General features: G+C 37.8%; 57 protein-coding genes (2 of these 57 running past the window's edge). 11 read left to right on the top strand and 46 right to left on the bottom strand.

Annotated elements, in window-relative coordinates; all coding sequences use genetic code 11:
- From NV377_RS23740 to NV377_RS23785, 10 genes are all read right to left on the bottom strand, one after another.
- A protein-coding gene (locus NV377_RS23740; RefSeq protein WP_258203305.1) for a D-alanyl-D-alanine carboxypeptidase family protein crosses the window boundary here: on the bottom strand, positions 1-428 show its beginning. It extends 775 nt beyond the left edge of the window; the window shows 428 of its 1,203 coding nt (coding positions 1-428); it begins with the start codon at positions 426-428; its stop codon lies off the left edge, out of view.
- A gap of 367 nt (positions 429-795) precedes the next feature.
- Positions 796-2,124: a pyrimidine-nucleoside phosphorylase gene (locus NV377_RS23745; RefSeq protein ID WP_258203306.1), complete on the bottom strand. Its 1,329-nt coding sequence runs from the start codon at positions 2,122-2,124 to the stop codon at positions 796-798.
- A gap of 272 nt (positions 2,125-2,396) precedes the next feature.
- On the bottom strand, positions 2,397-2,579 hold the full coding sequence (locus NV377_RS23750) for an aspartyl-phosphate phosphatase Spo0E family protein (protein ID WP_258203307.1): 183 nt from the start codon (positions 2,577-2,579) through the stop codon (positions 2,397-2,399).
- 126 nt (positions 2,580-2,705) lie between these two features.
- Positions 2,706-3,533, bottom strand: a complete 828-nt coding sequence (locus NV377_RS23755; protein WP_258203308.1) for a purine-nucleoside phosphorylase — start codon at positions 3,531-3,533, stop codon at positions 2,706-2,708.
- A gap of 322 nt (positions 3,534-3,855) precedes the next feature.
- Positions 3,856-5,037, bottom strand: coding sequence for a phosphopentomutase (locus tag NV377_RS23760; protein ID WP_258203309.1), 1,182 nt, complete (start codon positions 5,035-5,037; stop codon positions 3,856-3,858).
- Between the two features lie 188 nt (positions 5,038-5,225).
- Positions 5,226-6,116, bottom strand: coding sequence for a site-specific tyrosine recombinase XerD (gene xerD / locus NV377_RS23765; RefSeq protein WP_258203310.1), 891 nt, complete (start codon positions 6,114-6,116; stop codon positions 5,226-5,228).
- A gap of 40 nt (positions 6,117-6,156) precedes the next feature.
- The gene (locus NV377_RS23770; RefSeq protein WP_258203311.1) at positions 6,157-6,387 is read right to left on the bottom strand and encodes a DUF4227 family protein; all 231 of its coding nucleotides are present in this window, start codon (positions 6,385-6,387) and stop codon (positions 6,157-6,159) included.
- A 177-nt stretch (positions 6,388-6,564) separates the two neighbouring features.
- Entirely contained in the window at positions 6,565-7,020 is a 456-nt protein-coding gene (fur, locus tag NV377_RS23775) for a ferric iron uptake transcriptional regulator (protein WP_258203312.1), read from the bottom strand.
- A 100-nt stretch (positions 7,021-7,120) separates the two neighbouring features.
- On the bottom strand, positions 7,121-7,708 hold the full coding sequence (gene spoIIM / locus NV377_RS23780) for a stage II sporulation protein M (protein WP_258203313.1): 588 nt from the start codon (positions 7,706-7,708) through the stop codon (positions 7,121-7,123).
- Positions 7,709-7,810: 102 nt separating this feature from the next.
- Entirely contained in the window at positions 7,811-8,377 is a 567-nt protein-coding gene (locus NV377_RS23785) for an NUDIX hydrolase (protein WP_258203314.1), read from the bottom strand.
- Positions 8,378-8,500: 123 nt separating this feature from the next.
- Here NV377_RS23785 and NV377_RS23790 point away from each other — a divergent pair, with 123 nt between their 5' ends.
- Positions 8,501-8,668 (top strand): hypothetical protein, encoded by a 168-nt coding sequence (locus tag NV377_RS23790; protein WP_258203315.1) that lies wholly within the window; start codon positions 8,501-8,503, stop codon positions 8,666-8,668.
- Between the two features lie 3 nt (positions 8,669-8,671).
- On the opposite strand, the gene NV377_RS23795 is transcribed toward NV377_RS23790, so the two are convergent.
- The gene (locus NV377_RS23795; protein WP_258203316.1) at positions 8,672-9,808 is read right to left on the bottom strand and encodes a M20/M25/M40 family metallo-hydrolase; all 1,137 of its coding nucleotides are present in this window, start codon (positions 9,806-9,808) and stop codon (positions 8,672-8,674) included.
- Positions 9,809-9,889: 81 nt separating this feature from the next.
- On the opposite strand from NV377_RS23795, the gene prli42 reads away from it, so the two are divergent.
- Positions 9,890-9,988 carry a stressosome-associated protein Prli42 gene (prli42, locus tag NV377_RS23800; RefSeq protein WP_258203317.1) on the top strand — a complete coding sequence of 33 codons (99 nt, stop codon included), beginning with the start codon at positions 9,890-9,892 and terminating at the stop codon, positions 9,986-9,988.
- A gap of 443 nt (positions 9,989-10,431) precedes the next feature.
- Here prli42 and lipB read toward each other — a convergent pair whose 3' ends face one another.
- From lipB to lpdA, 5 genes are all read right to left on the bottom strand, one after another.
- Complete coding sequence (gene lipB, locus NV377_RS23805; RefSeq protein WP_258203318.1) at positions 10,432-11,121, bottom strand: lipoyl(octanoyl) transferase LipB; 690 nt, start codon at positions 11,119-11,121, stop codon at positions 10,432-10,434.
- 41 nt (positions 11,122-11,162) lie between these two features.
- Entirely contained in the window at positions 11,163-12,467 is a 1,305-nt protein-coding gene (locus NV377_RS23810) for a dihydrolipoamide acetyltransferase family protein (RefSeq protein ID WP_258203319.1), read from the bottom strand.
- Between the two features lie 80 nt (positions 12,468-12,547).
- Positions 12,548-13,531, bottom strand: a complete 984-nt coding sequence (locus NV377_RS23815) for an alpha-ketoacid dehydrogenase subunit beta (RefSeq protein ID WP_258203320.1) — start codon at positions 13,529-13,531, stop codon at positions 12,548-12,550.
- Positions 13,531-14,562 (bottom strand): thiamine pyrophosphate-dependent dehydrogenase E1 component subunit alpha, encoded by a 1,032-nt coding sequence (locus NV377_RS23820; RefSeq protein WP_258203321.1) that lies wholly within the window; start codon positions 14,560-14,562, stop codon positions 13,531-13,533. Before NV377_RS23820 ends, NV377_RS23815 begins: the two co-directional genes overlap by 1 nt.
- An 805-nt stretch (positions 14,563-15,367) precedes the next feature.
- On the bottom strand, positions 15,368-16,795 hold the full coding sequence (gene lpdA, locus NV377_RS23825; RefSeq protein WP_258203322.1) for a dihydrolipoyl dehydrogenase: 1,428 nt from the start codon (positions 16,793-16,795) through the stop codon (positions 15,368-15,370).
- 325 nt (positions 16,796-17,120) lie between these two features.
- Between lpdA and NV377_RS23830 the strand changes: the two genes are divergently transcribed.
- The 3 genes from NV377_RS23830 (at position 17,121) to NV377_RS23840 (ending at position 19,251) form a co-directional block, all read left to right on the top strand.
- Entirely contained in the window at positions 17,121-17,423 is a 303-nt protein-coding gene (locus NV377_RS23830) for a DUF2627 domain-containing protein (RefSeq protein ID WP_258203323.1), read from the top strand.
- A gap of 87 nt (positions 17,424-17,510) precedes the next feature.
- On the top strand, positions 17,511-17,672 hold the full coding sequence (locus NV377_RS23835; protein WP_258203324.1) for a hypothetical protein: 162 nt from the start codon (positions 17,511-17,513) through the stop codon (positions 17,670-17,672).
- Between the two features lie 208 nt (positions 17,673-17,880).
- Positions 17,881-19,251: a hypothetical protein gene (locus tag NV377_RS23840; RefSeq protein WP_258203325.1), complete on the top strand. Its 1,371-nt coding sequence runs from the start codon at positions 17,881-17,883 to the stop codon at positions 19,249-19,251.
- 88 nt (positions 19,252-19,339) lie between these two features.
- Here the strand turns inward: NV377_RS23840 and NV377_RS23845 are convergent, their stop codons facing one another.
- The 4 genes from NV377_RS23845 to NV377_RS23860 form a co-directional block, all read right to left on the bottom strand.
- Positions 19,340-19,624, bottom strand: coding sequence for a DUF6509 family protein (locus NV377_RS23845; RefSeq protein WP_258203326.1), 285 nt, complete (start codon positions 19,622-19,624; stop codon positions 19,340-19,342).
- Positions 19,625-19,740: 116 nt separating this feature from the next.
- Complete coding sequence (locus NV377_RS23850; RefSeq protein ID WP_258203327.1) at positions 19,741-20,763, bottom strand: bifunctional glycosyltransferase family 2/GtrA family protein; 1,023 nt, start codon at positions 20,761-20,763, stop codon at positions 19,741-19,743.
- Between the two features lie 32 nt (positions 20,764-20,795).
- The gene (locus NV377_RS23855) at positions 20,796-21,737 is read right to left on the bottom strand and encodes a phosphodiester glycosidase family protein (RefSeq protein ID WP_258203328.1); all 942 of its coding nucleotides are present in this window, start codon (positions 21,735-21,737) and stop codon (positions 20,796-20,798) included.
- A gap of 218 nt (positions 21,738-21,955) precedes the next feature.
- Positions 21,956-22,660, bottom strand: a complete 705-nt coding sequence (locus tag NV377_RS23860) for a gamma-glutamyl-gamma-aminobutyrate hydrolase family protein (protein ID WP_258203329.1) — start codon at positions 22,658-22,660, stop codon at positions 21,956-21,958.
- Positions 22,661-22,936: 276 nt separating this feature from the next.
- Between NV377_RS23860 and NV377_RS23865 the strand changes: the two genes are divergently transcribed.
- The 5 genes from NV377_RS23865 (at position 22,937) to NV377_RS23885 (ending at position 28,197) form a co-directional block, all read left to right on the top strand.
- Positions 22,937-24,667 (top strand): ABC transporter ATP-binding protein, encoded by a 1,731-nt coding sequence (locus tag NV377_RS23865; RefSeq protein WP_258203330.1) that lies wholly within the window; start codon positions 22,937-22,939, stop codon positions 24,665-24,667.
- Positions 24,660-26,492 (top strand): ABC transporter ATP-binding protein, encoded by a 1,833-nt coding sequence (locus tag NV377_RS23870; RefSeq protein ID WP_258203331.1) that lies wholly within the window; start codon positions 24,660-24,662, stop codon positions 26,490-26,492. The genes NV377_RS23865 and NV377_RS23870 overlap by 8 nt, the downstream gene beginning before the upstream one ends.
- A 98-nt stretch (positions 26,493-26,590) precedes the next feature.
- Positions 26,591-26,818, top strand: a complete 228-nt coding sequence (locus NV377_RS23875) for a hypothetical protein (protein ID WP_258203332.1) — start codon at positions 26,591-26,593, stop codon at positions 26,816-26,818.
- A gap of 159 nt (positions 26,819-26,977) precedes the next feature.
- Positions 26,978-27,787, top strand: coding sequence for a methyl-accepting chemotaxis protein (locus NV377_RS23880; protein WP_258203333.1), 810 nt, complete (start codon positions 26,978-26,980; stop codon positions 27,785-27,787).
- Positions 27,788-28,011: 224 nt separating this feature from the next.
- A complete protein-coding gene (locus tag NV377_RS23885; protein WP_258203334.1) occupies positions 28,012-28,197 on the top strand; it encodes a YjzC family protein in 186 nt (61 codons plus the stop codon).
- A gap of 193 nt (positions 28,198-28,390) precedes the next feature.
- On the opposite strand, the gene NV377_RS23890 is transcribed toward NV377_RS23885, so the two are convergent.
- The 7 genes from NV377_RS23890 to NV377_RS23920 form a co-directional block, all read right to left on the bottom strand.
- Positions 28,391-29,509, bottom strand: coding sequence for a 5-methyltetrahydropteroyltriglutamate--homocysteine S-methyltransferase (locus NV377_RS23890; RefSeq protein WP_258203335.1), 1,119 nt, complete (start codon positions 29,507-29,509; stop codon positions 28,391-28,393).
- A 166-nt stretch (positions 29,510-29,675) separates the two neighbouring features.
- Complete coding sequence (locus NV377_RS23895) at positions 29,676-30,575, bottom strand: LysR family transcriptional regulator (RefSeq protein ID WP_258203336.1); 900 nt, start codon at positions 30,573-30,575, stop codon at positions 29,676-29,678.
- Between the two features lie 282 nt (positions 30,576-30,857).
- Entirely contained in the window at positions 30,858-31,457 is a 600-nt protein-coding gene (locus NV377_RS23900) for an NADPH-dependent FMN reductase (RefSeq protein WP_258203337.1), read from the bottom strand.
- Between the two features lie 10 nt (positions 31,458-31,467).
- Positions 31,468-32,448 (bottom strand): ring-cleaving dioxygenase, encoded by a 981-nt coding sequence (locus NV377_RS23905; RefSeq protein WP_258203338.1) that lies wholly within the window; start codon positions 32,446-32,448, stop codon positions 31,468-31,470.
- 381 nt (positions 32,449-32,829) lie between these two features.
- Entirely contained in the window at positions 32,830-33,834 is a 1,005-nt protein-coding gene (locus NV377_RS23910; protein ID WP_258203339.1) for a stalk domain-containing protein, read from the bottom strand.
- A gap of 129 nt (positions 33,835-33,963) precedes the next feature.
- The gene (locus NV377_RS23915; protein WP_258203340.1) at positions 33,964-34,449 is read right to left on the bottom strand and encodes a hypothetical protein; all 486 of its coding nucleotides are present in this window, start codon (positions 34,447-34,449) and stop codon (positions 33,964-33,966) included.
- Positions 34,446-34,643, bottom strand: a complete 198-nt coding sequence (locus NV377_RS23920; protein ID WP_258203341.1) for a hypothetical protein — start codon at positions 34,641-34,643, stop codon at positions 34,446-34,448. The genes NV377_RS23915 and NV377_RS23920 overlap by 4 nt, the downstream gene beginning before the upstream one ends.
- A gap of 166 nt (positions 34,644-34,809) precedes the next feature.
- Between NV377_RS23920 and NV377_RS23925 the strand changes: the two genes are divergently transcribed.
- Entirely contained in the window at positions 34,810-35,070 is a 261-nt protein-coding gene (locus tag NV377_RS23925; RefSeq protein ID WP_258203342.1) for a hypothetical protein, read from the top strand.
- A 135-nt stretch (positions 35,071-35,205) separates the two neighbouring features.
- Here NV377_RS23925 and NV377_RS23930 read toward each other — a convergent pair whose 3' ends face one another.
- From NV377_RS23930 to NV377_RS24020, 19 genes are all read right to left on the bottom strand, one after another.
- A complete protein-coding gene (locus NV377_RS23930) occupies positions 35,206-36,288 on the bottom strand; it encodes an SIS domain-containing protein (protein WP_308860222.1) in 1,083 nt (360 codons plus the stop codon).
- 63 nt (positions 36,289-36,351) lie between these two features.
- Entirely contained in the window at positions 36,352-37,113 is a 762-nt protein-coding gene (locus NV377_RS23935; RefSeq protein ID WP_258203344.1) for a ThuA domain-containing protein, read from the bottom strand.
- A gap of 46 nt (positions 37,114-37,159) precedes the next feature.
- The gene (locus NV377_RS23940) at positions 37,160-37,570 is read right to left on the bottom strand and encodes a VOC family protein (protein ID WP_258203345.1); all 411 of its coding nucleotides are present in this window, start codon (positions 37,568-37,570) and stop codon (positions 37,160-37,162) included.
- Positions 37,571-37,578: 8 nt separating this feature from the next.
- Positions 37,579-38,379: a carbohydrate ABC transporter permease gene (locus tag NV377_RS23945; RefSeq protein WP_258203346.1), complete on the bottom strand. Its 801-nt coding sequence runs from the start codon at positions 38,377-38,379 to the stop codon at positions 37,579-37,581.
- A complete protein-coding gene (locus NV377_RS23950; RefSeq protein ID WP_258203347.1) occupies positions 38,372-39,316 on the bottom strand; it encodes a carbohydrate ABC transporter permease in 945 nt (314 codons plus the stop codon). The genes NV377_RS23945 and NV377_RS23950 overlap by 8 nt, the downstream gene beginning before the upstream one ends.
- A 117-nt stretch (positions 39,317-39,433) precedes the next feature.
- Positions 39,434-40,714 (bottom strand): ABC transporter substrate-binding protein, encoded by a 1,281-nt coding sequence (locus tag NV377_RS23955; protein WP_258203348.1) that lies wholly within the window; start codon positions 40,712-40,714, stop codon positions 39,434-39,436.
- A 34-nt stretch (positions 40,715-40,748) separates the two neighbouring features.
- Positions 40,749-41,555, bottom strand: coding sequence for a sugar phosphate isomerase/epimerase family protein (locus NV377_RS23960; protein ID WP_258203349.1), 807 nt, complete (start codon positions 41,553-41,555; stop codon positions 40,749-40,751).
- Complete coding sequence (locus NV377_RS23965) at positions 41,552-42,199, bottom strand: ThuA domain-containing protein (RefSeq protein ID WP_258203350.1); 648 nt, start codon at positions 42,197-42,199, stop codon at positions 41,552-41,554. The genes NV377_RS23960 and NV377_RS23965 overlap by 4 nt, the downstream gene beginning before the upstream one ends.
- A 28-nt stretch (positions 42,200-42,227) precedes the next feature.
- Positions 42,228-43,190, bottom strand: coding sequence for an ROK family protein (locus NV377_RS23970; protein ID WP_258203351.1), 963 nt, complete (start codon positions 43,188-43,190; stop codon positions 42,228-42,230).
- Positions 43,191-43,202: 12 nt separating this feature from the next.
- Complete coding sequence (locus NV377_RS23975; protein WP_258203352.1) at positions 43,203-46,025, bottom strand: glycoside hydrolase family 9 protein; 2,823 nt, start codon at positions 46,023-46,025, stop codon at positions 43,203-43,205.
- A 281-nt stretch (positions 46,026-46,306) separates the two neighbouring features.
- The gene (locus tag NV377_RS23980; RefSeq protein ID WP_258203353.1) at positions 46,307-47,383 is read right to left on the bottom strand and encodes a LacI family DNA-binding transcriptional regulator; all 1,077 of its coding nucleotides are present in this window, start codon (positions 47,381-47,383) and stop codon (positions 46,307-46,309) included.
- 28 nt (positions 47,384-47,411) lie between these two features.
- The gene (locus NV377_RS23985) at positions 47,412-48,404 is read right to left on the bottom strand and encodes a zinc-dependent alcohol dehydrogenase (protein ID WP_258203354.1); all 993 of its coding nucleotides are present in this window, start codon (positions 48,402-48,404) and stop codon (positions 47,412-47,414) included.
- A gap of 88 nt (positions 48,405-48,492) precedes the next feature.
- Positions 48,493-49,704: an MFS transporter gene (locus NV377_RS23990; RefSeq protein ID WP_258203355.1), complete on the bottom strand. Its 1,212-nt coding sequence runs from the start codon at positions 49,702-49,704 to the stop codon at positions 48,493-48,495.
- Between the two features lie 68 nt (positions 49,705-49,772).
- Entirely contained in the window at positions 49,773-52,091 is a 2,319-nt protein-coding gene (locus NV377_RS23995; RefSeq protein ID WP_258203356.1) for a glycoside hydrolase family 9 protein, read from the bottom strand.
- Positions 52,092-52,386: 295 nt separating this feature from the next.
- Positions 52,387-53,217 (bottom strand): flagellin N-terminal helical domain-containing protein, encoded by an 831-nt coding sequence (locus NV377_RS24000; protein ID WP_258203357.1) that lies wholly within the window; start codon positions 53,215-53,217, stop codon positions 52,387-52,389.
- A 235-nt stretch (positions 53,218-53,452) separates the two neighbouring features.
- Complete coding sequence (locus NV377_RS24005) at positions 53,453-54,028, bottom strand: hypothetical protein (protein ID WP_258203358.1); 576 nt, start codon at positions 54,026-54,028, stop codon at positions 53,453-53,455.
- 242 nt (positions 54,029-54,270) lie between these two features.
- The gene (locus tag NV377_RS24010) at positions 54,271-55,536 is read right to left on the bottom strand and encodes an Nramp family divalent metal transporter (protein WP_258203359.1); all 1,266 of its coding nucleotides are present in this window, start codon (positions 55,534-55,536) and stop codon (positions 54,271-54,273) included.
- A 278-nt stretch (positions 55,537-55,814) separates the two neighbouring features.
- Complete coding sequence (locus NV377_RS24015; protein WP_258203360.1) at positions 55,815-56,735, bottom strand: DUF4430 domain-containing protein; 921 nt, start codon at positions 56,733-56,735, stop codon at positions 55,815-55,817.
- Positions 56,736-56,804: 69 nt separating this feature from the next.
- Positions 56,805-57,671, bottom strand: partial view of an S-layer homology domain-containing protein gene (locus NV377_RS24020; RefSeq protein ID WP_258203361.1) — the 3' portion only. It continues 780 nt past the right edge of the window; 867 of the gene's 1,647 nt are visible here — the last part of the coding sequence; its start codon lies beyond the right edge, outside the window; it ends in the stop codon at positions 56,805-56,807.

Raw genomic sequence — 57,671 nt, forward strand, 5'->3', positions numbered from 1 at the left:
ACAGATGCATCATTTCCAGATGCCATAGCTACACCTTTAAGCATTTCTTCCACAGACATTTCTTCGCCTTCTTCAAGGAAGATTTGTGAACCTCCCATTGATGCAGCGTTGGCACTTGTACGAACCATATCTGTTAGTTTAATCTTCCCCTGACCGACTGCTTCCATTACTAGTAGCATTGTCATAACTTTCGTAATACTGGCAGGAGGTAGTTTCTCATTACTATTTTTCTCAAAAATAACAGTGCCGCTATCTGCATCTATTAATACTGCTGAAGCAGCGTTTAGTGCTAGTGAAGGTCCAACATTAGAGTTCGTTTCTATTGTTTCTACCTCTTCAGATGATAGCGTAAGCGCGTCAATCGTTGCTCCAGAATAACTGGACGATATGAGGCAAGTTAATACCAACATCAATACTATTTTTTTCAACTTATGTCCCTCCTACAAACTTTTCGTATTTTCTTGAGAAGCTTCCTTGTAACGAAAAGTTACTTCGGAAGCATAAACCTAATTAGCTGTTCTTCTAGACATAATGAAATAAATCTTCATTAATTGTCTCACTTACTTAGTCATTGTTGACGAATATATTAAAAATTATTCCATCAATGGTAGTATTCATCTTTTGTCATTTGCAACAAATTAAGTAACGAGTATAGCCATTAGAGTTGTATCGAAATAGCAATCAAGTAGACTAAAGATTGAAAGTACAATTACGCACATAACAACACTACAAAAAAGCCTCCAAAGTACTAGCAATTCGCTAATACTTTGGAGGCTTCATTATTATGAGTATTGACTACAGCGTAGTTACTCCATCTTTTGTCACAATCGCCATTAATAATGGTCGTAATCGTGGTTTCTGTTCACTAATGTCATAAGCGCTATGAACCATTACAACCGGATCTGAGTCCTCGTTGACATCTTTATTCACATATAGTGTCGCAAGCACTTCACCTTGTTGTACAGCATCTCCTACCTTCTTACGAAGCACAATACCAACAGCATGGTCGATCGACTCATCCTTTGTTGCTCGACCAGCACCTAACTTCATCGCTGCAATTCCTAGTTGCTCAGCACCTATAGCATTCACATAACCTGAATGTTGGCTCTTCACATCAAACAGTTTAGATGCTTGAGGAAGTTTACTAACATCATGAACGATTGAGCCATCACCGCCTTGTGCTTCCACAAGTTCTTGTAATTTAAGTAACGCCTTGCCGCTTCTTAAGCAATCTTCTACAACTACTCTTGCTTCATTATAACTAGTAGCTTGTTGACCCAATACAACCATATGAGCAGCAAGAGTAATGCACAGCTCAGTCAGATCGTCTGGTCCCTTACCTTGTAGTGTAACAATAGCTTCTTCAACTTCAAGTGCATTACCTATTGCAAAACCTAATGGCTGATCCATATCACTAATTACTGCTGCTGTGTCACGACCAACTTCGGTTCCAATACTAACCATCATCTGTGCTAATTGGATGGACTCTTCTAGAGTTTTCATAAATGCACCGTTGCCTGTCTTCACATCAAGCACAATAGCATCTGCACCAGCAGCAATTTTTTTACTCATAATAGAACTCGAAATAAGTGGAATCGATTCTACAGTTGCCGTAACGTCTCGCAGTGCATACAATTGTTTGTCTGCTGGTGCCAAGTCACCACTTTGTCCAATAATAGATACACCAATCTTATTCACTTGATCAACAAATTGCTGCTGTGTGCGTTCCGTGTGGAAACCTGCTATAGATTCTAGCTTATCAACAGTACCTCCAGTATGACCAAGACCTCTACCAGACATTTTAGCAACTGGAACTCCTAACGCTGCAACAAGTGGAGCTAGAATTAAGCTAGTCTTATCTCCGACTCCTCCAGTAGAATGCTTGTCCACCTTCACACCTTGAATGGCAGACAAATCAACTTGATCACCTGACTTTGCCATAGCTAAAGTCAAATCGGCCACTTCTCTTGCAGTCATTCCATTAAAATAAACGGCCATTGTCCATGCTGACATCTGGTAGTCTGGAATGTTACCTTGGCAATACTGTTCAATCCATTCATTAATTTCTTGAGTTGATAATTCTTTTCCATCGCGCTTCTTCTGAATAAAATCTACTGCTCTCATGAGTCCCTCCATTAAGTGTGCTAGTGAATTCTGGCTAGGTAATTGGTAAACGTTTAAGTGCGAAACTTAGGGTATTACCACTGAGAAAGCTATAACGGTTATAAATAAGATGCTCAAAGTACATTCAATGTACAACGGCATCTGTAATTGATGCGTAAGAAACATAATACGGTAGCAAAGCTGACTCGGAAAAATATAAGATTCAATGTCGATTATGTTTCTTCCTTAATTTCATGAACAACACCAAACTGTTACTTTCTCTTCGAACAATTTTACAAGGCACAAGTTAGCAACGGATAACTCGAATGACTGTATTGTGCTTTCATGATGTATTCATCAAGTGTCTGACTCAGTGCAATAACATCATGATGTAGCAAGCTACCTCGTTGGCTTGCAGTTAATTCCATCTGTTTGCGGAGAAATTCAATTTTCACATTAAGCTGACTGTCTATCACTTGTCTAACCATCCTTCTTCATAATAACTTGTTTTACGCAGAGTACTAAGACATTATACGACGAAGTGATTTTCGAATGTTGTCGCAATCCGTCAGTTGAATTGTGACAACTTTGTGACAGTTTCACTAAATTTTGACGATTAATGACGTAACTAGTTCTAAAAATTGCGATTTAACGCGATCTGTCGTTTCCATAACTTCTACATGAGACAATGGTTGATCCAAAATTCCTGAAGCCATATTGCTAATACAAGAAATACCGACAACTTCAATTCCACTATGTCGAGCTGCAATTACTTCAGCAACTGTTGACATTCCAACTGCATCTGCACCAATAATTCTCAACATTCTGATTTCAGCAGGTGTTTCATAAGATGGACCTAGCAATCCAGCATATACCCCTTCAACTAGTCCGATTCCTTTATCCGATGCAACATTTTTCGCTATTTCTCTTAGACGTTTACTATACGCTTCTGACATGTCTGGGAACCTGGCACCTAGTTCAGCGTCATTTGCTCCGATCAACGGATTTTTACCTGTAAGATTTAGATGATCTGAGATTAACATTAGATTACCAGATGCAAATTCTAGATTAATTCCACCAGCAGCATTTGTTACAATTAGAGATTTGACACCTAATGCTTTCATTACTCTAACCGGAAATGCCGTTACTTCTGGAGCATATCCTTCATACATATGGAAGCGACCGCGCATAAGGACTACAGTTTTTCCAGCAATCGTTCCGATCATCAATTCACCAGCATGTCCTTCAACCGTTGATACTGGAAAATGAGGAATATCTTCATAGGCAATTACTGTTGCGCCTTCAATATAATCACCTAACACACCTAATCCTGATCCAAGTATTAGACCTATTTCTGGCATTACATTTATTTTCTCTGCAATATATTGTGCTGCTTCATTAATTTGCTGACTTGCATTTACTGTACTCATATTAATTCCTCCTAATCTTTTTGTAGCTTCCTAGTGTGACTTCTTGTCATACAAGAAGTCACACTAGAAAGCATTAACTAAATATTATCATATTTCTTCGTTATCAAAGTCCGCTGTTTGAACTACCTTTTCTAATAAAGGTTCAAAAAGCGGGCTTTCAGAATCGAGAAGATGAGGAGCTACTAGTGGAAGGAGGAAGCGCAAGTGTAAAGGTTTGGTACACGCGTACCGGACTTCCCAAGTTCACTTCATATTCGATGCCGAATAGTCTAACGAAGCCTATCTTCGTTATCAAAGTCCGCTGTTTGAACTACCTCTTCTATTATTGTAATAGGGATAAGAAGCTAGTCCCAGTCGGCGGAGCCGCCACTTCGAAATTATTAGCGATGGTAGCCCCTAAATCTGCAAATGTTGATCTAGTCTCAAGTTGTTGTGGCTCTTTAAAAGAAGGACTATACAACAGGATGGGAACATATTCACGAGTATGATCTGTTCCTGGGTGAGTAGGATCATTTCCATGATCTGCTGTAATGATCAATAGATCACGCTCACCTATTTGCTCCATCATTTCAGGTAACGCTTCATCAAATTGCTCTAAAGCTTTGCCATATCCAATCGGATCACGGCGGTGACCATATAGAGAATCGAAATCAACGAGATTCGTGAAGATAAAACCATTAAATTTTGTTTTCAATAGTTCAATGGTTTGATGAATACCCTCTTCATTACTTTTCGAGGGATGTGATTGATTAATACCTTCGCTATCAAATATATCATAGATTTTACCAACCGAGATCGTCTCAAACCCACCATCTTGCAATTCGTTAAGTACTGTTCTTTGTGGTGGCTTCAATGCATAATCATGTCTATGAGGGGTACGTTTAAAGTTCCCTGGTGAACCAACATAAGGTCTAGCTATTACTCGTCCTACGGAGAAACGATCCTCCATCGTTAATTCGCGAGCAATTTCACAAGCTTTATATAACTCCTCGAGAGGAATGATATCCTCATGGGCAGCTAACTGGAATACACTATCCGCACTTGTATATACAATCCATGCACCACTCTTCATTTGCTCTTCGCCAAGCTCATCTAAAATCTCCGTACCACTTGCAGGCTTATTTCCTATCACTTTTCTGCCAGTACGTGACTCAAATTGTTCAATTAATTCATCTGGGAATCCATCGGGAAATGTTTGAAAAGGCGTTTCAATACGCAGTCCCATTATCTCCCAATGTCCGGTCATTGTATCTTTCCCTACTGATGCTTCTGCCATCTTTCCATAATAGGCTTGTGGCTGCTTAGATAAGTCTGGTGTCCAATCATGAATAGATGCAATTCGGTCTAATCCTAACGCTCTCAGATGCGGTAGATTAAGTGTTGTATATTCACGAGCGATATGACCAAGCGTATGACTTCCTACATCGCCAAACTGATGTGCATCTGGCAATTCTCCGATACCTACACTATCCAATACTACGACAGCAATTCGATCAAACTTCATATGATCACTCCTAAACTTTTTGTATATTCATGAGGGACTTCTTAGTAACAAAAAGTCACTTCGGAAGCATAAGCAGAACTTTTTGTATATTCATGAGGGACTTCTTAGTAACAAAAAGTCACTTCGGAAGCATTAATTAAAACCACTTTATATTCCGTTCATGCCAATGAAAAGTAACACCTCACATCCTATGCTCTAGGATGTGAGCTACTGTAAACTTCTTTCATTTTTGTCTTAGCGATCGAAGTGTACTTCATCGTGGAAGTAATATCAACATGTCCGAGTATCTCTTGTACTGCTCTTACATCAGCACCATTTTCGAGTAAATGAGCAGCAACAGAGTGTCTTAGCGTGTGAGGTGTAATCTCATCCGACACACCCGCTTCAAGGGCATATTTTTTTATTAATTTCCAGAAGCCTTGTCTTGTTATCCGCCCGCCATGATGATTAAGAAATAAAACTTCATGTGGCGTACTCTCAATCGTTAATTGAGCTCTACCGTGTTCCATATAGGCCTCAATGGCTTCTTTGGCATAATTTCCAAAAGGTACAAAACGCTCCTTCTGACTTGGACTAATGACTTGAATGAACCCAAGTGAAAGATGAACATGATCTACATTTAGAGAAACTAATTCAGTTACTCTAATCCCTGTAGCGTACAGCAACTCTAACATAGCTTTATCGCGAATACCTACTGCAGTTGATAAATCAGGTGCTTGAAGTAAGCTATTCGTATCTTCTTGAGAAATAATTTGCGGTACTTTCTTTTCAATTTTTGGAGCTTCAATAAATATGGAAGGGTCATGTGAGATGAAATCATGAATCATGAGATAGTGAAAAAGAGCACGGATGGACACTACATGTCTAGCTATAGTAGAAGACTTCAGACCTGCTTCTTTCAACTGCATCATATACTTCAAAGTATGATGCTTATGTACGCTTGTCCATCCCTTTACACCTTCACCTTCAAGATAACCAGTAAACTTCAATAGGTCTCTTTCATATGACTGATAGGAGTTAGTCGTAAGCTTACGTTCTTGTTGTAAAACCTTTAAGTATTGATGTAGCTGCTCGTACATCCTCCCCACTCCTTTTACGAGGTATATCATTTCCTATTTTTTATTCGCCATACCATAAAAACCAAACTAAGCGATCTGGCATAGAACTTTTATCGATATATTGTGATGAACTATCGAAGACTTTCACAGCATCTCCAATCGGTTTTTGGTAATGATTATTTGGTTGAATCATTTGCTGCACCCATTGATAAGCAGTTGCAACAATAACGAGTAATACGATAAACAGAAAAAAGAACAGCAGTTTATGTATCATATCCTTCATAATAACCATCAATATACCTCCTAAAACTTTTTATTTACACGTAAATGAAAAGTTACATCAAATACAGATACATAAAATATGTACATGCATTTTAAAGTAGTATGTTAGATTACTGTAAAATATGATGTCTATTTGCCTCATTATGAAAAAAGGCCTGCAACCACTTACATGGATGAGCAGGACCAATTATTGTTTGTTTTCGTTTAAATCACGACAGCTACGGCACACGCCATGAAAATCTAATCTATGATCTACTGTTTCAAAACCAAGTTGTGAGAACAATCTTTCCTCAAGCGGTAATAGCCAATCTTCTTTAATTTCACTCATCGTACCACATTGAATACATATGAGATGATGATGATGATGATTATTGGTATCTCCTCTGAGATCATAACGAGCAACGCCATCTCCGAAATTGATCTTCTCAACGACATGCAACTCTGTTAACAGTTCTAATGTCCGATAAACAGTAGCTAGCCCTATTTCAGGAGCTATTCCCTTGACTAGTAAAAATACATCTTCTGCGCTAAGATGATCTTCCTCATTTTCCAGTAGAATACGAAGGGTGGCTTCTCGCTGTGGAGTCAACTTATAGCCCTTTTCTTGTAATTGTTGTTTTATCTTATCAATCTGGGCTTCCATCTCTCTCCTCCTACTATTACATCCTACTAAAATCTGTTTTAATTATATTAGTATAAAGCGATATAAGTCAAACTTTTTCATAGTTATTGGTCCTATTATCCTACATTGGAATTTGAACCAAATACCACTCCATCACTTGAGGTGAAATATACACTTCTATAAATGCAGCCACAGCAAGTAAAATAAGCATCGACATTGCTACGGCACTATAGGAGATAAATGCTTCTCGTACATTACCAGCATGCGTCATTAGTCGCTTTTTCACAATAAAAGTTGAAAATCCGATAGCAGTAGAACTTAGAATCAGTATAACCGGGACAGCTATAACATTATGTGGAACTACCGTAACAAGGCTTAAAAGAACACCTTGCGTGCCAAACATTTGTACAACGATATGAATACTACACCCTATTAGAAAACCCTTTAGAAAATTCAATACAATAATAAGTGGGACACCAATGACAGTAATACCTAGCACGAATAACAACACAACCCATTTGAAATAGCCGAAAAATGCATCCCAGAACATGTAAGAACTATTTACCTCACTACTTTGTTTCATCCAATTCATATATAAAGTAAGTTCATTGCCTAGTCTTAGCTGTTGCTCGCTAGGCAGTACTTGAATAAATATACTTCCAAATACCGCTCCAGCAAACATCACTACTCCAAGGTATACCCATTTCATCAAACTGCCCTTCAACATCATATCACCCTTTCAATCTAACTTATGTCTTCTACTCATATGCTAGATTGATAGAGTTTATGCTATATTCCTTATTGTAATGACTTAAGTAAGTGATCCTGTACGTTGCAATAACTTCCATGCATTCACAGCTAAAAGTGTCTTCGCATCACTAATATCACCACTAGCGATATAAGCATCCGCCTCTTCGATTGTGATTAATCTCACAATGACATCTTCATCTTCATCAAGATGTTGTTGTCCTATCGTTACCTCATTAGTGAAATATGTATATAGAATCTCATCTGCAAAGCCTGGTGAAGTATAATACTGATTCAGTAATTGTAGATTATGTGCAATATACCCGGTTTCCTCTTCTAGCTCACGAGCTGCTGCAACGATAGGCTCTTCCATAGGATCAAGCTTTCCTGCTGGAATTTCAATTTGAGTTTTACCAAGCGGCTTACGATATTGTTCAACTACAATCAATTTCCCGTCGTGGATCGCTACAACTGCAGCTGCACCAGGATGCTTTACAATTTCACGAGTTGCCGTTCTTCCATCTGGTAAAGCAATTGTATCTACTTGAAGACTGATCACTTTCCCTTTGAAAATGTGTTCTGTAGATATAGTTGGCTCATTCCAAATTTCTTTTTTATTGTCTTGATTCATTTTCGATTTCCTCCGTTCAGGTGTAAAGCTAAAACAACCATTCATATGAAAATAAGACAAGTTGTCATAATGTTACCTTCATGCTCATAGTCTCCAATATGAAGACTAAGGAGATGAATGATCTTGAAACAAACAATTAATAAGAACAAACTTATGCTTTCTGGAAAAGCAAAACATATTCAAATAGCTTTAAATGGAATTGCCAAGAGTCAATACGGCAATTGTACATTAGCTCAATATACAGCTAATAGACCTGAGATGCGCATAACTCTTGGCAATTTAGATTCATAATATTTATTTTTTAAATGTAGCGGATTTTTTCAAAATCTCTACGACCAATTGTGCCGTTTGCACAAGACATTCTACTTTAATTTGCTCATTGGTCGTATGGATATGTTCATATCCAACTGCTAGATTTACAGTTGGTACACCTAAGCCATTAAAGACGTTAGCATCACTGCCTCCACCTGAATGGAATGTACGAGGCGTAGCACCCATCGCATGGATTGCGCTACTAGCTAGTTGAACAACCGGAGAATCAGCATCATGGCAATAGGCAGGATATACGATATTGCTATTGAATTTTGCTGTAGCACCATATTTCAGTGCAGTTTTTTCGACGGCTTGCTTCATACTTTCCACTTGAGCATCAAGCTTATCTTGCTTAATACTTCTTGCCTCAGCGATAAGTTTCACATAGTCACAAACAATATTAGTTGGTCCTCCACCTTCAAAACGACCGATATTCGCTGTCGTTTCCTCATCAATTCTACCCAAGGACATCTCACTTATTGCTTTTGCTGCTACTTGAATCGCACTAATGCCTTTTTCAGGGCTAACGCCTGCATGTGCAGATTTTCCATAAAACTCAATTTCAATATGGGATTGTGTTGGTGCTGCAACCGCAATATCGCCGATGTCTCCATTGGAATCTAATGCATAGCCATAACTTGCAATTAAGTGTGTAGGATCAATAGCACGAGCACCTAGCAATCCTGATTCTTCACCTATAGTAATTACGACTTGAACTTTTGCGTGTGATTCTCCGCTAGCCTTAATCGTTTCAATCGCTTCAAATAGAGCAGCAATTCCTGCCTTATCATCACTACCAAGTATTGTCGTTCCATCAGATCGAATGTATCCGTCCGCATCAATTTGCGGCTTAATACCTACGCCTGGTGTAACAGTATCCATATGGCATGTAAACAATATCGTCGGTTGATCTTTAGCATCTTCAGTTGCTTCAAGAATTGCGAATAAATTGTTAGCTTCATGACCAGTCACTTTTGCTGCTTCATCTTCTGTAACCGTCAATCCTAACTCATTCAATCGTGCCTTAAGTACTTTGCTGATTGCACCTTCAAATCCTGACTCACTATCTACTGTTACCAAATCAATAAATTGTTCTACTAAACGTTTTTCTTGTACCATTTTGTTTCCTCCATCCATCTCTTTCGTATACAATAGAGTATATCACTGTAATTCTATTTATCGAAAGGAGCTTTCTCAATTATGCGCCAACAAAAAATTATTCGTATCGTTGCAATTATCGTTGCTGCTGCTTTATTGGTTACTACTTTATTCGCAGGTATAGGCTCATTCTTCCTATAGAGGTAGTTCAAAACATTCACTTGTGATCATGATGCTATTGCTTCGTAGTACATTCGGCGGCGAAGATGCCATTCATCGGTCGTTACAGTGCTCACGTACCAAGTACGTACGCTGTGCGCTTCACTTCCCTAGCTTCATGGTATCTTCTTGATGCTGACAAGCAAATGTTTTGATCTTTCATTTTAAGTGGTAGTTCAAAACATTCACTTGTGATCACGATGCTTTTGCTTCGTAGTACATTCGGCGGCGAAGATGCCATTCATCGGTCGTTACAGTGCTCACGTACCAAGTACGTACGCTGTGCGCTTCACTTCCCTAGCTTCATGGTATCTTCTTGATGCTGACAAGCAAATGTTTTGATCTTTCATTTTAAGTGGTAGTTCAAAACATTCACTTGTGATCATGGTGTCTAAGATGAAGTGAACTTGCACTATAAACCCTTATTATGAAAAACCAAATCGTTCCTTGAAGAAAGGAACGATTTGTTCTGCCGCTGCTTCAACAGTCATCGAGCCTCCTGTAATATCGTTAAACGATGTAACGCCAAATTGTCCGATTCCACATGGTACAATCCCACTAAAGCCTTCGGCAGCGATCCCTGATTTAATATTAAGTGCAAAACCATGACTTGTTATAAAGCCACGACGCTGCCTCGCTTTATTAAATTTCACGCCTATCGCGGTAATCTTTTCATCACCAATCCATACCCCAGTATATTCTGATTTCCTTCCACCTTTTATACCATATTGAGCTAACCAATCAATAATAACTTGTTCCACTGTTCGTAAATATTCATGAAGATCAAGTCCGATAGCATCAAGATAGAGTAGCGGATAACCAACAAGTTGCCCTGGCCCATGATATGTAATATCACCGCCACGGTCAATATCATAGACGGAAATCCCTTTTTGGCTTAACGTATCCTTATCTAGTAGTAAATGCTCTGGGTGACGATCAGAGCCTAAAGTATAGGTTGGTGGATGCTGAAGAAGGAGCAGCGTCTCTGGACGCTCCCCCTTATCTATTTCTTTCACGTATGCTTTTTGCAGGTCCCAAGCTTCTTTGTAGTCTAGCATACCGATATAACGAGCATCCAACATTTTGTGTGCAGTATTTTTTGCTGCTTCAGACATGGTGGTTATCTCCTTCGAATCAAGCTACTAATCATCTACTATTAGTAAATAGAGCTTTCAAGGTTAAAGCTTTCTAAATTATCTTTAACACGCTGTAGGAATCGACCACAGATTACACCATCAAGTATACGATGATCAAGTGATAAACAAAGATTAGCCATAGAACGTACAGCAATCATGTCATTAATAACTACTGGTTTTTTCACAATCGACTCAAACGTAAGAATTGCCGCTTGTGGATAATTAATAATCGGATATGACAATATAGATCCAAATGACCCCGTATTATTAATAGTAAAAGAACCACCCTGCATATCAGAAAGTGAAAGTTTACCTTCACGTGTTTTACGTGCAAGTTCTTCGATTTCCTTCGCAAGTCCAGCGACATTTTTAAGATCAGCATTTTTGATAACTGGTGTCATTACAGAATCTTCTGTTCCTACTGCAAGAGAAATATTAATATCACGTTTCACAATGATTTTATCTACTGCCCATACAGAGTTCATAATTGGGAAGTCACGAATCGCATTAACAGCCGCTTTCAACAAGAACGCAAGATATGTAAGATTAACACCTTCACGCTTTTTGAACTCATCTTTATATTTATTGCGAAGTAGTACTAGATTCGTAACATCAACTTCGATCATCGTCCAGGCATGTGGAATTTCACTAACGCTTTGACGCATGTTACGAGCAATCGTATTACGGATCGGCGTTATATCAATATAAGTTTCTCCACGTCCATGTGCATAAGGATCATCGATTTCAATCTTAGGCAAACGAGGAGATTCAGATAGATGCATACCGCCAGTTCGCACTTGTGAAGACGTCGCTTCTTGTGGAGATACAGGTGTACGAACCATTGAAGCCTCACTAGCAACATAAGCAAGTACATCTTTACGTGTAATACGTCCTCCCATGCCACTACCTTGAACGTTTGCTAATTGAATTCCATGTTGTGCAGCAAGTTGTTGTACAGCAGGAGAGTAACGATTTCTCATGGAATCATCACCTTGAGATTGTATAGCTGCTACAGGAGCATTAACTGTTCCAGTAGTTGGTGTAGTGGAAACAGATGCAACTTCGTCATTGCTCGCTTCACCCTCAGTCTCAATTAAGCAAATTACAGTCCCTACAGGTACATCTTCCCCTGTTCCTACTAAAATCTTTATTAGTTTACCTGCCACAGTAGAAGGAATCTCAGCAGTCACCTTATCTGTATTAATCTCACAGATCGGTTCATACACTTCGATCATATCTCCAGGTTGTTTCAACCAGCGATCAATTGTTGCAGTTACTTGAGATTCCGCCAATTGAGGCAAAGTAATTTCAGTTATTGCACTCATGTTTTTCCAACTCCAATCGTCATAAATAAGCTATGCACGAATTTTTAACATTTTGTCTAAATTTTTTACATTAATAATAGTTAGAATTCAGCTAATTGCTTCATAGCTTCTCGAACTTTATCTGCATTCAACAAGAAGAATTTTTCTCCTGGTGGGTTAATTGGCATAGCAGGCACATCCGGACCACATAGTCGCATAATTGGAGCATCAAGTTCAAATAATAGCTCCTCTGCAATAATTGCTGCTACTTCGGCACCAACTCCACCGGTCTTGTTATCTTCATGAACGATTAACACCTTACCTGTACGACGAACCGATTCGAGAATAGCTTCTTTATCAAGTGGTTGAATCGTTCTAAGATCAAGAATATGAGTACTAATACCTTCTTCAGCTAGTTCAGCAGCAGCTTGTTCAATAAAGCGAAGTGGAAGACTATAACTGATAACAGTAATGTCATCACCTTCACGTAGTACATTCGCTTTACCAATTGGAACGATATAATCATCATCTGGCACTTCACCACTCACAAGACGATAACTTTTCTTATTCTCGAAATATAATACAGGATCTTCGTCACGAATAGCAGCTTTCAATAAGCCTTTCGCATCATACGGTGTATACGGCGCAACAATTTTTAGTCCAGGCGTACCGAAAAATACAGATTCGGGACATTGAGAGTGATATAAACCACCAAATACTCCACCACCGATAGGAGCACGAATCACAATCGGACAACTCCAATCATTGTTAGAACGATAGCGAATTTTTGCAGCTTCACTAATAATTTGGTTCGTTGCCGGGAACATAAAATCTGAATATTGCATTTCTGCAATTGGCTTCATACCATACATTGCTGCACCGATTGCTACACCTGCTATGGCAGACTCAGAAAGTGGAGTATCAATTACTCTTTGCTCACCGAACTGCTCGTGCAAGCCTTTCGTCGTTGTGAACACTCCGCCTTTTAGACCAACGTCCTCACCCAGAACGAATACATTCTCATCACGTTCCATTTCTTCTTTCATCGCAAGACGAATCGCTTCGATATAATCTATTTTAGCCATTACTCTACTCCCTCCTTATTATCATTAGCGTACACATGATCCATAACTGATTCAGGAGTAGGGAAAGGAGCTTTATCTGCATAGCTGCTCGCTTCATCAAGCTGTTTCTTAATTTCAGAACGTAATTGATCTTCCAGCTCTTCATTCCATAAGCCATGATCTACCATATATTGTTTAAATTTCGGAAGTCCATCTAACGTTTTATTATAATCGACTTCTTCCTTAGAACGATATGCTAAGTCATTATCAGAAGTTGAATGTGGAGAAATACGATACATCATCGCTTCAATTAAAGTAGCACCATCACCTGCAATTGCACGTTCTCTTGCTTCTTTCACAACTCGATATACTTCAAATGCATCATTACCATCAACTCGCTCGCCATGAATACCATAGCCTAGCGCACGATCCGATACTTTACCTGCCAATTGCTTATGTATCGGTACAGAGATCGCATATTGATTGTTTTCACACATTAAAATTACTGGCAACTTGTGTACCCCAGCAAAGTTACAGCCTTCATGAAAATCACCTTGATTACTAGAACCTTCGCCAAACGTAACAAAGCTTACAAATTCTTTCTTATTCATTTTTGCGGCAAGCGCAAAACCAACAGCATGAGGAACTTGTGTTGTTACAGGACTAGATCCGGTAACAATACGTAATTTCTTACTTCCGAAATGACCAGGCATTTGACGACCACCACTATTAGGGTCTTCAGCTTTAGCAAACGCTGAAAGAAATAAATCTTTAAGTGTCATACCTACTGAAAGAACAAAACCATAGTCACGATAATAAGGAAGAAAATAATCATTGTTCCGATCAAGCGCAAATGCAGCTGCTATCTGAGCGACCTCCTGGCCAATACCAGATACGTGAAAATTTATTTTACCAGCTCGCTGCATAAGCATCATCCGCTCATCATACATCCTTGCTGTGAGCATTTTTGTATACATAGCAATAACCGTTTCCTCGCTAATGCCTAATTGATGATGCTTGGCTTGCTGACCTGACGAAGACAATACTGTCATATTATCTTCCTCCTTCTCTTTATAAATTATAACCTGGTACTAATACCACGTCATATGTCTATTATACTCCTATATTTTAAAAAATAACATGTGACATTTATAACAAAAGTTCAATGACATTTATGAGTGATTCAAAACCATACCATATTCACCAGCATTGAGTACAATTTAGTACTCGTGTAGACAAATGTCTCACCCCTAATAAGAGCGCTCAATCCACTCTCCTATCAGAAACACCCCGCAGCGTGTACACCTGTGTACACGAGCGGCCAAATCTCGAGGCTGACAATGAAAACTCAAATCTTCACCCACGAATAAACCAAGCAACGTGTACACTTGTGTACACGAGCGACCAAATCTCGAGGCTTACATTGAAAGCTCAAATCTTCACCCACGAATAAACCAAGCAACGTGTACACTTGTGTACACGAGCGACCAAATCTCAAAATTTACATTGAAAACTCAAATCTTCACCCACGAATAAACCAAGCAACGTGTACACTTGTGTACACGAGCGACCAAATCTCAAAATTTACATTGAAAACTCATATCTTTCACCCACGAATAAACCAAGCAACGTGTACACTTGTGTACACGAGCGACCAAAATCTCGAGGCTTATAATGAAAGCTCAAATCTTTCGCCTGTCAGCGCCAAGAAGATGCACTCCAGCGGAAACGAGTAGCACAGCGTACGAATTGTGTACGTGAGCACACGCAGGCTTTCGATGGAGGGCATATTCGACGTCGAGTACGCTACGTTAGCATAACCATCGTGATCACAGACGGAACGATTTGAGCCTCCTCTCAGAAGGAGATGGCGCGTCCGTCTACTGCTAGCATAGCCTCCCCAATCGCCTCCGACAACGTAGGATGCGGATGCACCATTGCCCCTACTTCCCAAGGAGCTGCGTTCAACCAACCTGATAAGGCAGCTTCAGAAATTAGCTCTGTAGCATGTTCGCCGATAATATGAACGCCTAGAATATCATCCGAACTCTTATCAGCAATAACTTTTACAAATCCTGTTGGATGTCCAGAAACGATAGCTTTTCCAAATGCCGCAAACGGAACTCTAGCTTTTTTAATTTCATATCCAGCAGCTACTGCAGCCGCTTCTGTATATCCATAAGAAGCAACCTCAGGAGATGAATAGATACAGCGGGGAATTAGATGTGCAGCCACAAGGTTAACTTGGCGTCCAGCAATATGATCTATTGCTGTCAATCCTTCATGTGCTGCAGCATGTGCAAGTTGTACGCCACCGATACAATCACCAATTGCATAGATATGTGGTTCACTAGTTTGTCCATAATCATTCACAACAATTACGTCATTTTTGATTCTGACATCAGTATTTTCTAAGCCAATGTCATGACAGTTAGCTTTTCTGCCAACAGAAACAAGTATTTGATTGCCTTCTAGTAATACATTACCATCGGCTGTTGTAGCAGTAATAGAGAAGTTATTATCGATCACTTTGTATGAAGAGATATCAAGTTGTACACCAGTTATAATACGAATTCCACGCTTATCTAGTAATTTCGTCATTTCTAATGAAATTTCAGTGTCTTCCCCTGGTAATAGACGAGAACCAAGTTCAACGATTGTTACTTGAACACCAAAGTCATTTAATAATGATGCCCACTCTACGCCTATTACACCACCACCAACAATCAACATGCTTTCAGGAAGCTTGTCCATCGTTAAAGCTTGATCACTATTCAGTATTGTTATCCCGTCAGCTTCAAGACCTGGTAAGTTGCGAGGAGTAGATCCAGTAGCAATTATTAGGTTTTGACTTACAACAGACTCCATTTCACCATCTGCCAATTCAACCGCAATTGTTCCACTACGAGGTGAAAAAATCGAAGGTCCAACAACTCGACCTTTACCTTTAATCACTTGAATACCATGACGTTTCATTAGACCTTGCAATCCTTTAAATAATTGTTCTACTTTCTCATCTTTTTTAAGTTGAACATTATTAAATTGAAAACTTGAAAAATCTGTACTTACATCTATGCCATATTCTGAACTGTTCAACAATGTTCGATATACTTCAGCACTTCGAAGTAAAGCTTTACTTGGGATACAACCTCTGTGCAGACAGGTACCGCCAACCTTGTCCATTTCTACGATAGCTACTGATTTACCCATTTGAGCAGCGCGAATAGCCGCAGTATATCCACCTGGCCCACCACCGAGAATTGCAACATCAACTTGAATACTCATTTACTATACCCCCATCATTTCTATCAATATATGCATCTACTTGTAAAATATCCTCTTCCAATAAAAGTCCATATCGATCGTTGGTCTTCACTTGTGACGCTTCTAATAAGTAACAATTATATGTTTTCGCTATATGTAATGTTCATATTGATGATGTTACTTTTCGCTAAGTTTTGATCACATGAGAGTACTTTGTATATCTTATTGTACATCTTTTCGCTACGGAAATCATCGTTTACGTATTCACTGTACCGTTTATGGCGTTTTATGGTACTATAATTTACAGATTATGATAATCAATTCGAACCTTTTTAGGAGATCAATCATGAAACTAACCGTACAACGCATTATTGCTATGTTTATGCTCGTTATTCCAGGATTAATAGCTTGTTTTGGATTTTTGAAAGTAAAAGATTCATTATATGATTACTTTGTTTCCTTTGGTATAGATGGAGTTGATCCTTCATTCCAATGGTGGAAATTTATTTTTGGACTAATTATGTTCCTTGCTGGTACTGGATTTATTGCAGGTTGGACATTTTTCCGTGATCGCAAACGTAACTATGTTGCTACACGGTTCAAAGAAAAACGTGAAAAACCACCTAAGCCTACAAAATCTGCTCAATAATTTACACCCATTTTATATAACTTTAATATTCCATTAACAAACCTCCTCTATACTGATGTTAAGTTAGTAGAAAGGATGGTGAAACGAATGATCGTTTTTGATGTAATTGTAGATGGGACTAAGGTTGATACGTTACGACCGATGGCATCTAAACTAAGGGATTTAAGAAACTTTATTGATCAACAATTTGAGCTATTAGTTGAAAAGTATGGACAAAATGTTCACTTAAATAGACGATTCGAGTATTAATATCGAATTGTCTATTTTTTTTAATTAATAAACTACTTTATATATAGGATCTACCAAAAATCATGTTGTCATGTTAGTTAATTTGGAAAAAAGTGGACTAAGGCGACAACATTTTACCAATATTTGTTTTGACAGTAAATCTATCAATAGTTATAATCCTGCTATTCTTTGTAAATCTTTAGGATTTATAATAACAGGAGGTTACATCATGTCTAGCACAAAGAAACTTCGTTCTTCTAGTAAACTAGCAGCACTGATTGTTGCTGCATCCATCGCCATTGCACCACTCGCGTCCCCTATAACTGCATATGCAAGCATCAATTCAGGAAATCTTACACAGACTGAGCAATACCAAACATTCTTAAGCACGAAATATCAAATTGATGTCAATTCACAATTAACTAAAGGGCAATATATTCAATATGTTGCTGATTTGCTTCCAGGGAACGCAAAGTCTTCTACACTTACATTTACAGATGTAGCTTCAACGGATGAACAATATGCTGCTGTTGTTGAGTTGAATGAAAAAGGAATACTTTCTGGCGCTACAGTTTCAGCTAAGCAACAACTTGAACCATGGGTAGCTGCTATTATTGCTGTAAGAGCTTCTGGTCTACAGGAACTGGCACTAACTTACACTACTGAAAAGACAGACGCTGCTTTGAAAAAAATAGGTTCTTCTTCAGCTCAATGGGTACCTCATGTTGCTCAAGAGCTAGCAGTAGCAATCGATAATGCAATAATTCCTGAACAATATTATAATGATTTCTCCAAAAAATCAGTAGCAAGTGCCGAACTAATTAATACATTGCTAGGTCAAATTGTGACTTTCAATGGAGAATACAAACAATTTCTTGGTAGTTCCCAAGATGCAGACATCATAGCTGAACTAATCGGAGCATATAACACTTCAGATATTATTCAAGTTAATGATCTTCAAACTATTGTAAATACTGCTCTAGAAAAAGACATTATTACAGGCTATAACTTCAAAGATAGTCGTTTTGATGCTAATTTTGTAGATGAATACGCTCTTACATACGGTCATTCTGATCTGAAGCATGCTATTCAGCTAATTGGTTTACTTCGCAGTGAAGGAATCGAAGCTAAAGTTCAATTCGAGCCAAAAACTTCAGCTTTCCTATACTTGAAAGAATGGGGAGAGCCTACACAATCCGATTCATTTCAAGTAAAACAAATAGCTAATGGTAAATATGTTGCTTATTCCAAAGAATATGATCTTAAGCTTGAATTTTCAAGCTTAACAGATAAAGCTAAATTCCAAGATATCATTCTTGCCTATGCTAAAAAAGATGCTGATGATGAACAGGGACTTATCTATGCATCTTGGTGGCAACCTCTATACCATTCAAATACAGAGATAGCAGATTATGAAGTAGTTACTAACAATAAAATTTCATTAGGTAACTATTATGCACAAACTTTTTCACTTAATGAAGAAGTAGAAGAAATTGTTACAGGTATGAAGCAAGTGAATGCTAATGTTGTCGTTGATAGCAATCAATTCTGGGTGAATAAAGCCTTCTTTAATTACTTGGGTGGTAAAGATCACAAATAAATGAATTAAACATTAAGTTAAAAATAAAGAAGGCTTAAAACTAAAGCACGATTACGGTGCAAAAGTTTTAAGCCTTTTTCATCTGAAATTAAGACAAGTTCGCTTTACAAAAAGCAGCTACCATCTCAAGTTCATCGTCTTCCATTTCGAAATCAATATATTTACCTGCATCACCTGTCTGGAACTCGTGTTTCACGATTTTCTCAGCACCAGCATCTACGACATATATTACACGAAGAATAACGCCTTCTTCATGGAACAGCTCATCATCTTCTTCTACTTCGAGATCCATAATAAATTCATAACGATCTCCCTCTAATATTTTGAACGGGTCAGCAATCGTTTCCACTGTAAACTCTGTAATTTTAAACATAGGTTAGCTCCTCTTGTTTCATCTTAACGTATTACTGATTATAACATTAGAGTGTAACATATGCTATCAATACATTAATTTAAGCATAAAAGGTTTGTTACTACTAGTTATTAGTGTCATCTTAAGAATACAAATCTTCGCTGAATCCAGTAGCTACCCACGAACAATAATACTTCTGTAAAGAGCTTCGAGATGATTAGAGACACTTGGATACCTTCAGTTAATCCATAAAGTAATGCATAATTCAAAGCTAACAATATTGTTGCCAAAAAATAATATCTAGGTAATGAGTGCCTTAACGTTGCGACTTCGTTATTAGTTTTTCTAAATACAATTTTCAAATTAAGGATGTAATTGAATAATGAACTGAAAATTCTAGCACCAATAACTGAAAATAATAAATCATCACTGATCCAATTCAAAAACAGAACAAGTAAAAAATCTATAAGAAAAGAACAAAAGGACGAAGCTCCAAATCGAAAAAACGGTACATATACTTCTATGGAATCTCTGATCGGTCGAAAATGAGAAGATTCATTACCTTTAATGTAGACCGTTTCTATCATTATCTCTTCTATGTTTATCTTATCTTCATGGGCAGTGAGTAACATATTCATTTCATACTGAAAACGATCACCCAGTATCGAACAAAGCCACGGCAACAATTGTGATGAATAAGCACGCAAGCCCGTCTGGGTATCACTAACGGATATTCCAGTTGCAAAGCGATATACTTTTTTCGTAAGTTCATTACCAAGGCGACTGCGCAGCGGTACTTCTCCTACAAAATGTCTACAGCCAAGTACGATTGTATTTTCTTTACCATAGATATGAGCTCCGGCGGTAATAATATCTTTCGGTTTATGCTGTCCATCACTATCAGCGCAGACAATAACTCCGTTATAATTTTGAGCAATTAATTGTTGAAAAGCAGATTTCAGTGCCGTACCTTTCCCATAGTTCCGTTCATGTGTTATCACTTCACATCCTAGTTGCTCTAATTCATTAAATATGTGATGATAAGCTGCGCCACTTCCATCATCGACAACTAAAATTTGTGATATTCCATTCTCGCTTAGTTGTTTTACTAGTTCTATAACACGAACATCAGGTTCATATGCTGGTATAACAATTTTCATGCTCATCCATCCTTAGCGTTAAGAAGTAGCTATCATTCATAACCGATATATATAATGTCACTCACTTCTCGTTCTTTGTTTTTCCCTAGTGGGTTGTTAACGATATTGCCCATAAAGTACATCGTCGATGATCCTCCACCGTCAAGGTTATAAGCTACTTGTGCACCTAACTCTTCAAATAGTTCAGCAAATTCATTCAATGTCATGCCACGACTGTAACCTGACTTCCTACCATCCACGACAACTAAAATGTAATGATTCTTATCAATCCAACCAATACCAGTCCGAGGATTAGCGTTTTGAATGGAGCGATTGCCAAAATTTTTATCAATGCTCACTTTATCAAAGTCATCATACGCTACACTATTTTCAACTAATACTGGTCCAAATGAAAAAGTTTGAGCGGCATCATCGGCTAGTAACTGCTCACCACTAGTTAACTCTTCGTCAAAGGCAGCCATTACGCCGCTAGAATACATGACTAATCCATCTCGCGTTGAATCATCCCTTAATAGTTGTCCGTTGCGAATAACGATGCCATCATCACGAAAGCCATAGTAATCACCATTAATCGCTAATATCGCATGATTGTCTTCAGCAATAGATGAAGTGTAATCAATAATATTGCGGCCAAACTGATTGTTTGCTAGGGCAGTTCGCAAGTAGCTTTGATCTTGCAACTGAACATCGGCAACAAAATATGTAATCATATCTTCACCAGTACCTACTTCATGTTGCTCGATTTGAATATTAATATTTTCATCTTCATAATTCCAATCATCATATGTTGCTACATTATTGTCGTCGTTGTTCACCACATTATTATTGGTACCCACTTCTACTTGAGAAGGTTCTAGTTGATTAAGATCAATCTCCACATCAGAGATGAGATATCTCTTCGCTAAGGCATAAACAATTATCCCAATTACAATCAACATAATAAGTAAGATGGCTAATATTTTTTTCTTATTCATAGGGATCTTTCCTCTACATCGAATTATTTCATTACATTGCAACATCAAAAAGTTGGCTTTCTATCTGTTTTTCTAACGATAGCTTATAAACTTATTGTAAATTCGCATGCTGAGTTCAACCTTATCGCTAACTGAGAGTTTCATGAAAACAAAAAAAGTCCCATGCTCGCCATCATTGGCAACATGGGACTTATTCACAACCTTATCATTGAAATTAACTATGAAGCTGCTTCTACAAAACTTTTGAAAATCTTTTTACTTACATTATCAACAACATATGAGAACTCGGGATGCCATTGGACTGCTACTAAGTAGCGGTATGCAGGGTGTTCAATAGCTTCAATAATACCATCTTTAGCAGTAGCCATCACTTTACAACCAGGAGCAAGAATATCAATCGCTTGATGATGATAACTATTCACAGCTAACCGATTTTTCCCAACAATCCGATATAGCGAACTTTTCCGTTGTACTTCAACTTCATGTGATGGTGTTGCATAGGGAGGTTTTTGAATATGCTTAAGTTGACTTTTCAATTGAGATGGTAAATCTTGATACAATGTTCCACCAAGTAAAACATTAAAAATTTGAATTCCTCTACAAATACCTAACAACGGTAAATCTACAGCGAGCGCTAATTGAAATAGTTTTTTCTCCATCTCATCACGTTCATGTATGCTTATTCCGCATTGTTCCAATCTTTCTTGCCCATATAACGATGGGTCCACGTCATGCCCGCCAGTGAACAGTAAACCATCCATGCCTGTAGCGATTTGTTCTAAATTCGCTTGATCAACAGTTAGCGGAAGCATAACTGGAATCGCACCCGCTTCCTCGAGGGCTTTCATGTATGCAGGTAACATCCAATAACTTTCCTTCTGTTCATCATACAGTGGTAGTACTCCGATCAATGGCTTTCTCATCTCTCTCACTCTCCAATAACCAATAGCTTATCAGGTTATGACGCTATTTTTCTCTATATCTTTATTGTAAATGAGTTGATCAAAACACTGAATGAACTTAACTGATCATAATTTATACTTCGTGCACGATTAATACCACAATCTTCCTTACGTTCAATCTATATCTATCGCTTCGAACTAAAAATCTAACTATACCTACAATGTCTAATTACAGTACAATTAAATTTGTCACTGTAAAGCAGTATACATATTTGGTGAAAGATATTGAGGTGTTGTATGAAACAGTTATTCAAATACATTCGTCCCCACTGGGTAGCAGCAATACTAGCTCCATCATTTATGATTTTGGAAGTTAGTATGGACTTGTTACAGCCGTTATTTATGGCAACAATTATTGATCATGGTATTATGGCAGGTTCACAATCACATATACTACAAACTGGATTATATATGATTGCCGCTGCAATTATAGGACTACTAGGTGGTGTTGGCTGTACCATCTTTGCTTCTTATGCTTCAATGCGCTTTGGTCAAGATTTGAGGCAGGATGTCTTCCATCATGTTCAAAATTTTTCATTCCGTAATATTGATCAATTAGAAGCTGGCTCTCTAATAACAAGATTAACGAATGATATTGTGCAACTACAAAACGTGGTACAAATGCTATTGAGAGTACTTGTTCGATCTCCGTTATTGATGATCGGCAGTATTGTGATGACAGTTTTCATTAGTCCTAAACTAGCAATCATAGTCGCTATTTCCGTCCCTATACTCTTCATCGTTATGTTCTTCATCATTCGCGGGACATTACCTCTGTTCACAAAAGCACAATCAAGACTCGATCGAATTAATACTGTTTTACAGGAGAATTTAGCTGGTATGCGCGTGTCTAAAGCATTTGTTAGACGCCAATACGAAAAGGATCGGTTTGGTAAAGCGAATAATGATTTTACAACTCAATCCGTTAAAGCACAACGACTAGTATCTATTAATGCTCCGATATTATCGATGATCTTGAATGTCAGTATTATCGCTGTATTATTGTTAGGCGGCAAAGATGTTATTAATGAATCATTCGAAGTTGGTAGTTTAGTAGCTTTTATTAACTACGTGACACAAGTACTATTTGCGGTATCTTCCGTGGCGATGCATCTCGTGCGTGTAAGTAGTGCGAAGATTAGTGCTGATCGTGTACTAGAAGTGTTGAATACAGAATCAGATCTTATCGAAACCTCGATGCAGGATAGAGAAATTTTGGGACAAGTCGAGTATTATAACGTGTCATTCCGCTACAGATCAGATCAAGTTAGTGATACGTTACGACATATTAATTTCAAAGTTGAAGCAGGTCAAAAAATTGCTATTATCGGAGCAACTGGATCAGGTAAATCCACCTTGCTACAACTAATACCAAGACTATATGATGTGTCAGAAGGACAAATTCTTATCGATGGAATTGACGTCAAACAATATTCATTCGCTAGTCTTCGATCTCAAACGGCGATGGTATTGCAAGAAACGATTCTGTTTTCTGGTACTATACGTGAAAATATATGCTACGGAAGACCTAAAGTTTCAGAGCAAGAGATGATTGCTGCTGCGATGGCGGCTCAAGCTGATGAGTTTATCGTTGCGATGAAAGATGGTTACGATACAGTGATTGGACAACGTGGGGTCAACCTTTCCGGTGGACAGAAACAACGGATCTCGATTGCAAGAGCATTATTAATGAAGCCTGCTATATTGCTCTTAGATGATAGTACAAGTGCAATTGACACTCGTACAGAAGGATATATACAAACAGCACTGCGTCAACTTATGCATGGCCGAACGACATTTATCGTTGCTCAGAAAATTAGTTCTGTCATTGATGCTGACCTAATCCTAATAATGGAACATGGAGAAATTGTCGCTCAAGGTAAGCACGAACAATTAATCGTTCATTCACCGCAATATCGTGAAATCTATCAGTCGCAACTTGGACAAGAGGAGGTTAGCTATGAGTAAGTCAACAGGAACACCACCCCCTTCTACTCCAGACTTTAGTATGCGCGGCGGATCTCAAGGTCATATCGGAATGAAGAAAGTAAAGCCAAAAAATACATGGTCTACGTTGAAGCGAATATGGAACTACCTTTCTATTAATCGCAGTGGTCTAATCATCGTTGTTATATTTACAATAGTAACGACTTTACTCTCCCTTGCAGCTCCTTATCTGTTAGGTGTCGCAATCGATGACTATATTATTCCTCGTAACTGGAATGGACTTGTACAATGCGCAATAGTTTTACTCATTGTATATATTAGCGTCTCGCTAACTGCATGGATTCAACAACATATGATGGTCAAAGTTTCATTATTTACAGTAAGAGACATGCGCCAAGCCATATTCAATGCGATGCAGAAATTGCCTATTTCATTCTTCGATACGCGCACTCATGGTGAGCTTATGAGTCGTACGACGAATGATGTTGAGAATGTTTCCGTAACATTGAATTCAACGACTACACAATTACTTTCCAGCATTATTTCTTTAATTGGATCGTTAGCGATTATGCTATATCTTAATGTTTGGTTAACGTTGATCAGTATGGTTACGATTCCAGTTGTCATGTTGTTCACTAAATATGTAGCAGGTTATACTCGCAAACAATTCTCTGAACAACAGAAAAAACTTGGTGAATTGAATAGTTTTATAGAGGAAACGATTTCTGGTCAGAAGGTTGTTCAAATATACGCTAGAGAACAAGTTGTTGAAGAACATTTCAACAAGCTGAACAGTACGTTAACGAAAAGTAGTATTTCTGCGCAAATATACTCTGGGTTAATTGGACCGACAATGAATGTATTGAACCATAGTAGCTTTACACTTATCGCTGCCGTTGGTGGCTGGATGGCATTCCATGATTATACTTCCGTAGGTATTATTGTTGCATTCGTTAATTATTCAAAGCAATTTCAACGTCCAATTAATGACCTAGCTAATCAGTTCAATATGGTACAATCCGCTGTTGCAGGTGCTGAGCGTGTCTTCGAAGTGATAGATATGAAGGATGAATATACTGATGCACAATTGAACCAGAATAAAAAAACAATTACTGGTGACGTAAGATTCGAAAAAGTTCAATTTGGATATAAACCAGATACTCCGATTCTGAAGGATATAACGCTACATGCTAAGCCAGGCCAAACGATTGCATTTGTTGGACCGACAGGAGCAGGAAAAACTACAATCATTAATGTACTTACAAAATTTTATGATATACAGCAAGGGCAAATATGGATTGACGGGCAAGAACTACATCAATTTGAGAAGGATGAATTACGTAGTCAACTTGGTCTTGTCCTCCAAGATCCTTATGTATATTCCGAAACTATTCGAGAAAATATTCGTTATGGTCGCTTAGATGCTACCGATGAGGAAGTAGAACAAGCAGCCAAGATTGCAAACGCTCATCGTTACATCAAGGAGTTACCACTTGGTTATGACACAATATTATCAAGTGGAGGCAGCAATATTAGTCAAGGTCAACGTCAGCTACTGACGATTGCTAGAGCAGTTCTCGCTAACCCTGCTATCCTTATACTGGATGAGGCAACGAGTAGTATCGATACACGAACAGAGATGCATATCCAAGCTGCCATGAAGAAATTGATGGCCGGTCGGACAAGCTTTGTTATTGCCCATCGCCTAAGTACGATTCGTGATGCGGATCAAATACTAGTTATTAAAGACGGTTCCATCATTGAACGCGGAAGTCATGATGACTTGCTTTCTGAGAATGGCTTCTACCATGATCTATATAATAGTCAATTCAAGCGAAATGGCTAATCGCAACCTTCTCCCTTAAGTTTCGTCTAATATGCATATATTGGTATTCTTCAGGAGTGTGAATATATGCAAAAAACGATGATTGGACTGTTACTGATTTGAACGCAGAACATATTGTGTCTTTACTAGAAACGATAAAGGATGAGACGTTCACACTTGATTCTGATCAAGACGAACGTGATGGATTCAGCTATGCAGTAGAACTATATGAAGGAGAGAAGCTCAAGATGGCCTTCTCTCCTAATAGTTTTAAGAAAAAGTACTATATCACTGATGAAAGCTTGACGATTTCACTTGAGCAGTTTTTTGATGGGACGACTGAGTGAAATTAGATAAAAATCCCCCCTAAAGGCTAATACCGCTCGCAGAGTTCTATTCAATTTTTCTTAAACTGCCCTATTATCCATTTTCCACGAAAAGGAATTAGTCTGTTATTGTCGAATAATATTAATTACATACAATAATAGACTATATTGGAGGCATTTATGAATCAGCTAGAAGCGTTACTCAAGGTAACTCCATTACTACAACAACTTTATAAAAATGAAGCAACAATGATTGCAATTACCGATCGCGAAAAATTTATCTATTTAGAAGCAGATCCATCCATGTTTGTTACTGCGGTTGGAGAACCCACTATTGCTGGTGATGGACTGTATGAATCGATGCGTGATAATGAAACATACTATGTTGAGATACCTAAAGAGGTTAGAGGTATGGCATTCAAGGCAGTCACGATGCCTGTTACCGACGATGAAGGCGAAATCATAGGATCATTCGGCGTAGGATGGTCACTAGCTCAGAAGGAGGCTCTTATTGGTACAGCTACCAATCTTGCAGCTTCCTTGGAACAGATTTCTGTCTCAGTTACTGATATTGCAGATAAAGCTCAAGCGTTAACAACAGCCCAAGAACATACTTCTGAACTTATGAAACAAATAAGCCAGCAAGCGAAACAAACGGCGGACATCTCTAAATTAATTGAAGAAGTAGCTGATCAAAGTCATTTACTTGGTCTAAATGCTGCAATTGAAGCTGCACGTGCCGGTGATCATGGACTTGGTTTCGGCGTTGTTGCCAATGAAATTCGCAAGTTAGCTCAACATAGCCGCGATGCGGTCAAAAATATTGAGCAAAGTTTGAAAGAGATTAATCAATCGATTCAAACCGTAGCAGACAAGGTTGCTGAAAGTACATTGATGATTCAGTCACAAGCAGCTGCAACACAAGAAGTTACAGCGAGCGTTGAAGAACTAAACTCACTTTCCGAAATATTAATTGATCTTGCCAAATAAATTATCTTTTCGTTATAAAATAAAGGCTAATGCTTTTCGTCGACTTCATATCGACACCAGAGCATTAGCCTTTTTATATGGGGATTCATACTTCTACTAATGTTTCTTTAATGAATTTCAACTTACTCCATAGTTACTTCTTTAGTAAGTATTGGTCGAGCAATTGTACATATTTCATCATGCTGCAGTTCATACTATGGATACTTATGTGGAGGTGAGAATGAATGGGAGAAAAAACAGAATTCAGTGCAGGTGAAAAAGCACCCAATACCGCTCATTATATCGAAATTGGCGAAAATGACCGCATTATGGGAATTAATAATCCGCAGAAAATATCATTGTCTGCTGGTGACGAATTTCCGAATACTTCAAACCACAATCGTAAATGGACGAAGATGGAGAGTAACTAATAATAAGTAATCAAATTATTATAATAACCAATAAAGCAAATTTGTTTGAATGTAAAAAGCTGCCTTCTATTTAAGAGGGCAGCTTAATTTTCTATGTCAATTGATCTTTGTGTAGATTAAAAGTGTCTTATACGAATCAAACTTTTCGATGGAGATTAGAAGCGTATGCTACGAAGTAGTCTTCTCATGGGGATTACTTACCCCATACTTCTTCTGAAATTTCTTTGATGAATTTCAATTTGTTCCACTGTTGCTCTTCAGTCAGAATATTACCTTCTTCTGTAGAAGCAAAACCACATTGTGGGCTCAAACATAGTTGATCAAGAGGAACATATTGTGCAGCCTCGTGAATACGAGCGATAATCGCTTCTTTCTCTTCGAGCTCTCCGATTTTGGAAGATACCAAACCAAGAACAATTTTTTGACCTTGTACATGTTTTAATGGTTCAAATGAACCTGATCTATCTGTATCAAATTCAAGATAGAAAGCATCATAATCTGTAATGCTGAATAGTGTATTCGCTACTGGATCATAGCTACCTGCACCCGCCCAAGTGGATTTGTAGTTACCACGACACACATGAGATGTGATAACAAGATCTTCTGGCAAATTAGCTACTGCATACTTGTTCAGCTCAGCATATACTTTACCGATATCTCCGACAAATACACCTTCTGCTTCTCTTGCTTTAATGAATGATTCATCACAAAGCATACCCCAAGTGCAATCATCGATTTGCAAACTACGGCAACCCGCAGCATAAATCGCTTTAATAAAACCTTGATAAGCATTAGCGATATCATGCAAGAGTTCATCGAAATTAGGGTAATGTTGTTGTAATGCTTCTTGGTTTTCAAAACGTTGAAGTTCAAGCAAAAGTTGGGCAGGAGCAGGAATTGTTTGTCTAGCAATCGCACTTTCGCCCGCTATTTCTTGCAAGAATTTGAAGTCGTTAATAAATGGGTGAGCACTAAATCCAATTTTACCAGATACACGTGCAGTTTCTGGACGAGACTCTACACCATGGAATACATAACCTTGAGGTACTCCTGCTTTTTCAACGCCATCTAGACCCCACATAAAGTCAAGATGCCACCATGAACGTCTAAATTCTCCGTCCGTTACAGCTTGTAATCCAACTTCTTTTTGTTTCGCTACAAGATTAATTATTTCTTGATCTTCTACTGCTCGCAGTTGTTCAGCTGTAATAGAGCCAGCTAGAAACTGTTGACGAGCTTGTTTTAATATTTCTGGTCGTAAGAAACTACCTACGACATCATTTTTAAATGGTGAATTGTGATTAGTGCACATAAATAAGCTCTCCTCTGATTGCGGATCTTTTGCTAGTCATTTCTACTATAACCGCAGTTCTCTTAGTCGTTGGATCAAGATTACCATAGCCAAGCTAATCATAAGTAACGCCAATAAACTATACCTAGATATAGTTTAAAGCTATAATAAGCGGTTTATTTGTTAATTATTCTATATGATGATGTAATGCTTCAATATATGATTCCGCCAAATGTGATAAACTCACATTTTTATGCGCTATCCAGCCGATTTCAATGTCATCAACGATTTCAAGTGGTACAGGTATAATATCATTACCATTGAGATCTTTACTCAGAACGCCTGATGAAATGGTATAACCGTTCAGACCGATAAGCAGATTGAATAAAGTCGCTCGATCAGTTACTTTAATACTTTTCGGACGAGAAACAGTGCTTAATATTTCTTCGGAGAAATAGAACGAGTTATATTCTCCTTGCTCAAAGCTGAGATATGGATATTCCTCTAGATCTTCCATCGTCACAGACGATTGCTTCGCTAACGGATTATTGACACTTATAAATACATGGGGCTTAGCAATAAATAAACGATGAAACATTAGATTCCCTTCTCTAAGTAATTTCGAAATAACTTTACGATTGAAATCATTTAGAAACAGTATACCAATCTCACTTCGCATCGATTTTACATCTTCAATAATTTCATGAGTCTTTGTCTCACGAAGCGCTAGTTCATATTGCAGTTGCCCATGTTGCTTCACAAGTTGTACAAATGCGTTTACGGCAAAAGCATAATGCTGAGTAGATACAGAGAAATGTTGTGGAGATGGTGCAGCATCCAAGTAGCGATTTTCCAATAGTTCAGCTTGCTCAACAACTTGGCGGGCATAACTAAGAAACTCAATACCTTCTTGAGTTAATGTTATTCCTTTATTGGTACGCTCGAAAATTGTAATACTAAGTTCATTCTCAAGCTCTTTGATCGCATTAGAAAGACTCGGTTGTGAGATGAATAGAAATCTAGCCGCTTCATTCATTGATCCACGCTTGTTAATTTCAAGTACATACTTTAATTGTTGTAATGTCATGAGTGCCTCCTACAGACATAATATATACTCATCATATCGAAACATGATTACATTGACTAGTACTAGCTCATTTATGATCAAGTATCATTTCTGGCAGTTATATTGTGAGAAGGTTAAATAACGGTTTAATTATTTTTTTCATTTGCTTAGTTTGGTTAACTCATCGCTTTCGATCATTAGTTTTGTTAAATAGAACGTTTACCTTCAAAACACAAAAAAGCATGTGCATTTTGAAGTGCACATGCTTTTTCATCCATATTAAGCTTTATATACTTTTTTCAATTAGCGAATTGTTTTCAGCGCAGTTGACCAAGGAATGACTTGATCAAGCATTTGATTAACAGAATCAGCTTGAACTTCCTTAGGTTTGAATACTGTACCGTTTTCGAAATCAGTGAATAGAGAAAGCGCTGGATGTACACGAACATCAGCAACTAATAATTCACCAAGAATACCACGTAAATGCTCAGCTGCACGTGCTCCGCCTACAGATCCATAAGAAACGATACCAGCAGCTTTGTTATTCCACTCTTCACGCAAGTAATCTAATGCATTTTTCAAAGCTCCAGTAATGGAGTGATTATATTCTTGAACGATAAATACAAAACCATCACAATCTTTAATGCGCGCAGACCATGCACCCGCTCCAGATGCGTCGCCTCCTGCTTCACCTAATAGTGGTAATTTGAAATCTGCGATATCAATAATTTCATATTGTGCATCATTACGTTTGTCTGCTACGCTTTTCACCCATTCACCAACTTGTGGACTAACGCGACCTTCACGAGTACTACCTAGAACTATACCAATTTTTAACATTTGAACTCCTCCATTGTTTTCATCTTTTTTGTTTGTACCAAATAAATTACTTAAAAAACCCATTGTACTCTGATTACTCCTTCGTAAATTCGATTGTACTTCTTACTGTGTTAATAGGTCTAACTTGCTTCTCAATCTGCTCACGTTTAGATTCAAGGAATGGTGGTAGTGATAACTTTTCACCAACCGTTTCATATTCCTCATCTCCCATGAAGCCAGGTCCATCTGTTGCAAGTTCAAATAAAATTTGAGGTGCAACTCGTGTATATAAAGACTCGAAGAAATGTCGATTAACATATCCCGAGGTGTTAAACCCAAAGCTTTCAAATCTTGCTGTCCACTCATCTAAGACAGTGCGATCCTCAACGCGGAAAGCAGCATGATGCACTGTGCCAAATCCCTGTCTGGCAGGTGGTAAGCTTTCATTATGCTCAACTATGATCTGAGCTCCATTTCCACCTAGACCTCCTTCAAACAAGTAATAACTACCCTCTTGTGCTATCTCCCGGAAAAGCATAACTTTCTCAAGCATTTCCTTAAAATATTTGAAGTTTGCAATACGGATGAAGATTGGACCTAGTCCAGTTATCGCATATTCCAATGGAATAGGACCTTTTTGCCACGGAGTGCCTGATTCAATTCCGCTGTTGTTTTCGTCTGAAATTAGCTGATATTGTTGATCATCAAAGTCGACGAAAGATAATGTTTTCTTACCGAATTGTTTTAGTATTCCGCTATGTTCAACTTTTAGTCGATCGAAACGTTTTACCCAATATTGCAAGGCAGCATCTGTAGGAACGCGGAATGACGTTTTTGAAATTTCATTCGTTCCATGAACCCCTTTAGCAATATTCGGGAAATCAAAGAATGTCATGTCAGTTCCAGCAGAACCTTTATCATCTGCAAAGAATAAGTGATAAGTTTGAATATCATCTTGGTTAACTGTTTTCTTTACTAATCTCATACCCAATGTATACGTGAAAAACTCATAATTTTTCTCTGCACTACTTGTAATCGCCGTAACATGATGAATACCTTTTAATTCATTTACCATTGTTACATCCCTCATTTCTGCCGATTATATTGTTGTTATCATACCCAGTATGAATACAATTGATAACATATCTTTAATTTAAGATATATGACAGATATACATGAATTCCTCCTATAACTACTAGTCGACAAGGATTTGTTCACTTATAACTATCACATCGATGCTATATAATACATAGCGATAAAATGATAGTGTGCATCATATATATCTCTAAATTAAAAATCTTAAACTTGAGATAATAATATCATGGGTATTTTACTTTGTCAAATGTTTTCTCCATTGAAATTATGCATAACATATTTCAACCTATTTTATTATTAACCTAATAACTAAGACTCAAAAAATACCAGTGACGTGATTATATGCCACTGCATTTCTATTCTACTTAATCGTCCACTTTAAAGAATCATCACTTGGTACTTGCTTCGAAAATGAAATTTTTCCATTATATTCAATGCATAACAACACTTTATCATTAGGTACTGAGAAAGTATAGGTTCTTTTGATTTCATCTCCAGAGCTAATATATCCAAAATGGCCCGACTGTTTCAAATATTGACCATTGGTTAGATACAATCTGAACGAGCCTTCAGTTTGCGTTAAATGATTAGCATTTCTAAGTGTATATGAAATCGAGTATTCGGTATAGTCAGTAAACTTTTTCTGTAATATCGAATTCATCGTGACCATCATAGTTGTTTCATCGTCTTGATAAGTTATATTTTGTTCTAGATAATTATATTCTTTTGTAAAAATATTCACATTGGTGCGTTTCAAACTCGCTTCTTCTACAATCTTCTCTCTCAAATAAATGTAACCATTATAATAAAAACCATCTCCTGGTTGTATATAGTTAATATGTTCAGTAAGAGGATACTTTTTAATTTGAGCATATGATTCAATAGAACTAATCGTATCCACCGAGAATGATTTACCAGAATCCATAATACTTATAGGCATATTAAATTTTTCTGTAGCCAACCATGAATTTATATAAATTTCATCATTCACTACAATTGCTGGCTCATGATTATTAGCAAAATAATTAAAAATGAAATCAGGTTGTTTGTTTCCATATATAGCTGTCCCAGTTTCCGAATCATATTTAATACTACCGTCGTGCTTTGTTGTCAATTTTATGGTATTAGTTACCTTGTCCCACTTAATATCTTGATTAAATGTTGTTGCGATATCTCGAACCGATAAGTATGTTGTATTGTTGTACATTAATGGAGTATTGTTTAGTTTTATTAGGTTATCATTACTAGTAACAGTGATTTCTCCTCTTAACCATGCCTTAATCGTTTCTACAGTTGAAGCCGCGTAAGTCGAGTTTGCTCCAAAAATTATTGCTGCACATACAAAGCCAAGAATGAATCTTTTCACAGGAACACCCCTCTACTATTTAGAATTATTATAGTAATAACAATACCACAAATTCTTATTATTGGAATTTAATTAATATAATCCCATAATAAATAACTCTTTTGAATAATTGCTGTTTGAGCTGAATTATTAGTAATGCAACTCATTCCATAATAATAGCGCTTCTTCTCTTGTGCTTGCTGGTGCCGCTATCCATAAGTCTTTCGTCGATTTGGAATCACTATCAATTGGTTCTAATATATTTATGCTTATCTTTTCAAAATCATCAGACATTGTAATAACTCCTAAAAAGACCGTACTCGGACTTCCACTTATACTTGAACTGTAATATAATATCCCCTCTGCACTTTTTGCTTCACCTTTACTAAGGGTTAATTCAATTTTATTATATGTTTTTGTAAACTCATAATTGTTAACGATAAATGATCCTTCGAATTTATAATCAGAAAACCATCGTTTATAAAACGAACCTTGAATCGTTATTATTGTATTTTCCACAACCGAATCATCGTCCATACGAAATTGTACTGCTGATAATTGTTTATCGATCTTATGCGGAATTCCCGATACTAGTATTATCAAACCCGCTAGGGCAGTTACTCCAAGTAATATCAACACCCCCATCCAGATTGGCTTAATGATCTTAAATATATTGTCACGTATATTTTGTGCAGCCATAAAATCATGATAAGCTTTCTCTTTATCTTAATTGACGTATTCTCAAATTGAGAAAAGTTAGGAATAATATCAAGTTTGGACTGAGCAGCATTGCTATCTTCTGAACCCTTAGCTACTTTAATATTAGTCATAAAATCATCTCCTCACTTGTTAAATACCGTATTAGATATTATACATTTGTCAACCAAATTTTCCCTATTATTGTATTATTAATGAATTCACCTTAAACCATTAAAACAGAACAAATCATTGATATAGAACAAATGTTCGTATATAATGATTTATGAGGTGATAGCAATGAACGAAAACATTACTTTATGTACAACACAGCAACAAATTAGCTCCACATTTACAACTTACAATGATAACTATGATCAGTTATTACAGGATATTATTATTTCAAAATCGCAACATGCGATGATCGAACTGCAATTATTTGACGAATATGAAGACTTACGCCTCATTGGAATGATCGAGGATATCGATGCCAAAAGGGGAGTCATTCGAATTGATGGAGAATGGTTTCAACTCAATAAAGTTAAAGGAATATCGCGCTAGATTAATTTTGAACTATGGTAATAAATAAGGCAGCATCTGTTCATATTACCAATGAACAAATGCTGCCTATTAAAATAGTAGAATATTAAAACAAATTTCACCGATATGTTTTAACCAAGAAAACGTCTCTTTATTCTACACATAATCTCCAGGTGCCGTTTTACTACTCATCGCCACTCCAAAATCTGTATAGATTCGCTGACTAAGATTATTTCCTCTGTCCTCTGCAACATGGTACGCAAGCACTTGGAACGGTATGACAAGAATAAGCGGCGCCATCCATTCGTTAATATCGAGATCTAATCCAATCGTACGAGCATCGCTCGAGGCTTCAAGCTGGATACCATACGTATAAGGAGTGTACTTACTTTCATATTGCTTTAATCGTATCATGCGATCTCGAACTTTACTTTCCGTCTCAATAAAGAAAATACGATGCTCTTTATTAACTTCCAAATATGGACCATGCATAAATGCTTCTAGCTCTATACCTCTTGTTGGTACACGAACCGTCTCAATAAATTTCGTTTCAAACTCATTTACCGTTCCAACAGAAGGTCCATATCCTATAGCTGTAAACTTTGACGCTACTAGAAGCTCGTCTTTAAACAGTTCGTAGAAACTCTCAGTCTTAGTAATAATACGATTAATAGAGCGGCATGCAAGGTTAAACTGATTCAACTGTCTCTGCACTTCATCCTCAGTAACCTTACCACTCAATTGACCTATTCGTAATCCCGTAAGCATCAAAGTTAACACCGTTGCCGTGAAACCTTTCGTGACATAGCCAACTCTCTCTTTCCCACAGCCTACATCTACCATAATATCTGCAACTTCAGACATGGCGCTTTGTACATCACTGGAAAAGGCTGCAATCGGAAGTCCACTTTCTTGTTTAATTCTCTCCAGTGCTCCGATAGTTGACGTAGATTGACCACTTTGAGAAACTCCGACAATATAATCAATATGATCTGACAATCGATCATAATTGGTGAAATGGAATGGTTCTCTTACATCTAAAATCGCACCTGTCATTTTCTCAACATAATAACGAGCACTTTGAGCAGCGTTAATACTTGAGCCTGTTGCAAGCAATATCCAATGCTTTCTTCCAAGAGCCTGTCTAGCAATCTCATCTACATTACTTGGATATTGACTTAAAATATTTGTAGTCATTTGTTCCTGCTCGAGAATATATGACTTCATCGTTGGTTTGATCTCCATCCTGATCCTCCTTATCCATCTCGTTATATTTTTTGATGGAATTCATCTGTATATGAACTACATGCAATGTGTTAGATTTTCTCGTGGGTCACCAGACAAATGACCTTCGCCTGACTGAATAATCATTTGCGGATCGGGAGCCATAAACCTTGCGGCATTTCGAAGCACTTTACGAATCTCCTCTTGATAATAGATTGGAAAAGTTTCATGACCTGGTGTGAATCCGAAAACTTTACCTCTTCCACGATCATAGAGAACTCCACTACGGCAAACATCTCCGCCTTCCCACCATGCGATAAATAATAATTTATCTGGATCAGGAATGATCATAGGTTCTCCATACATTTCGTCCTTTGGAATTTCGATACAATCAGTTATTCCTTGGCAAATAGGATGTCCTGGTGCTATGACCCATAGTCTTTCTTTCTCACCTTTAGGCATTGTACGAAAACGTCCCCATTCACCCGCTTCGAACTCAATACCTAATAAACGTTGCCATGGTTTAGAGAACGTAGCAGAATGTAGAGCTACAAAGCCCATACCATCTTGTACAACACGTTTACATACAGCATTAGCTACGCCATCATCTAATAAATTATTATCAATATGACTCCACCAAAATAGTACGTCTGTATTATTAAGTACCTCATCACTTAGTCCATGCAAGGGCATATCTTGAGTAGCTATCGTAACTTCAAATTCACTGTCTTCAAAAGCTTCTGCGATCGCTGTATGCATTCCGTCAGGATACACACTTTTTACAGGCTCGTATTTATCCTGATTATGCTCACAAAAAACGGTTACGCGAATTTTCCTCACTGTAAACTCCCCTTTTTTGATAATTAGGTAATTTATTTGATCAATTCTACTGCTCCGAATCAAGCTCTTGAATAAACTCAATCTCTTCTCCATCAAATCCGATAACATAAGCAAAATACATATAAACAGGTTTTGGTTTTGCTTCCAAAATATCTGCATAAGTAGGTTCAAGCTTGGGCTTAGCACCAGCTGCAATTGCTCTTTGATAGCTTGCTTGAATATCGTTAGTCCGTATCGCTACATGTAACCAGCGCCCCATCGGAGGAGTCTCCTCTTGTCCACCTTCGAAAACTTCAATACAAGCGCCATCTCCCATATCCATCATATAAACTTGTTTATCGCGGCCCCACATATGCTTAATAGTAAAACCTAAACCCTCTTGGTAAAACTTTATTGTTTGATCAAAATTATAAGAGGTCATACCAATATGATGAACACTTGGTTTTGCATCTTTCATATTCAATTCTATCCTTTCACTGCCCCTGCAACAGAGTTAATATAATTCTTTTGGAAGAAAACAAATACAATAATGATTGGAACGATAGAAATTATTGTTGCTGCAGCAATATAACCAAATTGGAAGTTAAATGCCCCTTTAAGATTATTTAGTGCTGCGGCGATAGGATATTTATCCGTATCGAGTACAATGATTGGCCATAGGAAGTTATTCCATTTGTTAATAAAATCAAAAATAATAACAGTAGATACTGTAGGCATAATTTGAGGAACCATTATGCGATACCAGATTTTTATTTCTGATGCACCATCGATTCTAGCTGCCTCGAGAACTTCATTCGAAACTGAGAAGTATGCTTGGCGAAACAGTATAATACTGAATACTGCCACTGAACTTGGTATAATAACAGCCCAATAGCTTCCCATCATTCCAAGTGCACCTACTGTGATATAATTGACAATCAACCCTGCTGCAGCTGGAAGAATCTGCGTAACAAGCAAAATAGAAATGACCCACTTTTTTCCATAAAAATCAAATTTGGCAAGCGGATATGCACATAAGGATGCAAAAACTACATCTAGTAAAATACCAAAGAAGGTCATATATAATGTATTCCATATATATTTGTGTAGCTGTAAAAATTCTACAACGCCCACATAGTTAGCAAAAGTTGGATTCTGAGGTATTAATGCCATCTCATAAATGTTCTCATTACCTTTGAATGATGTACTAAGCATCCAAAAGAAAGGTCCGGCACATATTATGGCAACAATAATTAAGATGACATATAAGAGCGCTTTTTTAGCCATTGTTCGATCCGCCCTTTCTACCATAAATAAAGATTAATAAACTGAAGAGCGTCGTAACAACACTCATAACTAATCCTGCTGCTGCAGAATAACCAAATTCAAAGGAACTGAACGCTTTGTTATAAGTATAGAGATTCATAACCATAGTTGCGCCATCTGGACCACCCTTTGTCATTGCAAATACGACATCGAACACACCAAGCGCTGATAGTACACTAAATAATGTACAGAACCAAATATACGGTTGTAGCATTGGAAGTGTAATCTTGAAGAACGCTACACTTTTGCTCGCTCCATCTATCATTGCCGATTCATGTAATTCAGCCGGAACAGACTGTAGCCCAGCCAAATATAACATCATGTAATAACCAAGACCTTGCCAAATCGTAACAAACATAAGAGAAAATAACGCATATTTCGTATCAGCTAGAAAATATATAGGTGAGTTGATGAGCCCCATATCGAGTAACAAACTATTAATTATTCCATCCTGATTGAAAATAAAACTCCACATAATAGAAATAGCAATCATAGATGTAATTACAGGTATATAATACATAACTCTAAAGAACACGATACCTCGTAGCTTAGTGTTGACTACCACTGCCAATAAAATAGATAGAATTTGCAATACAGGCACACAAGCCACAAAAAGAGCAGAGTTTTTCATAGCAATCCAAAATTCTTCATCCTGGAAAGCGCGCTTAAAATTATCAAACCCCACATAATGTGTTTCACCTATCGCTGAATAGTCTGTGAAAGCAAGTGGTATGCTGTATACGATTGGATAAATAACAAATAATGCTACTAGAATTAACGCTGGAGCCATGAAAAGATAGGCAATAATACTAATTCGAAGTTTTTTATTCACTTTTTTCACTGGCCTAACGTCATTCTTTGTGGGAATATGGCTTGAAGCGGCGCTAATACGTGCCATATGATTCATCTCCTTCATTGTGTAGTCCGCTACACTCATCGCTAGAATGAGGCAAACAAAGGACATTTAAAGATGGAGCTGATAGACAGCTCTACAGTCTGTCAGCTCCAAAACAACTTATTTCAACAATTCATTTACTTTAGCTTCTACATCATTTAATACAGTTTGAGGATCTTTGTTAGCTTGCATAATAGATTCGAACATACCGTTGATTGTAGAAGTAACTTCACTTTCCTTCTCTACGCCTAGACCCAAATCAAAACTTACCGCAGTAGCTTTAGCTGCCTCAGCACGCGCTTGACCAGACAACGTTTCTGTATCAGATGTGAAGAATGGATCTGCTGAAGCAGTTTGCGTTGTTGGCATAATAGCTGCTAGCTTTGCAAATTCCAATAAATATTTGTCACTTGCTACAAATGTCGCGAAGCGAATCGCTTCCTCTTGATGCTTAGATGCTTTAGGAATAGCTAGACTTTGCAGGGCACCTTGAGCAATACCAGCATTTCCAAGTAGCGGTGCTCGTACAGCAGTTTTACTAACAGAACCTGGTGCTTCATTTTCGATTCTTGTTACCGTTTGTGCTCCAAGGCTAATTAGTGCTAGCTTATCTTGTGCGTATAGCTTGATCATTTGATCCCAGCTATTCCAATCCGTTTTAGGCATCCAACCTTCATCTACACCTTTTTTGATTTCAGTTAAAAGCTCTAGTGCCTCTGGTGTGTTAAATGCTGCTGATTTCTTGTCAGCACTTAATATTTCAATACCGTTACTGTATAGCACTTGTGCCATCTCGTTAGGGAAATATAGGAATGCCCCAGTGTTTTCTTTCATTTGTTTTGCCATAGCAAGCATTTCTTTGTAGTTACTTGGTGGATTATCAAATCCAGCTTTTTGAATTAATTCTGTGTTATAAGTAGAGATCGGAGGAGTTACATACCAAGGAATACCGTACATTCCATCACCGATCATATTAGATTTTGTAAGACTTTCCAGATAAGGTGCTAGCTGTTCTGCACTTGCAGTTGTTTTCAGATCAACTAAAGCATCCTTCCCAGCCATACCTAACAATAGCGTTGTCCAAATGTTTACAACATCAGGTGCCTTGCTTCCAGCAATTTGAGCAACTAATTTAGATTGCATCGCATCGTACGGCAGATCTGTCCATTTGATCTTGATTCCTTCATTTTCACTTTCAAAATCTTTAATAATACCGTTAATATAATCTGTAAAGGTAGGTTGCAATGATAGTGTCCAGAACTCTAGCGTCACCGTTTCTTTCTTACCACCTTGAGTATTACCATTGTCTTTATTTCCAGTAGCTGATTGTGAAGATGATCCACATGCTGTCAATACAAAAAGTAAGGTAAATGTCATTAAAATAGCTAATGTTTTCTTCATTTGCTTATTCCCCCTATTTGATATACATCAAAAGTTATTCTGTTTTTGAAAGCGGTGTCATTCTTTTCATTACAAGTTGTATACTTTTCAGATCTCGTTCAGCAACCTCTAATTTATTACCTAATGTTTCGGCTTCATTCTCAATCGCAAGCCATTGACAATGCTCATTGTGGCAGTGATCGATAATACTTATCCATGGATTAAGATCAACTGGTGAGGCTACTGCCGTTTCAATCCCCCCTTCCAAACTATATGGCTTAGCATGTACAACCTTGATTCTTCCCGATGCTTCCTGTATAGCCTTTACAGGATCATAATGAGCCTCTAAGCAATTTCCAGTATCAAGCTCTAAGAAAATAGTTTTTTTCGTATGCTCAAGCAATATATTCCATGGCGTGATGCCATCGAAATCATCTTCAAACTCATGGGCATGGGTGTGGTAACCCAATGTCATACCTTCTGCTTCAACTTGCTCTGCGATTTCATTCATTTTTTTGGCATGGGCTAGCCAAGTATCCTTATTATTTTCCTCCGCAGTATGCGCTACATTCCATGGCCCACCCAAGCATGGAATAATAATATTTGGATTGCCAAGCTCTTTGTGATACAAAAGTGTTTCAGCAATTGTATCAGACTGTAATAGTTTCCACTCAACATGCCAGCCGCATATTTCTAGTTCATTGACTTCCAGAAGGCGCTTTACTTCGACTGCTGACCATCTAGTCTCACCATAGAACTCGACACCCTGATAGCCCATTTTTTTAATAGTTGAGAGCGTTTGTTCTAGATTTTTCTGAAGCTCTCCATATACGGTGTACATTGCTAGAGCTAATTTCATCATGCATTAGTCTCCTCGCTCTGTGTTAACCAATTAATGGTGTTAGTTGCCAGTTTAAGCATTTCTGAATCATTCTGCATTTCAAGCGTATGACCTTGACTAATTGCTGCTACTTTACCAGAACCATATGCATGACACCAAACACTAGCAGCTGTAATATCAACTGAAGTTGCACATGCTAGAAGATTAGTTCTAGTAATATCAATCTGACAAAAATAATGCTCATCTTTTTGTGTAAAAGGCTGTATTCCCTTCGTGATGGGATGCTCAACATTCAAAAGAGGAGTAACAGTAACTGGCGTTTGTTCAGGATGATGAACAAACCTACCCGAATTCAACTTCAAAAAGAACGGGCTCTGTTCGTCAATGAGCACAAGACCTGCATGATAGAACAGAATTCCCATGCCAGCCTCAACCTTTTTAATGACAAGTTCTTGCTCTTCAAATGAAATGTCTGCCTCTCCGTCAGGGCGACCATTCGTATACAGAATCGCAAGATCTGGACTTTTCTCCATCTCAATTAAATCTCGTAGACGTTCAGTCGTTGTAACTTCCCACTCTTCTGTGAATAGCTTTTGAATAGCAGGAGCAATCACTTCTTTCGGATGATAGAAATCGTTCCATATAATTACAACTTGTTTTTTCATAGTGTATACACTCCTTTTAGCGCTACAATTATTGAGATAACTGGTCTTGCTTCGTAAAACCTACTGCTGCTGCACCGATTAAACCTACTACTGTTGGATCTAACTGAGATAACTGCACTCCTTTATGAACCGTTTTCATAACTCTAATGTGAAGTCGTTTCGGTAGTTCTCTACGCATCCAACTACTTCCCGCAACTCCTCCGCCTAATAGAACAAGTTCTGGATTCGTTACTCGTACTAGGTTAACAATAAGCTCTGATGCTGCATCCACCGCATCATGCGCTATAAGAGTCGCAAGTGGATCACCTTCATCAGCAAGACCAAATATGTCTCTTGCATCAACAAAACCAAGGGCAGCGAGTTTGAGTAGTGGCGATTCTGGATATCTCTTACCGAGTAATTTAATTCTTCTATCCATCCCTCCACCTGATGCGAGCGCTTCTACACAACCAAAGCGTCCACAAACACAAGGCGTATTGCTTCGATAGTCTACCGATAAATGACCGACCTCACCTGAATCATTCTGGTATCCTCGAATTAAGCTGCCATCTGTAACAAAACCAGCGGCAATACCTGTCCCGATATTTAGATAAATAAAATCTTTACTGCTTTGACCAAGCCCGAACCTTAACTCAGCTTGAGTGGCTGCCTTAACATCATTATCGATGCCAACTGCCATCTGGAAGCGCTCCTCTAATATGCTAGTAATCGATATCGGATTTTTACGATCTGGATCAATCATGATCCATTTACCACTGCTTTGATCAACGAGCCCCACTATTCCTAAACCCATTACTTCAGGGTAGGGCTCAACAAACCCTACTGTAGAAATATAATCTTCTAATGAAAGCAGTATAAGCCTTAGCGCTTGCTCCTGATTTAGAAATCCTGAGGGATACTGCTTACTTCGCAGTATTACCCCCGATTTATTCACCTGACCAATTAGAAGTTTTGTTCCACCAAGATCTACACCAAGTACCGTTCTTTCCAAATCATGCACCGCCTATTTTGAACGAATTTCAATTTTATTTTGAATGATACCATCTGGTACAAGAACAAGAATCCAAGGTTTATTATTGCTTTCTATTACTGCAGTATGCTTGGTTGTATGACCTGGAGTAGCCGTTATAACAGGGACTGTTTGCACATTGTTAGCACGACATTCAAAGTTAACTTCTTTATCACCCGTTACTAAAATCTCAATATGAATGGATTGCTCAATTAACTCGTACTTAACAGTGTAATTATTAAATTCGTTCGTAAGTTCATACTCAGAACCATTTACAAGCGTTAACTGTGTAAACTTTTCGTCGCAGTAGAACATATACTGACCACTTGGAAGCTCTAGACTGAACTCACCTGTACGTATCGCCGTTTGGACGCTATATTCTTTTTCTGTAAGCATACATACTGCTCTTAATGACGAGTCTGCATGTTCGGATAACCATCCATATACTTTAGATTTTCTATTAATATGACTAGCTAATAACAAGTAGCGAACACTAGGATGAATCCACATTTCACGATATACCGCATTGTTACTTTGTGGCCAATATGGGACATCCTCATTACGATAGCTTTGTATGCCAACACATAGAGAGCCACTCAATGAACCAGGTAAGCACACATATTGAGCTGCATAATTATACCCTTCACCAAGCATCAACGATTGTCCGAATGGATTTTTACCGACGATCCACTCCAATTGTCTCTGAGCAAGTTGCTCAAGTTCATAATCATTTCGAATACTCGCTCCATAAGATAAAGCATTACCAGTACCAAGTACTAGACCACTATTTCCTCTATAACTGAACCAAATCGGATATCTTCTTAAATAGTAGCCTTTCCCTAGCGCCATACCATTTCTAACCTGCTCCTTATATTCGTCGAGCATACCAGGATGTGCGAACGCTTGCTGTTTCAAGAAAAGCTCAGCATCCTTATCCGCTTCATCCTCGTGATATATTGAAGCTGGACTCATCTCATACGGAGATGTAATCGCTATGGATTGTTTACAATATTCGGTATAAAGAACAATGGAATGATACCAACGTGTCCAGTTCGGATGATTAGGAAGTAACTTACATAATAGACTTAGCGCCATAATCGGTTCATGCTCATGCGATCGATGATTATAATGTTGGATTTGATCTTTCTTCTCATCTCTATAGAAGAATCCAGTCATTGGTATATCCCAATCAGGATAATCCAGCTGCTGACATGCCATCACTCTCTCCGAAATCTCTATCGCTTTATTCAGATAAAATACATCACCATCTGTCTCGTAAATATGGCAGGCTGCTAATACACCTACACTATATAGAAGAACCGGTGAGGATACTCGAGCTGGATCCATAGCCTCGGTATACTCTTCAAAATCGATCTTCTCATATGCAAAACCCCAATCCTCTTTTGCAACTTGCTTTAAGTATCTGCTTTGCTCAGGATCGGCGTCCTTCAGTACCACCGCTGCTAATGCTTCAGCTGCAGAAGCCATGAAATTCTCAATTGCAAGGTTCTGTGCTTCACTATTCATTTGATCGCAGCTACCAATGATGTTACTCGTCCAGACTGAACCACCACTACCCATTGTCCGATAGCCATCACCAAAGCGAGTACGAAGCATCCAATCTAGCCCCCACTTCCCTTCTTCGATTAATCTTTCGAATAATTGAACATTATCCTTTTGATTAATGGCTGCTTGGAAGAAGGAGTAAACGCCTTCAGCTGTATTGGTCAAATTTTGTGACATATCTGCTGCATCATGCCATCCACCATTTGCTACGACGCTTTTGTCACCATGATGATTGAGGACGTTACCATGACAGTACTTATGTACGCCTGGCACCTCATATCCACATCGTTCTGCGAAAAACAGATTGATCGTCTTCCAAATCGAATTTTCCCAGACATTATCCGCAATAGGGAAGGTACGTGTAATCGTCTCACCACATACAAGTAAATAGTTACCTTCCTCTTTCACTTCTGAGAAATCCATAATCGCGAATTTCCCTTGTTCATTCTCAATCCGATCTAGTTCACTTTCGAATACAACTTTTCCAGTGTTGGCATCCACTACTTTAAAATGATTCGCTAGCGAATGATGTGCTATTGCTCTCTTAATTGAACCTGTTTGATACCCAGTTCCACAAAAAATAACTTCGTTTTGTTCTGGTTCCCAACCTATCCACTTCGCAGTTTTTTCCAATTTTTCTAATTTAATATGTGAGAAGTAGAAGCAGGCATGGTCTACTGCCTCTGTTTCATTGCCTACCATATCGTAACCAATTTTAAAGGCGGTAATTTTATCTCTAGCCACGTTTGGAATTTCTATACTTACATGATTCCACTCATGATTTTTCAGATTAATATTGTGACAGCCCTCACGTTCATATCGATCCGGAACTGGCTCATCACCTTCGTTCACAAGCTGAATATGTAAGCTTACAAACTTAAAGCCAGGCATTTCTGGACGAATACTTAAGGAAATACGATCAAAATCTGTCCAATCTTCATTATTCACGATCCGAGTGAGATAAGGTGTATAGTAAATTCGTGCGTAGCTACCCGGCCAATGATCAAACCTTGTGGGAGATATAAATTTAATGCTTTGATTTTCATCAAGGAGATAGTCAGAGCTTATTGACATTTGCGCTGCTCTATCAACCTCCCAAAAATCAAGACTGTTACACTCATCTAGCACTCTAAAGGCATTTACTACTGTATTTTTAATATTATTCTCAAAGTATTCTGCTTCATCTAGCGGTAAAGGACGATGAATCATACCACTTTCTTCTAGTTGCTTATAGAACATGCTGTTACGCATAGGGCATTATCTCCTGTCAAGTATCATAATAACTAACTAATAGCGATGTGTAACGATACACACTGTTTGTACATAGAATATATCAGAATTTATAACAGTCGTCAACCGGAAAACGCTTACTTTCTTTCGTTTTCCAAAAAAAATATCACACTTAATCATTAATTATGTGTACGCTGTGTAAATAAACAAACAAAAAGAGCAACAACAAGGTTCTGTCATTGCTCTTTTTGTTTGTTTTTACATAGAAAAAGGAAAAAAGTGTGTATCGTTATATATATAAATTAACTCCTTTTTTTACAACTTTCTCTAATAATCAGACTAGTTTTAAGTACGATTCGTTCCTCAGGTATTTCAGGAGTCTTTACCTTTTGGATAAGCCGCTTAATTCCAGTATAACCAAGATCGTATAAAGGTTGTCTCATTGTTGTTATTCGATGACTTTTTGATCCATAGTCAGCTGGATCCTCATCATCAAAACCAACGATGGAAATGTCATCAGGTACAGATAGCCCCTCTTCCTCTAATGCCTGCATTGCACCAAACGCACAGATATCCGTCGCAAAGAATATAGCGTCAGGCAAGTTACCTGCTGCAATAATTTTCTTCATCTCTGTATATCCAGCTGAATAGTAGGAACGATCCCCTCGCGGGTATCGATCATCCTCAAAATTGGATTGTACTGGATCAAAAGAAGGGTGAATAATTAAATCACTTGAAATCGGAATTTGATAGTCTTGTAGCGCTCTAATATAACCATTCATCCGTTCTAGTGTTATTTTCAAATTCATATTTCCTGCCATATGAGCAATACGCTTATGTCCCTGTTTAATCAAATGCTCCGTCGCTCGAAATGCCCCATCAGCATTATCAATAACTACTTTATCAACTTGAATTCCTTCAGCGTCGTTCTCGATAAGTAAAAATGGAAAGGTTGATTCTGCTAGTTCGGATATCAACGTGTCATCTGATGTTAAACTACCATAAATAATAATACCGTCTACTCTCCCTTGAGTTAGGAAATTAACATGACGTCTCTTTTTTTCTAAATCACCATTCGAAGAGCAAAACATCACATTATATTTATTTTCCTTATCAAAGTCTTCTGCTCCTTGCTCAAGTCCAGAAATTAATCTCGCAGCGAATGGTGCGCATAAATTATCTAATACAATTCCGATGCTTTGCGTTTTTTGCAATACTAAGGAACGAGCTAGCCCATTAGGACGATAATTAAGCTCTTTAATAGCCGTTCGAATACGCTCCTTTGATGCTGGACTAACGCCAGAACGCTCATTTAAATATCTAGAAACAAGCGTAGTTGATAATCCTGCACGCTCTGCTACATCCTTAATTGTTGCCATTGAAACAACTCCTAAAACAAAATTTCAATTATAATTCAAGCTCTCTCCAGTCATAGATAATACATGTTTTGGAGGTGGTCTTACTAAGAATTGATTGATAGGCAGAATCACAGTTCCGCGGATCTGCTAATTCATAAATACCATTAACTTTCAAATCACCATCTTTAATCCACTGCATACATACAGCAAAGTTACCATAATTGCTACTAGGAATAAAGTCAATTGGATGCTTAGGAATACTCCACTCCCATCCTGAAGTGATCGTCACAAATCCATAGAAAATCTTTTGTAAGAGCTCGTGCGCAAAAGTATCTGTTCCTCTATACCAAGGAACACCTACTAAGGAGAGCTCTCCGCCTTTACGTAGTACATCTAAACTACTCAATGTAGCTTGCTCAGCACCTGAACATTCAACAGCAAGACCGATACGTCCTATAACAGGGAGATCTTGAACGTTTTCATACACATGCCGTAATCCACACTCTAGCGCAATTTGCCTTCTATTTTCACCAGGATCAACTGCGTAAACTGGATAGCCACAATGTTGAAGCATCTGTGCACACATTAGACCAACAACTCCCAAACCAGTCACGAGTACCGGTTCAATTGGACGAATTTGTGTCTTTAATAAACTAGTCATTGAAATTGCCGGAAAACGACAAAGCACTGCTTCCTCTGGCTCCATACCATCAAGCATACGTACAGTGTCACTAACATCAACGATGTTATAAAGTGAATGGGGAGCGCTTGCAAACACCTTGTCACCAACAGTGACTGTAGTTACTTGATCACCTACTTCAAGTACCTCTAAAATTGCCGCATAGCCTGTTTCCATAGGATACTGATCCGGTTTAAAATCTGCCATATAGCCACCAGCCTCGGAACCCGAGGATATTAATGAAACTAGTGTTTTACCTAGTATTTTTGTTCCTTCTAGTTTATCATATTGTAATTCTTCTGTTAGTAGCTCAGCCTTGCCTTTTGAAACAAATTTTACACATTGATTAATAACTGTGTTCATAGTAGCACTCCTTTAGGATTGAAAAGATAACATTACAAATCAGTGTGAATCGCTACACACTCACATTAGCATAAAAAAAACGATTATGTCAACGTGATTGTTCCGTTGATGTATTCGTCTGTATTAACGTATGATTACTATTCTTTTTTCCCCAGAGAAAGGAAATTGAGAATAATAGCATTGCTGCTGCTATAATACTCATGCCCAACCAGTAAAGTGGCTTAATGCCATAATGGTCAATAACTAATCCACCACTATAATTTCCAACAATTGCAGCAAGACCCATGCCAATTGCACTTACAAGCGTTTGAGCAGTTACTTGCATTTCCTTTGGTGCTAACTGGTACACATAATTTAGAGTTCCTAATAACAATAGACTATACGCAGGACCTTGCATAACTTGTCCTAATGCGACTTGAATCGGTGATTGTGCTAAAGCGAACAAAAGCTGTGCCATAAAATATAGACTTGATGCAAAGAAAATCATAGCCACATGACCGAATTTTCTTAATAATAACGCACCGAACAGAAAGGCAGGTATTTCAGCAGCAGCTTTAAAAGAATTGCTTAAGCCGTACATTTCAACACTTCCACCAGTTGCTTGAAATAAATTCGGGAGAAAAGTTGATGATGGTGAATTAGGTAAAAAAAGTAGAAAGACGAAACATAGTAATAACACATAGCGAATATTGCCTATGAGCACCTTAGGTGAAAGCTTTTGTATTTGTCTTTTCTCTTTTGTTGGAAGGTCGCTACCCGCATAACGAATGAGTAGAATGAATGCAACCAAGGTCAATATAGACACTACGATAAATACTGGAAACATCGATGCTATAGTTCCACTACCAATAACCTGTGAATAGATGAAAACAGCCCCAGAAAAGCCGATCGAGCCCCACAGACGAATAGAACCATAGTTTTTACCTACATGCGCTAGAATCCAAACATCCAAAATTGACGCAATTGCACACTCAAAAAAACTCACTAGAACGAGGATTATGCCAAGAACAATAGGTATGTCTGTTGTTAGTAGCATGCAATACATGATCGTTGCCATCGTAAAGCAAGTGATGAGAATAGGGATTCTGGCACTAAACCGATCACTAATATATCCCCACAATGGCTGTAGAAAAATAACCATAACGGCACTAATTGAAATTATTAAACCGATAATCGTATTACTTAAACCTTTTTGTTGTAGAAATAAAACTGTAAATACTGATTTAGCAGTTGCAGCACAATACAATAACTGCACAAGAGAAAAGATTATTTTATTACGAGTTACTGGTCTTATTACCATATACGATGTGCCTCCAAGCTATTCATTTCACATAAACTAATATTCAAAATGAGGCGCTTACACAACATCTAAGATCGATTCAAGTCCGCAATTAACCACATTAAGCGGCACGTAGTATGAACCCAAACCTCTTTATAAGTAGGTGCATTTTGCATTGGGAAGAAGGGCTCATCTAAATTTTCAAAAGTTTCGAAGCCTACAGGAACCGCTCCAACTAACTGATCAGAGAAAGCGACATAAAGTGGATGGTAATCATATCCTTCTCCGTAGACACTACTTACTGCAAATGGATTAAAACCAAGCATCCACTCCACTTGACGTGTTGCAATATTTACTAATTCCTGATCTTGCAATGCCTCATCAATAAAGGCAATCGCCTTGGCTTTGCCCATCAACGTAGCATGAAACCCACGGAATTGATAAGCTACAGGGAATCTCCGTATATAATGGGTAGCATTTAATCGAATTCCATGTAATACCTGCTCATTATATTCTTCCATAGTGGGCTGGCCTACTGAGTTATCACCCTCATGGTATAATCCAGTAAAATCACAATTATTAACCTCATAAATAGCATTTGGCAATACACCATATGGCTCTACCATATGTGCAGTTGCTTTAATATAGTTAGCATAAAGTTCCATACTTCTCTTCCATAGCAATGCATCCGGATGATTCGGTGCAATTTGATAAAGTCGACTTAAGGCTTGCATTGGTGCATGCTCGTAGCTTCGATGGAAATATGCTAGTATTCTAGATTTTGTACGGCTTTCATAGAAAAATCCAGATAAAGGAATTTCAAAATCCTCTCTCCAATCTAACTGCTGACACTCGATAACCAGCCTTGCATATTTAGCAGCAAATGCCAAATAATGATCTTCACCCGTCAAGGCAAATAACTCGTAACCCGCAATAGAAGCTTGAGCGAAGAGAACAATTTCCTGTTTTTGAGCCAGTATATTTTCGAGTTCTTCCACGCCAAATGCAAAATCCTCTATAGCTACTCGTTGGCAATGAGCTGAAAAGACAGAATCATCCGTGTACATACCAGCAGCCTTAGCACACACTGCTGCAGCATTGAAATTACTACTAGCGTTATTCTTTGCTTCAGTGCGAATATCATCATAATCCCTATGAACATTATTAGTCCAAATTCCGATTAAGCATCCAGTGTTTCTATATCCATCTCCAAAGCGAGTACGTATAATCCAATCTATTCCCCACCTTGCCTCTTCTAACAATCGAACATATAAACTAGTTTCTTTCTCCTTTATAGCAGCTGCTAAATCTAACATTGCAGAGGCAGATTCAACAGTATTATCAAGACCTTGAGACACATCGCCTGCATCATGCCATCCACCTGATATTGGAAGTGTTCTTCCATCGGGATGAACACAAAGTACATCTAGATGACAGGCAGTATGAACACCTGGAATATCAGCACCGCAACGCTCAAGATAAAAGAAATTTAGTGTTTTCCACGCAGCTGATAAATAAGCATCGCTCCCTATCGCAAAAGGACGAGAATTAATATCACCTATACGTAAGGTGTACCAACCAGATTTTCTAAAGCTAGTGAAATCCATCTTTTTGAAGTCATTAGGTAACTTTTGCGCTTCTGCTTCGTAGACCACTTGACCCTCTACATTTAGTAATTGAAAGTTACTTGAATCACTATGCTGTATAAGAGCTTCCTTAACAGCCCCTTCACGATAACCACTGTGGCAATATGCAATACTATTATGACGAAGATTAAATCCTAGATAATTTTCTTCCTCTACAACTTCAAAGCTAAGGTCAGCGAAGTATACTTTCAATTCCGTCGCAGTATTCGGTAAGCTTCCTAGTAGAGGTACTCCCAATGAAACACCATCTACACAATCACGATATATATAAGGAATTTCCCAGACTACATGGTGCCATTGACCTGGTGTTAGACACGGATGGTGAGTCCCTTCAAATCGCCCAGGCTTAGGCATAATAAATTCTCCCTTATTGTGAATCGACATTTCCAAATAAACGGCATGAAAACCTGGAGCATCAATATATACCCATATGGATAGTCGATTAAAAGCACTTAAATCTTTTTTTTCAAAACCAATCATACATTGACTAATCCCATATGCTCGATTATTATCTTTTTTCACTGGCAATGAAGTTGGCGTCTGAATCAATAAGCTTCCCGCTTCATTTCTAGCATAATCATAGCTTATCTCTGAATGTCCTGGACCTTGATGATTAAGAGATGCTGATACAAACTCAATCTTTTTACGCTTGCTAACTTCTTTCTCTTTCCACCTCTTTTCTCCTGAAACTGTAATATCGGGCAGCATTCCTTTACGTAAAAATTGACTATTCTCAAGCTGTTGTTGCAACTCTGAATACATTATGTTTCACAATCCTTTCATTGCTTCGCTCATTGGGCATACTCTGAATTAATGCTCTGGCTACAACAATATTATTCGACATAAGAGCAGACTCTCGTATTCTATATTTACACAACAAGTTTTCACCATTTAGAACACGCTTACATTTTATCCCCCTTCCGATTTTGAAACATCATTCTAACCAATGTGAAACGTTACACACTCACATTAGCACAGAGAAAACGAATAAGTCAACGGGATTATTTTTTAAAATAAAAAAGGTTATAGTTGAGATTTCTCAACTATAACCTACTTATTATAAAGCTTCTAATAACTTCAATATATTTCTTGGCATCATATTAGCTTGCGCTAACAAACTCACGCTTACTTGAGCTAACATTTGAGATTTTATAAGTAACGTCATTTCTTGTGCCATGTCTGCATCTCTAATTCTAGATTCAGCAGCACTTAAATTTATAGACATATTTACTACACTATTATATCGATGTTCCAACCGATTTTGGTACGCACCAAGCTTCGCACGCCCCATTGAGACATCGTCGACAGCTCCTTTTAAGGCTTCTAAGGCCGCGCGAGCTCCTGCGGCTGTCGATATATCAAGGCCAGTAATGCCTGCAACTGCATCCATTACATTCGGCATATTAAAAATTATCTGATCATCAGCTTCCGATCCTGCCTGAATGACTAATCCCTTTGCAGGTAATGACAAATCACCGTTAAGTAGCTTTATTCCATTGAAATTACTTCTTTCAGCAATACCAATTATTTCTTCCTTTAATTGAGCAAATTCTAATTGAATCTTTGCTCGATCTGAATCCGAATAAGTACCATTAGCAGACTGATTCGCTAAAACGCCCATTCTTTGAATCATAGCATGAATTTCCTGCATAGCACCTTCAGCCGTTTGAATTAATGAAATACCATCCTGTATATTTCTAGATGCTTGATTCAATCCGTTAATTTGAAATCTCATCTTTTCAGAAATGGCAAGACCTGCTGCATCATCTGCTGCTCGATTAATACGATATCCAGTTGAAAGTCTTTCCATTGATTTAGAAATTTGATTATTATGTGCATAAAGGTTATTCATAACATTAAGTGCCATAACATTCGTTCTAATATACATGAAATTCCCCTCCCTCCAGATATTGTATTCTTCTATTTCTATTATAGTGAAGTCAAATTTATTATACAATAAGGAAAATCGATATATATATATTTCTAAGAAAGCAATTCACTCTACATGATAATTTCATAATATAACGTAAATAAAAACCACCCTTCTTAGGTTTTAACCTCATGAAGAAGTGGCTTTCATTAATTACAATTACTATTTTGTTAACAATTTTTTCTTATTCTATTCAATCATCTAACTCTACACTTTCAATTTGACCATTAGCGTTTATTACCCATTCAATTTCCACTCCACTTTTTAGTCCAAGATTATCTTCATCTTCAACGATAATATCGCTCGTAATAGTTAGAGTCTGTTCTTGACCTTTCTCCACCTTCACAATAACCTTATCTCCATTGACCGACTTTATTACTCCATCATACTCAATGTTTTCCAAAACTATTTCACCTTTGGAATCTGAAATAGTTACCAACTTTCCACCATCCGTTAGTAACTCGACTTTTTTCAGGTAGTCTTTATTAACTGTAATCTCTTTAATAACTTTTTGAACAGTAACCCCTTCAGGAATCATGGATTTATTTAGTTGATCATTACTTGCCTCGGTTTCATTCGTGCCCGCTGGCGATTTTGTCGGTTCTGCAGTAGTGGTCATCGGTGACGGGGCTGCTGTAGGAGTAGTCGTCCCCTCAGGCTTAACTTCAGTATTTGTGTTAGAGCAACCACTTACTAACATCCCAATACATATTACTATAAGTAATAACACTTCGACACCTATACGAAATCTACCTTTTCTTGTTGTCATCTTGCACCTCATATATTCTGATTTGTAGTATTCTGCTTCATTATGTACTTCTTTTCCATCTTTAATTCGCAGAGTATTTCATTATGCACTTTATTTAAGGTTCACTGTTATCAAACAATAAAACTTAACTGCCCCTATGAAGAAAAGAGGTTATCGTTGAGTTTTCTCAACGATAACCCTCCCACTTAAATTTTGCACTATAGCAATAATATCCCTTTTATGTTTACATCCAATACACTTTACTAACCTAGTAATGTTTTATACATCAAATACAAATTCAAACAAATAACAAGCCCAGAAATCGCCCATGCACATATTGTTGTCACACGAAGGTTAACGAGCTCCCCCATAATTTTCTTATTGCTTGTAAACATAATTAAAGGTACCAACGCAAAAGCAATTCCGAACGAGAGAATTACCTGACTAATTACAAGTGCTTTAGAAGGATTTACTCCTAGAAGAATAATAATTAATGGAGGAAGCATCGTTATAGCTCTTCTTAAATAAATAGGTATTCTCCTTTTTATAAATCCTTGCATTACTACATCACCGGTCATTGTTCCTACTGATGAACTAGATAACCCCGCTGACAATAAACCAATTCCAAATAAAATAGCTGCTGATGGACCTAACATTAATCCGAATTGATGATATGCCACGTCAATATCTTCCACAATTAACCCATTGTTATGAAATAACGCTGCAGAAACTATTACCATCGCTGCGTTAATGCCACCAGCAATAACCATTGCAATGATAATATCAATAAATTCAAATTTAAATATCTTTTTTCGTTGAATCTCATTTTCTCCAACTATTCTTTTCTGTGTTAATGAGGAATGAAGATAAATAGCATGTGGCATGACCGTAGCACCAAGCATGCCTGCAGATAATAATATACTCTCAGTTCCTTCAAATTTTGGAGTGAATAATCCTAATAAAATTGAAGTAGAATCAGGTTTGGCATAGAACACTTGCGCCCCAAAAGCGATAACTACAACTATAACCATCCCTGTAATAACCGCTTCAAATGCTCTTAATCCTTTTCGTTGTATTTCCAAAATTGCGAATGAACCAATCGCCGCAATAATAGCCGATGTTAGCATGGGAAGATCAAACAGCAAATAAATACCTAATGCGGCTCCTATAAACTCCGCTAAATCCGTTGCCATAATAACAACCTCAGCTTGTATCCACAATAAAATAGATGTTTTTTTCGTGAATTTTTCACGACACATTTCTGATAAATTTTTCCCTGTACTTATCCCTAATTTAGCCGACAATGATTGAATTAGAACAGCCATTAAATTCGATGCTAAAATAACCCATAATAAAGTATATCCATATTTAGAGCCCGCAGTTATATTCGTAGCATAATTTCCTGGATCGATATAAGCTACTGCAGCTATAAAAGCCGGGCCCAAAAATGGCAGTAATTGCTTTATCCCTTTAGAACGTCCATCCAAAGAATGTGATGCGGATTGACTCAATGCATCTAATTTAGACATAGATCTTTCAGCCCCTTTTCTTGCACTGAACTCAAATTGTTGCACTCACGCAAATTTAATCATACCAATATTATATGTTCAATAAACCAATTGGTCAAAATAATAATCTCTGAGTTTGTCCTTATTCGATATTATCTACCCTATATCATATAATGATTCTTCATTATATTTTTGATCCATTTTTTTGCATATAAAAACCCGTAAGATAGCACAACTACAAGTGCTTATCTTACGGGTTATAGTTCTAACTAGACGGTTAGCAAAAAGTAGGGGAAATATCATTTCGAATCTCCCGCTACATATCCGCCCACATCTCGACCAAGATCACAAGTATATACCCACTCCACAACGTCTCCATCTTGTAACGTATATCGACTAGCTCCATAATTCGGAAACCATTCATTAACTTTATACATCCATCCACTTAATTCTCCACAATCGAATTCATATATATTATTAATTCCTTCAATGTAGTTACTGTTATAGATGGGAGTCATCTCGAATTCCATATGAATCTTATTAGCTTTCATCTCTCGCAATAAAACATCAAAAACTGATTCGCCTTCATAGAAAACAACTTTTTTCGCTTTATATATGATGCCATCCTTCGGAAGAACCTCAAGCTTATCCTCGTTGAAAATATTAAGATTATTAAGAATGGTTTCAGCTGAAACAGATAGTGTAACGGTTAGCTCTTTATTTTTATCAATTTCTACATCTTGCCACTCGACAGGCTTTGGTTTTCCAGATGGAATAGGATCCGTTTCATACTTTTCCTTTTCCGGTTCATTAGGTGCTACAGTCACTTTTGGCGTAGCTACAGGTTTAGTCGTTGGCTTAACTGGTGGTTTAGTAGAGGTGGGAGCTATTGTGTCATCCGACTTTGTCTGTTGCTGATTTTCTGACTCTTCCTTTGTTTCACTATCGACCGCATCTGTTGACTCCGGAGCAATGGATTCAATGTCCGTATCATTCGCTCCAGCTTCTATTTCATCGGAGTCTTCTGATTCTATAGTATCACCGACTTCATCGTCACCTTGAATCAATGCTGAATCTTCATTATTAGTAGTTGAATCTACAACTTCAGTAATTGGATCGATCGTTGTTATCGTTTTTTTCTGAAAATCTCCTCCCCAGAAAAATGCTGCAATAAGGATACCGACAATCACAACTGCTGCTAACCATTTCTTTCTATTCATCCAATAACCTCCACATTAAACAATTAAGCAAAGGCAATTACAAGCGCCTCTGCTTATTGTGCAAATGTTTTATTTTACATCGGTCATATCATAAAGTCTGTTCTTATTAGTAAGAAATCTCTCATAAGAAGATAGTGCGTAGAAGGCTTGATCCGTCGCCATTAGATCAACCTCACCTGGCTTCGCGCCTCCATTATCTGCACCGCCAGATTTCACATGATAGAATCCGCCATTAGATGAAGCATAGCCTAATAGTGCGTCAACGACAGACTCGCCATTTTTAATAAATCTTGTATCTTGATCAGGATTAATACCAAGACCTGTCAACGCTACGACCACTTGTGCAATACTTTCAGAGTTAGCTGCACCCCAACTTGTATAAATTCCGTCAGATTGTAAAACAGTAGATAACCATGCCAGTCCTCGGTCAACTGCAGCTTTCACTTTAACATCGCTCTTGTAATACGGTGTCAAACCTTGAACAGCCATCGCTGTAATATCAGTGTCTGCTTCCGTTGGATTACTCCCCAATGCCCATCCTCCACCAGCAATTTCTCTATCTAATATAAATTGAATTAGTAACTCTCTTGTTGTTTGTGTTTTGACACCTTCAACTTTAAGAATTTCATAATTCTTACTATCTAACGCAATAAGTGCAAAGATCGGACCATTGATTCCTTGCTTAATTAATGTCTCATAATCCGCAAGTGGCTTTCTCAAATCATATCCAGCTACATCTTTGATATCTTTTCCAATCGCAGTAAGTGCTAAAATAACTCTATCATATTCAGTGTACTTTACATTATGAAGTTTTCCGGCATTGTCTTTAAGAGTCTGTACAACATTTCCATAATATTTAGCATAATAGGCTTGATCAATTTGCTTACCAGAACGTGCCAGGCCGAACACAGTCCAATCGCCGCCAACGCTAGCTAT

It is taken from the genome of Paenibacillus endoradicis, from assembly GCF_024721975.1.

What these genes read in the sequence shown, in the direction of transcription:
- NV377_RS23945 (WP_258203346.1), bottom strand. Translation starts at nt 38,379, where the DNA reads ATGGCTAAAAAAGCGCTCTTATATGTCATCTTAATTATTGTTGCCATA.
- NV377_RS23895 (WP_258203336.1), bottom strand. Translation starts at nt 30,575, where the DNA reads ATGACATTACAACAATTAAAGTATGTACTTGAAATTAACAAGCGTGGA.
- NV377_RS23880 (WP_258203333.1), top strand. Translation starts at nt 26,978, where the DNA reads ATGAATCAGCTAGAAGCGTTACTCAAGGTAACTCCATTACTACAACAA.
- spoIIM (WP_258203313.1), bottom strand. Translation starts at nt 7,708, where the DNA reads ATGAAATGGGTATACCTTGGAGTAGTGATGTTTGCTGGAGCGGTATTT.
- NV377_RS23925 (WP_258203342.1), top strand. Translation starts at nt 34,810, where the DNA reads ATGAACGAAAACATTACTTTATGTACAACACAGCAACAAATTAGCTCC.
- NV377_RS23900 (WP_258203337.1), bottom strand. Translation starts at nt 31,457, where the DNA reads ATGGGTTTTTTAAGTAATTTATTTGGTACAAACAAAAAAGATGAAAAC.
- NV377_RS24010 (WP_258203359.1), bottom strand. Translation starts at nt 55,536, where the DNA reads ATGTCTAAATTAGATGCATTGAGTCAATCCGCATCACATTCTTTGGAT.
- NV377_RS24015 (WP_258203360.1), bottom strand. Translation starts at nt 56,735, where the DNA reads ATGAATAGAAAGAAATGGTTAGCAGCAGTTGTGATTGTCGGTATCCTT.
- NV377_RS23815 (WP_258203320.1), bottom strand. Translation starts at nt 13,531, where the DNA reads ATGGCTAAAATAGATTATATCGAAGCGATTCGTCTTGCGATGAAAGAA.
- NV377_RS23985 (WP_258203354.1), bottom strand. Translation starts at nt 48,404, where the DNA reads ATGAACACAGTTATTAATCAATGTGTAAAATTTGTTTCAAAAGGCAAG.
- NV377_RS24000 (WP_258203357.1), bottom strand. Translation starts at nt 53,217, where the DNA reads ATGTATATTAGAACGAATGTTATGGCACTTAATGTTATGAATAACCTT.
- NV377_RS23940 (WP_258203345.1), bottom strand. Translation starts at nt 37,570, where the DNA reads ATGAAAGATGCAAAACCAAGTGTTCATCATATTGGTATGACCTCTTAT.
- NV377_RS23830 (WP_258203323.1), top strand. Translation starts at nt 17,121, where the DNA reads ATGAAACTAACCGTACAACGCATTATTGCTATGTTTATGCTCGTTATT.
- NV377_RS23835 (WP_258203324.1), top strand. Translation starts at nt 17,511, where the DNA reads ATGATCGTTTTTGATGTAATTGTAGATGGGACTAAGGTTGATACGTTA.
- NV377_RS23850 (WP_258203327.1), bottom strand. Translation starts at nt 20,763, where the DNA reads ATGAAAATTGTTATACCAGCATATGAACCTGATGTTCGTGTTATAGAA.
- NV377_RS23990 (WP_258203355.1), bottom strand. Translation starts at nt 49,704, where the DNA reads ATGGTAATAAGACCAGTAACTCGTAATAAAATAATCTTTTCTCTTGTG.
- NV377_RS23770 (WP_258203311.1), bottom strand. Translation starts at nt 6,387, where the DNA reads ATGGTTATTATGAAGGATATGATACATAAACTGCTGTTCTTTTTTCTG.
- NV377_RS23950 (WP_258203347.1), bottom strand. Translation starts at nt 39,316, where the DNA reads ATGGCACGTATTAGCGCCGCTTCAAGCCATATTCCCACAAAGAATGAC.
- NV377_RS23995 (WP_258203356.1), bottom strand. Translation starts at nt 52,091, where the DNA reads ATGTATTCAGAGTTGCAACAACAGCTTGAGAATAGTCAATTTTTACGT.
- NV377_RS23745 (WP_258203306.1), bottom strand. Translation starts at nt 2,124, where the DNA reads ATGAGAGCAGTAGATTTTATTCAGAAGAAGCGCGATGGAAAAGAATTA.
- xerD (WP_258203310.1), bottom strand. Translation starts at nt 6,116, where the DNA reads ATGTACGAGCAGCTACATCAATACTTAAAGGTTTTACAACAAGAACGT.
- NV377_RS23975 (WP_258203352.1), bottom strand. Translation starts at nt 46,025, where the DNA reads ATGCGTAACAGCATGTTCTATAAGCAACTAGAAGAAAGTGGTATGATT.
- NV377_RS23920 (WP_258203341.1), bottom strand. Translation starts at nt 34,643, where the DNA reads ATGACTAATATTAAAGTAGCTAAGGGTTCAGAAGATAGCAATGCTGCT.
- NV377_RS23980 (WP_258203353.1), bottom strand. Translation starts at nt 47,383, where the DNA reads ATGGCAACAATTAAGGATGTAGCAGAGCGTGCAGGATTATCAACTACG.
- NV377_RS23870 (WP_258203331.1), top strand. Translation starts at nt 24,660, where the DNA reads ATGAGTAAGTCAACAGGAACACCACCCCCTTCTACTCCAGACTTTAGT.
- lipB (WP_258203318.1), bottom strand. Translation starts at nt 11,121, where the DNA reads ATGTCTGAAGCAGCAAAAAATACTGCACACAAAATGTTGGATGCTCGT.
- NV377_RS24005 (WP_258203358.1), bottom strand. Translation starts at nt 54,028, where the DNA reads ATGACAACAAGAAAAGGTAGATTTCGTATAGGTGTCGAAGTGTTATTA.
- NV377_RS23840 (WP_258203325.1), top strand. Translation starts at nt 17,881, where the DNA reads ATGTCTAGCACAAAGAAACTTCGTTCTTCTAGTAAACTAGCAGCACTG.
- NV377_RS23795 (WP_258203316.1), bottom strand. Translation starts at nt 9,808, where the DNA reads ATGGTACAAGAAAAACGTTTAGTAGAACAATTTATTGATTTGGTAACA.
- NV377_RS23960 (WP_258203349.1), bottom strand. Translation starts at nt 41,555, where the DNA reads ATGATGAAATTAGCTCTAGCAATGTACACCGTATATGGAGAGCTTCAG.
- NV377_RS23885 (WP_258203334.1), top strand. Translation starts at nt 28,012, where the DNA reads ATGGGAGAAAAAACAGAATTCAGTGCAGGTGAAAAAGCACCCAATACC.
- NV377_RS23865 (WP_258203330.1), top strand. Translation starts at nt 22,937, where the DNA reads ATGAAACAGTTATTCAAATACATTCGTCCCCACTGGGTAGCAGCAATA.
- lpdA (WP_258203322.1), bottom strand. Translation starts at nt 16,795, where the DNA reads ATGAGTATTCAAGTTGATGTTGCAATTCTCGGTGGTGGGCCAGGTGGA.
- NV377_RS23845 (WP_258203326.1), bottom strand. Translation starts at nt 19,624, where the DNA reads ATGTTTAAAATTACAGAGTTTACAGTGGAAACGATTGCTGACCCGTTC.
- NV377_RS23855 (WP_258203328.1), bottom strand. Translation starts at nt 21,737, where the DNA reads ATGAATAAGAAAAAAATATTAGCCATCTTACTTATTATGTTGATTGTA.
- fur (WP_258203312.1), bottom strand. Translation starts at nt 7,020, where the DNA reads ATGGAAGCCCAGATTGATAAGATAAAACAACAATTACAAGAAAAGGGC.
- NV377_RS23890 (WP_258203335.1), bottom strand. Translation starts at nt 29,509, where the DNA reads ATGTGCACTAATCACAATTCACCATTTAAAAATGATGTCGTAGGTAGT.
- prli42 (WP_258203317.1), top strand. Translation starts at nt 9,890, where the DNA reads ATGCGCCAACAAAAAATTATTCGTATCGTTGCAATTATCGTTGCTGCT.
- NV377_RS23820 (WP_258203321.1), bottom strand. Translation starts at nt 14,562, where the DNA reads ATGACAGTATTGTCTTCGTCAGGTCAGCAAGCCAAGCATCATCAATTA.
- NV377_RS23760 (WP_258203309.1), bottom strand. Translation starts at nt 5,037, where the DNA reads ATGAAGTTTGATCGAATTGCTGTCGTAGTATTGGATAGTGTAGGTATC.
- NV377_RS23965 (WP_258203350.1), bottom strand. Translation starts at nt 42,199, where the DNA reads ATGAAAAAACAAGTTGTAATTATATGGAACGATTTCTATCATCCGAAA.
- NV377_RS23860 (WP_258203329.1), bottom strand. Translation starts at nt 22,660, where the DNA reads ATGAGAAAGCCATTGATCGGAGTACTACCACTGTATGATGAACAGAAG.
- NV377_RS23810 (WP_258203319.1), bottom strand. Translation starts at nt 12,467, where the DNA reads ATGAGTGCAATAACTGAAATTACTTTGCCTCAATTGGCGGAATCTCAA.
- NV377_RS23955 (WP_258203348.1), bottom strand. Translation starts at nt 40,714, where the DNA reads ATGAAGAAAACATTAGCTATTTTAATGACATTTACCTTACTTTTTGTA.
- NV377_RS23905 (WP_258203338.1), bottom strand. Translation starts at nt 32,448, where the DNA reads ATGGTAAATGAATTAAAAGGTATTCATCATGTTACGGCGATTACAAGT.
- NV377_RS23785 (WP_258203314.1), bottom strand. Translation starts at nt 8,377, where the DNA reads ATGAATCAAGACAATAAAAAAGAAATTTGGAATGAGCCAACTATATCT.
- NV377_RS23755 (WP_258203308.1), bottom strand. Translation starts at nt 3,533, where the DNA reads ATGAGTACAGTAAATGCAAGTCAGCAAATTAATGAAGCAGCACAATAT.